Source organism: Arthrobacter sp. HY1533 (assembly GCF_027568515.1).
Lineage (GTDB): Bacteria > Actinomycetota > Actinomycetes > Actinomycetales > Micrococcaceae > Specibacter.
The window spans coordinates 1-56,729 of record NZ_JANKZF010000017.1 but is presented as its reverse complement, the minus strand read 5'-3'; the positions used below and the strand labels follow the sequence as shown (position 1 = coordinate 56,729).

The window sequence follows — 56,729 nt, the reverse complement described above, 5'->3', positions numbered from 1 at the left end:
CAAACAGCACAACGGCAGCGCCCCCACTTTTCGCTGGGGGCGCTGCCGTTGTGCGCCACGAACTTAGGAGACCCGCCATGCCCCGTAAGAAGGCAGAAGAAGAAACCCCCGAAACCACCCCTGTCGCGGCTGTTGAACCGGCCCCGGTACCCGAGGCCGTCGCCGATCCAGCAGCCGCGACAGGGGCCGACAGCGCCCCGGACACGGCACCCCCGGAACCGTGGGAGGAGTCCGGTGACGGTGAACCCGCGCCGGCCGAACCTGTCCCGGAAGAACTGCCCGAGCCCGAGCCCGAGCGTGTGGGATTCACCAGCGTCAACGATCCATATTCGCCCGCGCAGGACGTGGTTGTCCGATACAAGCTGCCCGAGGTCGTCACCGTCACCGCGTCCTGGCTTTCCGAGGCCGAGGCGAAAGTGCTTCGCGCCCAGCACCAACCCGCCGTTGATGCGGCCAACACCGTTCCTGAAATCAAGGCAGCCGATCCGAAGGAGTAGGGACCATGAGCAACCTTGCCACCGTGGCCCAGGTAAGCACCGCCCTCGGGCTAGGTGAGGACGGGTTGGATCCAGCGGATCCGACTGCGCTGCTGTGGCTAGGTGTGGTTTCCGAGGCCGTCCGAAGCTACACCGGGCAGGACTTCACGCTGGGGTCAACGACGGAATATTTGACGATGAAAGGCGGGGTGATTGTCCCCCGCCAGTTCCCCGTCGTGTCCGTGTCACTGGTTGAGACCATGGCTAACGACAGTACTTGGACACAGCTGCAGTTCAGTGCGTGGCGGCTGCTGCCGTCCACCGGCGAGATTGCTCCCGCCCCGCGGGGGGCTGGTTCTTGCACATGGCCGCGTGGCCAGGACGAAATCCGGATCACCTACACGCATGGATTCCCTGAAATCCCCGAGGGACTGGCTGGTGTTGTAGCCGCTGGCGCAGCGTCCATGTACAACACCCCGGCCGGCATTGTGTCGGACCGGGTCGGGCAGCGCTCCGCAACGTACAAGGCGAGCGACATTTTTTCCCCGATGCAGCTGCTGGTCTTGGGCTCGTACCGGGAAGCGAGGACGTCGTGAGCCGCCCCCCGGGCCGGGCCACGGTCACCCTGCTCACGGCCCCACTAGCCGACGACGGGCACGGCAACGACGAAAGGGACTGGACTAGCCCTTCGGTCACGCGGCGCGACGTCCGGGGCTGTGACGTGCAGCCAGGGGCATCCATGGAATTCCTCCTCGGCCGCGATTCCGTACTGGTCGCCTGGACGGTGTTCGCCCCGGCCGGGACCGTCGTGAACACGTACCAGCACGTCGAATGGAAAGGCGTCGAGTACACCATCTACGGCACGCCCGAAGATTGGCAGACCGGCCAGCCGTCCGACTATGTCGGGATCCTTTTGCAGAAATGGGCGGGCTGATCATGAGCGGAAAAATTGACCGCATCGAATACAACAGCCCCGCATTCGAAGCCATTCTGAAATCGCCGGAAGTTCAGGCTGAAATCAAGCGCCGGCTAAACGCCATCGCGGCGGCTGCCGGCCCCGGCCAGTGGGACGTCGAAGTGACGGTCGGCCCGAACCGAGCGCACGGGCGCGTCAGCACCGGCGACAATGTTGCCCGGAAATCCGAGGCGCGAGACCGGTCCCTGACCCGGGCCCTGGACGCCGGGGGTGGCTGATGGAAGCCGTCCAGTTCCGGGACGCCGAGGCCGTCGTGCGAACGTACCTGCTCAACTACATGGGCGCCGTGGCGATGGGGACCAAGCTGCCGGAAACATTGCCCGCCCAGTTTTTGAAGGTGGTCCGCACCGGTGGCACCAACGAAACCCTGATCAGTGACCGCGCCCAAATCACGCTCGAAGCCTACGCGACCAAAGAGGTTGACGCCGTCGCCCTGCTGTCCACAGCCCGGGCATGGCTGAACGCGGCGGACGGAATGATTTTCGGCGTCACCGAGCTGTCCGGGCCTGTGAACCTGCCAGACCCGATCACCTCGAACATCCGGTACACCATGACGCTTTGGGTCCGTATCCGCGGCGTCGTCATCACCGGCTAAAAACCTGAAACCCGCAAAATTTCATAAAGGAGCCGATTGTGGCTAATTCAAAAAACAACGTCATTGTCGGCAAGCCGCTCGTGACCGGCGGCGTGCTGGTCGCCACGGTCGGGGCCACGGCACCCACCGACGCCACCACCGCACTCGACGCCGCATTCAATGCCCTCGGGTATTTGACGGATTCCGGTGTGGTCAAGTCCGAGAAGCGCAACACCGGCGTCGTGTACGCCTGGGGCGGCGATTCCATCGCACTGACCAAGAAGGGCTACGACGTCACCGTCAAGCTGGGCCTGGCCGAATTCCTCAACAGCAAAGCCCAGACCACCGTGTACGGTGCCTCGCACGTCACCGCCACGGCCGCCACCTCCACCAAGGGCAACCTGCTGGCTGTGGAAGGCACCTCGGACCTGTCCCCGCACAGCGCCATGATCGTCGAAATCTTCAACGACGGCGGCAAGAAGCTGCGCCTGTACTTCCCCGACATCGTTGTCATGGACATCGGTGACACCTCCTACACCGACGACAAGGTTGCCAGTCTCGAACTGACCCTGCAGGCGTTCCCGGACGCCAACGGCAACTACTTCGTCCAGTTCAGCGACGACGGGCAGATCACGCCCTAACCGCCGCCCCAAACCGGGTGGTCGGCGTTTACATTGCGGGTTTCCGCCGACCACCCCCACCACAGAACAATCAACCCGCACCCCACTTAGGAGAGACCCGCAATGGTTTACCAAGTACCCGCATCCAAAGCATCCATCAAGCAGAACCGTTTCGAATTCACCCTGCACGGGTCGAAGAAGATCTACTCGATTCCGCTGATGAAGTTCATCAAGCCGTCCCTGGTGATCGACCTCGACGGGAACACCGACAAGGAAGCCATGGGTATCCGCCTTTTCCGGGAATACCTGCCCGATGTTTTCCCGCTGCTTGAGGACAGTGAACAGCTCGAGGCGTTGATGGCGGCATGGCAGGACGCGTCCGGGATCACTGTGGGGGAATCTTCGGCCTCCGCGACCTGATCCTGGCGCACGGGGAGGCCCTCGAAAACGATTTGCTGCGGGCCGGGCTGCGCCTTGACTGGCTCGGCACCGCAGCGCTCACGTGGCGGGACTTGCGAATTTTCGTGAAGTTCAGCCCGAAGGACTCGGCCCTGCACCGGATGGTGCACCCGCCCACCATGGACGAGCAATGGGAACTGATCCCCCAGCTATTGGCCGGCATGTTCGATATGCAAGCGGTCGGCAACTACCTGCTGCAGCGCCTGGGCGGAAACGACCGGGCCACCTACCCGGACCCGCTGCCACGGCCCGGCGTGAAGGCCAGCACCCCGGACAAGTTCGTAGGCAAGCCCGTCCCGATGGACGAAATGGACGCCCTGCTGGGCTGGAACCAAAACTAAACAAGGGTGGTGTGTTGTGCCGGCATCAAATGCTGAACTTGCGTCGGCGTACATTTCCCTGATCCCCAGCTTCAAAGGCGCCGAAGGCGTTATCACGCAGGGAATGTCTGGTGTTGGTGAGGCCGCCGGCGCGAAAGCGTCCGGCGGTTTCATTTCCAGCATCGGCGGTATCGCTGGCCGTGTTGTTGGCATTGCTGGGGCCGGTGTGGCCGCCATTGGTGGGCTCATCGGCTCCATGGCTGTCAAGGGCGGCATTGACCGGCAGCTGAACATCGAGGGCGCCACAACCAAGCTCGAGGGCCTGAAGCTGTCCACGGGCCAGGTGTCGGCCGTGATGGGCAACGCCTTGGACTCGGTGCGCGGGACCGCTTTCGGCCTCGGTGACGCGGCCACGGTGGCGGCCGGCGCCATTGGTGCGGCAATCCCCCCGGGCAAGGAACTGACAGCGTTCCTGTCCCTGACCGCGGACGCAGCGACCCAAGCAGGCATTGACCTGAATTCCATGGGCCAGATGATGAACAAAGTTGCCGGGCAGGGGAAGCTCACCGGCGACGTTGTGCAGCAGATGGCGCAGAACGGCCTGTACGTCATGCCGATGCTGGCGAAATCCTACGGGGTTTCACAAGAGGCCATGACAAAAATGGTCTCCAAGGGCGAAGTGGACGCCGCCACATTCCAGCGCGTGCTGCGCGAGAACATCGGCGGATCCGCACTCAAGTCCGGTGACACCACGGTCGGCGCCTACGACAACATGCGCGCAGCAATGTCCCGTGTCGGCGTGTCCATGACCTCATGGTTTTTCCCTCTGGTGAAGAACGTTTTCCAGCAGATCACCCTCATTTTTGACGGGCTGAACGCCCGTGTTGGCCCGTCCATGACCCAATTCGGGGAGTGGTTTCAGGGCAAAGCCACGCCCTACATCGCGAACTTCGCCACCACCACCCTCGCCGCACTCGACGAGGTCGTTGGCGGGATCCGCGCGTTCGGCTTCGCATTCAAGGAGGGCGGCGACGAAGTCACCTCCGCTGGTTTCGCCGGCGTGCTGGAACACCTGGGCCTGATCACGCGCAACGTGTGGGACTACGTGCAGCCCGTACTGGTCGCCATCGGCAACGGATTCAAGTCGCTTTTCAGCGGTATCCAGAACGGCAATTTCGAGGGCCTGGGCGGCAACATCGGGACCATTTTCTCGGCCCTGCAGAACCTTGCCCAGCCGCTCGGCATGGTCATGATCACCGTAGGCTCCCACATCGGGGCTGTTGGAACCCAGCTGGGCCTGCTGATAGGCAACACCCTGCCGCTGCTGGCCCCCCTGATCCAGATTGCGGCCGACGCGATGGGATTCCTGGCCGACCATACGGAACTACTAACCCCGATCGTGGTTGCCTTGGCGGCCGCTTTCCTGATCTACCGCACCGGGCAGACGGCAGCGAACTTCGCTGAAATTGGGGCGCTGCCCATTAAGGCGGCCGGTGTTGTGGCCAACATTGCCCTCGCCAACTCGAATAACGCCTTGGCGGCGGCTATGGCCGTGTCCAACGGGCAGCAGCGGGCCGGATTCCTGGCCCGGATCCCGGCCGTCGCGCAGGTTATTGCCCATACGGTCGCGAACATCGCCCACGGTGTCGCCCTCGTGGCGACGTCGGTGGCGATGGGTGTGGCCACCGCGGCCCAGTGGCTGTGGAACGCTGCAATGTCCGCGAACCCGATCGGCCTGATCATCCTTGCCATCGCGGCACTGATCGCAATCATCGTTTTCTTGGTCATGAACTGGGACTCGGTGGTCTCGTTTGTGACCACGATCTGGGGCAATTTCGTCAACTGGCTTGTCGGCATCGTCAACACGGTTGCTGCATGGTGGTCCGGTGTGTGGGCCGGGATCGTCGGATTCTTCTCTGACGCCTGGAACAATATTGTGAATTTCGTGCGAACCGCGATTCTCGTATTTGGAATTATTATCCAAGTCGGAATGAACACGGCACGCGATATTGTTTCAAATGTCCTGAATGCAATTGGAAATTTCTTCTCCACAATTTGGAACAATATTGTCACCGCTGTGCGTACCGCAATTCTCGTTTTCGGAATTATTATCCAAATCGGATTGAATACGGCACGCGATATTGTCTCAAATGTCCTGAATGCTATTGGTAGTTTCTTCTCCGGAATGTTCAATTTCTACCTTTCCATTGTGCGGAATGTAATCGGCTTTGTTGTATCCGTGATTTCGAGCGGCATGAACAATGCAAGCTCGGTCGTCTCCGGGGTGCTGGGCGCCATCGGCGGATTCTTCTCCAGCACCTGGAACAACATCGTCAACGGGGTGTCTGGTGCCATCGGCCAGGTCGTCGGATTCTTCAGCGGCCTCGGCGGGCAGGTGCTGGGCGCCATTGGTGACATCGGCGGCCGGCTTTTCGGCATCGGACAGTCCATCATCCAATCCCTCTATGACGGGCTGATGTCCGTGTGGGGGAAGGTGACCGATTTCGTGGGCGGCATCGCCGGCTGGATCGCGGACCACAAAGGCCCCGAGTCTCTGGACCGTGTCCTGCTGCGGCCCCACGGCGGCTGGATCATGGGCGGCCTGGTCGAGTCCTTGGATGACCAGATCCCGAACCTCGAGGAAAGCCTGAACCGGGTCACGGCTACCGTGACTGGGCACCATGTGGGGCAGCTGCGCGTCGGGCAAGCCGACGCCAGCAACCTCACAAGCATTGGGGCCCAGCTCGAGGCGTCTGGTGCGGGGCGCAAGGGGCCGGAAGTGAATTACCACGGCAATGTCTATGGTTTCGATCCGGAAGAGGCCCCGCGGAAATGGGAGCAGGACTTGGCTGACGCTTCGGCTGTGGCCGGGCTCCGCAACGAAGGGAAGGTCATCTAAATGGGCGTTTTCGTTCTGGTCTCCCCCTTGGCGGCACCGGTCCCGCCGGCGCCCATCGTCGACAACCCTTGGCCCGGCATGGTCCTCACTTGGACCGGGTGGGACGGCTCCGTGTGGCAGCTCAACGCTGCCACCTCCGGGGTCGCCCTGCTGCCCGGGGTGCGTGGCTTCGGCACACCACCCACCACGATCTACTCCAAATCGTCCCCGGCCGTTGCTGGATCCCAGCACCTCGGATCCAGTGTGGAAGAGCGCAAGGTTTTCTGGCCGCTGGCGGTTTGGCGGAACACCAGCAGCGCGGAATGGATCGCCCACGACCGGGCATTCTTCCGCACCATGGACACGGAACAGCCGGGCATCTGGACAGTCCGGCAACCCAACGGCGAAGCCCGGAACCTGCGGATCCGGTACGTCGACGACGGAAACAAGGATTTCGACGTCGACCCGTCCAAGTACGGCATCGAAACCTACGGGCTGAACTTCATCGCGAACCAGCCCTATTGGGAGGGCGCCCCGGTGCGGCGCCGGTTCGTGGCAGCGTCACCGGCCCCGTTCTTTTCCGGACCCATCGTCACCATCAGCTCGGGCAAGTCGCTGGCCACGGCCACAGTGTCGAATCCCGGCGAGGTGAACGCCTTCCCGGTGTGGACTATTCTGGGGCCGACCACGTCGGCCACGGTCGGCATCGGTGGAATGTCAATCGAGGTTCCTTTCACGATTGCGGATGGTGAGGCCGCGGTGATCGACACGCACCCGACCGCGCAGACCTGCCTGCTGGGTGACTGGGACGACACTACCCGGACACTGTCCGGTGTGGTGGACCGGTCCGGTGATTTGGGTGCGGCAGATTTCAACATGCCGATCCCGCCCGGCCTGAACCTGCAGCTGGCCCTTTCTATGACTGGGACCGGCGCGGTGGACATCGAAATTTCCCCATTGTTCAAGAGAGCCTGGTGACGTCGTGGCCGTGCTGCCCTTGAAAATCACGGTTTACGATGGCGCATACCATCGCAAAGGCTGGATTGGTGCACCCGTAAAACTGGACCTTCACCCCCGGGCGTTTCTGCCGGGGACCGGCACCATCACCCTGTCCCCCACCGACCCACGCCTAGGTGACGTCACCGACCTCGACAACGGGGCTCGGCTGGTCATTGAGTACAAGGGCGAGTTTCTGATGTCCGGATGGGTGGACACCGACAACGGTCTCATCCCATCCCGGACGGGATTCCCGACGATCAACTTTGTTGAGGACAAGGTGCTGCTGTGGGACACCCAAGGCTGGCCGGTCCCTGGCGCGGCCCTGTCATCCCAAAGTGGGGCGGCCTACTACACCAAGACCGGCAACGCGGAAACCATCCTCAAGGACTTGGTCACGAAGAATTGCATCACGCGCCTCGGCCTGCCGGTGACCTGCGCAACCAACCTGAACCGCGGGGCGACGATCCCCGGCGGTGTCAGTATTCGGATGCAGAAACTTGCCGATGTGCTGTACCCCGCACTGACGGACGCCGGCATTTGCGTCACGGTGCAGCAGGTCGGTTCCGGCCTCGTGGTGGACTGCTACGCGCAGACCACCTATCCGCGGACCCTGACGGAAGAATCCGGGATCCTCGAGAAGGGCAGCTTCTCCTTGTCTGGCCCATCCGCCACCCGAGTCATTGGCGGCGGCCAGGGTGAGGGGACGGCCCGGCATTTCATCGGGCAGACCGTGGCCGGGCGCGAGGCCGCCGGCCGGATCATTGAGGTTTTCCGGGATGCCCGGGACGCCAGCGACGACACCATCCTGGCCAACCGTGTGCAGAACACGGTCGATTCAACCGGCTCCACCGCATCCCTTTCACTGTCCCTATCCGAGACAGCCAACTTCCGTTTCATGGGTCCCAACGGTGTCCGCCTTGGCCAGCTGATGCCGGTCCAAGTGCGGCCCGGTGTGGTCATTACGGAGGCCGTCACCGAGGCGTCGATCAAGTGGGACAAAGCCAACGGGCTCGTCACCAACCCCATCCTCGGGGACCGCAGCAACGACCCGGCAGTGACCCTGACGAAATCCATTAGCGCAGCATTCCGCGCTGTCCGAACCCTGAAATCGAGGTAACGCCATGGCATTCACCAGCTATTTCTACGACGGCAGCGTGGCCGAAACCCCATGGTCAAAGGCTGCGCTGCGCGTGGGCCGAGCGAACTACGGTGTTTTGGGCATCAACGATCTCAAAGTCACAGTTGCCGCCGGCGACCGCACCGTGTCCATCGGGACAGGCGAATGCTGGGGCAAGGGCGTCTACGACATCAGCGACAGTGCCGTGACCAAATCCCTGGCGACCGTGGGATCCGGTGACCGCTACGACCTCATCGTGGTGCACCGGGACTGGAACACCAACACCACCACCATCGAAGTAGTCACAGGTTCGGCCACCCGCGGCATCCCCACCCGTGACACCGGATACGGCACCGAGGACGACCAGCCGATCGCGCTCGTCAAAGTGAAATCAGGATCCACCACGATCCAAGAAATCATTGACCTGCGCTGCTGGTCCGGATCCGGCGGCGGCATGGTCGCCGTCGATGAACTCGCCATGCAATACCTCGACGAGGTAGGCACGACGCTGATGATCCAGAAAGCCCTGTGGGTTTACTCGGTCACGGCCGCCAGTGCCGGCGCCTGGTTGAAGGACTGGACTACGAAGATCACGCCCCTAGGTGTTACCGGCTGGTCAATCACTGGTGACCTGACGCTGGACACAAGCAGCGGGCGAGGGCATGTGACAGGGCAGATAGTTTTGACACGAACCAGCGCCACAGCATTCGCGCTGACCAATCCGGACTACACCGTGATTGGGTCCGTCATTCCCCCAAGTATTCGCAGCGCCGCAGCGCAATTGCGTTACCTCGTGGGGCAAATTTCCGGTGGCGGAGCCCCTTACCAAGCAACCATCAATGTTGCTTTGTCGCCCGGATCTGGCGTGATTTCCGCCCGCTCACAGCCGGGAATTTCAACGAGCGTTCCTAAAAACGCAAACATTTTCGTCAATATCGACTACTACCTGTAAGCGAGAAAACGATGAGTACATTCGCAGCGGTAATTGCCATCAATGCGGACAAAACCCAGGCCGCGCCAGGCACAGTCGGTCAAGTTTTCGCACCCACCGATACAGGAGCAACCACCCCTCTGGCCATTTTTGACTTGAACGGGATTCCGATCAGCGGCAACGAGCTGGTGGTGAACGCGGAAGGCATCATCGACTGGTTCCGCTATGACGGTCTGCTAGTGGTCGACTGGGTTTCTGGTGACTTCCGGATCCCGATCCCCTGCGTTGACCAGCTGCCTGCCGGCGGCACCACCGGGCAAGTCCTCGCCAAGACCTCGGGCGCCGACTACGACGCCGAATGGGTCGACCCGCCCATCAGCAGCGGCGGCGGTGGCGGTGGCACCCCGGTCATTCCGCCGATCGTGTGGCAGCAGACGGCCCGCAGCCAAACCATCCTTTCCCTGCGGTCCCTGTTCGGTGGGCTGCCGGCAACCGGTGACGCGAACCTGATGGAAGCCCGCAACTCGGTCGCATCCGGGACACCCGATGTTGGCCAGCTGGTGTGGTACCTGAACGAAGAGGCTTTCCCCCGCATCCAAAACGCGCTCAACAGCAAAACCCTTTTCCGGATCCGGAACTGGGGTGTCGGTGTCAACGCCATCCAAGTCACCGACTCTGGTGGCGCGGCCGTCCTATTCAACGTGCGCGCCGACGACGGTTTCGTCACCGCACCCAACATCGGTGAACCCATTCGCGGGGTGCTGGCTGCTGGTGCGCAGCCGGCACCCGGCGCCGTGGAAGGCATCTACCTGCGGAGGCTCACGTGACCACTTTCCGCACGTCCGCATACGAGGGCACCAACAGTTTCGCGATCACGGCCGCCGCCCAGGGAGGCACCTCCGTTTTTACTGGCAGCGGCGGCTCGGCCGTGTACGCGGCCGGGGCGAAGGCGGATGCGGCGTGTGGAAAATTCACGGGCCAAAGCAGCCTCATCACCGCCGCCACGTACTCGGCCACCACGCTTTACTGGCGCGGATACTTCAAGGCGGGAAGCGCCCCGGACAGCAACAGGATGATCGTGGACTGGCGCAACGCCGCCGCCGTGACCCTGGTTTCCCTCGGCGTCGACACCACCTCCAAGTGGCGACTCCGGAACACGTCCGGCACCACCACGGCCACGTCCGTAACAGTGTTCACGGCGAACGTTTGGTACGGGATCCTGTACACCTACAACACAGCAACGGGTGCCCAGTCGGCCCGCTTCTATGATCCCGATGGGGAATTTCTGGAGGAGATCATTGGGACCGGCACGGCCGGGACCATCGTGGAGCAGCGCGAAGGCGTCCTGCAGGGAGCCAGTACCTGGTTCTGCTATTTCGATGACACCAGTACCGCCGACACGGTCCTCATGCTCACCGGTGTGCAAGTCGACCCGGACCAGCAAGGCCCGACCGACCCGTACCGGACCAGCCCTTACGACGGTCTGGCAGGGTCACCGCTGCAGCGCGAGGACGGCAACGGGTACTACTCCGCATTTGACGGCAGCGGCAGCTACGCGCCCAACGGTTTTGCCAGCAGCACCATTTGCGGCCGGTTCGTGGGTCAGTACGCGCTGCGCACACAGCGCGGCAGCTTCGGCGCCATCGTCTACTGGAAAGGCTGGATCCGCCCCAGCGCCTGGCCCGACACGAACCGGCTTGTCTTGGAGCTGCAGACCCCCGCCGCCGTGTCACAGGCAGCTGTCGGGCTCGACGACGCCGGGCACTGGCGGCTGCGCGCGGTCGACGGTGTGACCACGGCCGTATCCAACCGGCGCATCACCCCCGGCCAATGGTACGGGTGCCTGTGGACCGTCAACCGGACCACCGGCGTGCAGGAACTGAAAATCTATTCCTATTTCGGATCGCTGCTCGAAACCGTCACCGGCACGTGCGGGACCGCCGTGACCGGCATCCACCTCGAGGGGTGCACGCAAGGCCGCCCCACCTGGTACGTCGATTTCGACGACACCGTCCTGCACCGTGTAGCCCAAACCATCACCACCCCGCTAACAGAAGTGCCGTCCAATTTGCGATTCCGTGACGGGAAAGCCGTCTCGGCCCCGCAAGTGGAAGCCCTGTATTGGGACGGCACCACGCTGGCGCCGCTCGAAATCGTGGAAAGCCTGTAGGAGGAATCATGACCGACGCACCCATCGACCTTTTGTACGGGACCATCATCGGGTCCGTCCGTGCCCTGCTGCCGGACGGCCCCGACGCCGGCCAGCGCCCGGACATGAACCGCATGAACGGTACGGTCACGATCTACCCGTCCATTGCCTGGGTGCGTGTGAACCTGCCAGACGGCGGCCTGTCCGCCCTCGAGCCACAGACGTTCTCCATCGTGAACGGGGAAATTGTGGGGCCTGGGGAGGATGCGCGGGTCCGGATTGTGGCGTCCGAGCAGGACGCCCTGTCCGCCCCGTTCCAGTACCTCGCCAAATTCAACATCAACGAGGTATCAGTCCAGCCGGACCCGGTGCGTTTCACACTGGCCGCTGGTGCCACGGTCGACATCACCCGCATCGCATCCATCCCCGGCGGCCCGGCCATTCAAACCGTTTTCGGTGACCTGCCCCGGGCTGGTGCGACCGGCGATATGCTGGTCAAGCAGTCGGACACGGACTTTGATTTCGCATGGCAGGAACCCGCTGTTGGTGGCGGCGGTGGGGCCGTGGCCTCCGTGAACGGGAACACCGGGGCTGTGGTCCTGACCCCCAGCGACATTGGGGCGCAACCGGCCGGCAGCTACGTGTCCAGCTCGGACTCCCGCCTCACGGACGCCCGCACACCCACCGCCCATAACCAGGCCATCACCACCATCACGGGTCTGCAGTCGGCCTTGGACGCTAAGCAGGCGGCCGGTTCCTACGCCACCACATCAGCCCTCACAACCGGGCTGGGTGCGAAGGCCGACACGACAGCACTCGCGACAGGGCTGGCCGGGAAATTGTCGACCCTGACCAGTGGGATGCGGATCGGCTACGGGCCGGAACTGCCCGACACGGGCAGCCCGGGCGATTTCTGGATCGTCACCCCGGACCCGATCACACCGCCCGTTGACCCGACACCGCCGACAGGAACCCGGCCTTTCCCGCTGGTCGCGTCCCTGGATCTGGAAGCTACCGGCGAGTCCCTGTCACAGAAGTTCACCCGCACACTGACCTACGGGTACAACGGCATGGTCTACTACAGCGGCGGGTCATTGAATTGGAATGCGCAGCTGCAGGCGATGGCGGCCGAGCATGGCACCAAGCCCATCAATTTGCAGGTGACGCCGAAGTCCTACAACGAAGCTGACCTGCGCTCGATCCTGTCGAACCTGCCGGCCGCTTGGAAGCCGGGTTTCCGGTGGAATTATTACCAAGAGCCCGAGGACAATTTGACCACGTCCGCCCAGCAATTGGCCTACCGGAACGTCTACACCGCCGCGGCGGCTGTGATGCGCGAGTACCCCGGCGTCGGCCTGCCCTGGGTGGAATGGGCCGAGTGGACGACGGAAATGAACGCGGGCGGCAACTTCTCCCGCAACCTGGCCAACTTCACACCACCGTCCGGCGACTTCGGCGGTGTCCTGTGGTCATTCTTCGAGTACGGCGAAAACATCAGCTTGTCTCGCATCGACACGAAGGTCGCCCGCGTCGTGAGCGCAATGTCGACCTACGCGCCCGGCAAGCCGTGGGAAATCATGGCGTCCTGCTACACGCTTGAGGGCGCACCGTACTCGGCCACACAGCTCGCCAACCAGGCGCTCTGGCTGGACCAGTCGTTCCACAAGCTGCGCGCCGCAGGGTGCGTCGGCTGGGCCTGGTACAACGTCCTTTTCGGTGGCACTGGTGGGGCCGCTGGCGAAGGCCGTGTCGAGAAGAACCCGGCCGCACTGGCAAACCTTCGAACAATCGCCGGTGCCGGCTACACCGTCCCGAACCTCCCCTAGGAGCGCGTCATGGCAAGCACCATCAGCGAGCTTTTCGAAGGCGCAGACGGCGTCAACATCACCTCGGCCAACACCGTTTTCGATCTGGTCGAGGGCACTTTCGGGGCGAAATTCTCCACAGCAGTATCCAAGGCCGGCACGTCGTCAGCAAAGATTGTGACGACGGCCGGCAACTGCCAAATGGAACTCACCCGGACCAGTGTGACCACGCGGTACTGGTCTTTCTACATCCGCCCCACCGCCGCACCATCCACCAACACGGTCGTCTTTTTCGTCGGGTCCAGCCTGGCCACAGCCAACCGAACCTTTCAGGTGACGTTCAATGCTGACCTGACAATGAAGGTGCAGCAGGGATCCACAGCAACGATCGTGGGCGCGGCCACCACATCCACCCTGCCCCTGAACCAGTGGTCGCGCGTGGATGTGTCCCTCGTGTCCGGGGCGCTGTCGTTCGCCCTGTTCCCTGGGGATTTGAATTGTGATGCGGCGGTTGGTACCGCCGCCACAGGCAACAAAGTGTCGGCGACCATCACCCCCACCGCGATCACTTCCCTGTACTTGGGTGCAGGAAATTCCAGCACCAACAACTTCTACCTGGACGCGTTCCGTGAGGACGACGCCGCGATCCCGGCACCCGTGGCCGTGGCCGACCCCGACCCGGAACCCGGCCCGGACCCGGCACCGAAACGGCTCTATGCCTGGGTTGATCCTGACGGCTGGGTTGGGTTGGTGTAGCCATGGACTGGCAGACAATTACCGACATTGTGGACTGGGGATCATTGGCGGCAATGTTCGCCATTTTGGCCGCACTGGGGGCGGGACTCATGTGGATTTTCAAAGTTTTCCTGCCGCTGGTTCGGAAATGGTCGAGGCGGTGGGACGTCCTTTTCGGCATCCCCGCCGACCCGGCCACCGGGCAGGAACACGTGCCCGGCATTTCGGAACGCCTCGACTCACAAGACGCGGTCCTGACGGCCCAGAACGTGACGCTGGCCCGGATGGAGTTGGCTGTGAATGCGGCCGTCCAGCAGGTCCAGAACTCGCACGTGACCAACATGCGCGACGACCTCGACAACGTCACGAAATCCGTTGAAGGGCTGCACACCAAGCTCGACGACCAGCTGAAAGCCGCGGCCGCCCAGCCGCAAACACAAATCAACATCAACCCGACCGAAACCACCACCTGACCCCAAGTAGGAAAACCCGCACAGGACGCCAATGGCGTCCTTTTTTGTGCCCAAAAAATAGGAGACCCGCAATGGCCTACACCATGGACGAAACCCACAACTCACCCAACTTCACCCCCGGCGCGGACTGCCCCGCCGCGTTCGGCTACCCGCGCAACATCATCGGTTCCACGATCCACCACTGGGACGAGAAGAATTCCGGCGCCACCTGGGCGGGCACCCTCGGCACCCTGATGAACGACTACCGGAACCCCGGCAGCCGCGGCGTGTCCGCGCACTACATGATCGAAACCGGGCGGGCCGCCTGCCTCGTGTCCGTGGCCGACGCCGCATGGCATTCCGGCAACCCCCGGGGCAACGCCCAAACGGTCGGCTTCGAGCTGAATCCGGATGAGTCGGACGGCACATACCAGACGGCTGCCGAGGTGCTGGCGCAGGTCTGGCGCGACTGGGGCATCCCCCACGACCTGTTCCCGCACCGGGACTGGACGCAGACGGACTGCCCCGGCGGCTACGATCTGGTCCGGCTGCGCCGCATGGCCGAGGTCGAGTTCGCCAAGCTCACGGGCGTCACGCCGCCGGCACCCCCGGTCAAGCCCCCGACCAAGCCGGGGCCGGCGAAGCGCAAGACCTACCCTGTCACGGACATCAACTGGCTGGTGGAGAAGGGTGACACCCTTTCCAAGATCAGCACGTTCTACCTCGGGGATGCCAGCGCCGCGAACATCAAGCGCATCACCGACTACAACGGCATCACCGCGAAAACGGTCCTGAAGGTCGGGGATCGTATCTGGATCCCCGGCCCCCTGTACTGGATCATCGAGGCGCCGGACAGCATCACGTCCATCGCCGCCCGGTACGGGCTCGACCCGCTGTACCTGGCCCGACTCAACAATCTGCCGAACCAGTGGGCGACCATATACATCGGCAACAGCCTCACCATCAAGGAGTAGAGAACCGCAATGAATCCGAAAGCAATCTCCCAGAAAGTCTGGGTCCAAGTCGTTGTGACGCTGGTCCTTGGCTCGCTGATCGCCGCCCTGGGCGCCGTCACCCCGGGCATGTTGGCAGCGCTCGGCCCGTGGGCGCCGGTGGTGTTCGCCGCCCTGACCGCGCTCGGTGCCGGCCTGTCCGGCTACATGGTCACCGACCCTGTCCGTGACCTCGGCGCCGCCGCCCTGCGCAAATCTGTTGACACCGCCGCAACCCCGGCACCCCCCATTGTGATCGGCCAACCTGTCACCGGCGCCGCGGAGCCGGAACCGGCACCCGACCCGGTTGCCGAGGCACCCGCCGCCATCCCTTACAACCCCTAGGCAGTTGGCCCGGAATGACGGGCGCCAACGGGTGATCGGGACGGCGTGAAAACCAACAAAAATGCTAGGTTGCATTATAGGTCTTGACACGGATGCTAGACCTAGCAATATGAAACAACAATTTGGTAACAAATATTTTTCACGCTGCAGCCCACGCACAGCAAAAAGGCCCCCAACCGCCAAACGGCGGTTGGGGGCCTTTCGTGCTTGTTCAGGCGGCGGGTAGGCGCACCAGTGCGAGCCCGGCCCGCATCTGGTCCTCGTCGACCTCCGTGTAAATCTGGGTCGTCGCCAACGACTGGTGCCGCATCAGCTCCTGCACTACCCGCAACGACACCCCGGCCCTGACCAGGGACGTGCCGTAGAAGTGCCGCATTTGGTGAGGTGTCGCCACCACTCCGACCCGCTGGTAGGCGTCGTGGATTGCCTTCGACACCGCCTGCGGCACGACCGGCTGCCCCGGCTTCACATACGACTCGAACCAGTACCCCAGCAAGGGCGCGAACCCGGCCGCTATGGCGTAGGCGGCGACGTCCTCATGGATCGGCAGCAGCGCCGTGGTCCCGCCCTTGCCGGTGACGTAGAGGACGCCGGCGGCGAAGTCGAAGTCCTGGCCCCGTATCTTGGCAATCTCATGCACCCGCAGCCCCTGCAGGGAAGCGAGCATGATCATCATCCGGGTCCGGCGCCGTTTCACGGCCAGCAGCACGGCGCCGAGCTGGGCCAGTGTGATCGGGCGGGGCACTCCCTTGTGCCGGCGCGGGGTTGGGGTTTGCAGGACCGGGTTGGTGCTGATTTGGCCGGTGCGGACCAGCCAGTCGAAGTAGGCGCGAAAATGGCCGTGGTAGGTCGACTTGGTGCCGGGTCTTAGCTCGGGCCGGTCGAGGTAGGCGAGTATGTGGTCGGCTGTGGCGTCGAGCGGTCCTATCTGGGCGGAGGCAAAGAATTTGCGCATGAATGCTGCTCGTTCATCAATGGTGCGCTGCGATAGATTCGCTCCACGCTGCCATCGCCCCCACGAGTCGAGGACCGTCCCGACAATGTCGGTTGGGTGCATGGATCCGATTATGACCTCATTGGATACTAAATGCAGCCTTCCCGCTTTTTTGGTTGCCATCAGGCCGCGGCGATCTGGTCGCCCTCGGGGTCTTGGCTGGCGGGGCGCAGGTCAACGACCGTTCCAGATGCGTTTGACTTGTAATGAAAAGGTCAACAGTTCGATTCTGTTTGGAGGCTCCACTAAAACCCCGCCACGGCGGGGTTTTTTGGTTTAACCCTTAAGCCCCGCAGCGGCAACGCCGGGTCTACCATTGGCCCATGGAGGGCAGAATGCAGCCGGACTCCCCCGAGGCCCGGCCCCCGGGCACGCCGCAGCAACCAAGGCTGCCTGCCGCGATGGCAGCGCCGCGTCCGGCAAGCCATGCCGCAAGTCGCCCCGCGGGCCGCCCCAAGCCGCCTCCGGCCCGTGAACCCGGGCGCGTGCACTGGATGGAGCTGTTCTTCGACCTGGTGTTCGTGGCCTTTGTGGGGCAGCTGGCGCACGGCATCCACGGCGACCCCGGCTGGGCTGAATACGCCACCTTTGTGCTGCTCTTCTTCCCGGCCTGGTGGGCATGGGCCAACATTGTCTCGGTGGTCAACCTCCTGCCCGGCCTGTCCGCCCGGCAGCTGGGCCTGGCCATGCTCGCGGCCATGGCGGCCTCCGCTCTCATGGCCGCATCCGCGCCCCACGCACTGGATGAGCGGGCGTGGGCGTTCTCCCTGGCCAACGCGGCCCTGCGTGGCGTACTGCTGGCCCTGTGGCTGCGCCACCACCGCCAGCACCCGGCCGAGCCCCGGTGGCGGATCTGGCTCTACAACGGGGGCACCGCGGCGGCCTGGCTCGTGGCGGCGTTCCTGCCCATGCCCGGCGCGGCAATCCTGTGGGCGCTGGCCATCCTCGTGGAAGTTGGCATGATTGCGGTCAGCCGCCGGACCGGGGCCCAGGCCAGCATGACAGGCGTCAACGTGGAGCATGCGGCGGAACGGCTGGGCCTGTTCGTCATCATTGTGTTGGGCGAATCCGTGTTCTCCATCATCACCGAAGCCTCCGCCGACTGGGGTCCCGGCCCGGGCCTGGCCGCAGCCCTGGGCTTCGTGCTCGTGGCGCTGCTGGGCTGGGCGTTCTTCCAGTACGGCATGGGCACCCTGACCGCCGGTCTGGAACACCTCCGGGAGCGCGGCGACTTCGGCGGGATCCTGCAGACAACGCTGTTCATGCCCTTCGCGCTGGTGGTGGGCGTGACCTCGATTGCCGCGGCCATAGCCACCGCCATCCCGGAGCCCTTCGAGCCCCTGCCCACCGGCGCGGCCATTGCCCTCGGGGGCGGAGTCGCCCTGTTCTACGCCACCAATGCGGCAGTCTCACTGCGCTATGGCCAGTCCCCCGGCACCGTCCTGCCCTGGGCCCTGCCCGCCGTGGTGATTGCGCTGGGACTGGTGCCAGCAGGCGCCAACGTGCCGGCCGCCGTCGTGCTGGGAATGGCGGTGGCCCTGCTGGTGCTGGTCACGGCCTATGTGGAGCTCAAGGCACGACGCCGGCGCCTGTCACCTTAGTCCCAGGGGAAGACGACGCCTTCGCCGACCACCTTCAGGGACAGCTCCGTGCCGGGGCGGGCCAGCATGGCATTCCAGTGCCGGATGCTGATGATTTCCCCACCCACGGGCTGGTGGGGGTCGAGTGTGCGGCCGGCACTGGCCTTCACGGGTTCAAGCTGGATGCGGACAGTGGTTTCGGGGCCGAAGTAGTCGGTGTCCACCACGCGGCCGCGGATGGGCCCGCCGTCGGCAATGCGGATCTGCTCCGGGCGCAGCATGAGGTGCACCTTGCCCTGCACGGGTGGGCGGCGCACCGGGATGCCGCCCAGGGAACACAGCGCCAGGGAGCCCTCGAGCCAGGCCTCGATGATGACGGCGTCGCCCAGGAACTCGGCCGTGGCCCTGTCCGAGGGGCGGGTGTAAACCACAAAGGGGCTGCCGATCTGGGCCAGTTCGCCGTCGCGCATGACGGCCACCTGGTCGGCGAAGCTGAGGGCCTCGGCCTGGTCGTGGGTCACCAGGATAGTGGTGACCCCGGCGCGCTCCAGGGTTTCCGAGACGGCGCGGCGGGTGGCCACGCGCAGGCCAGCGTCGAGGGCGCTGAATGGTTCATCCAGCAGCATCAGCTGGGGCTGCCGTGCCAGGGCGCGGGCCAGGGCCACGCGCTGCTGCTGCCCGCCGGAGAGTTCATGGGGGCGGCGCTTGGCGTAGGCGGCGTCCAGGGAGACCATCTCGAGCAGCTCCGCCACGCGTGCTGCGGCAGCCCGGCCGCGCTGTTGCAAGCCGAAGGCAATGTTGGCGCCAACACTCAGGTGAGGGAAAAGCGCCCCGTCCTGGGCCACGTAGCCCACGCTACGCCTGTGCGCGGGGACCCACTTGGACTCCCCGGCAATTTCGGCCCCGCCCAGGGCGATCCGGCCGGAATCGGGCGCCGAAAACCCAGCGATGAGGCGCAGCAGCGTGGTCTTGCCGGATCCCGAGGGGCCAACAATGGCAGTGGTGCGGCCCTGCGCTACGGCCAGGTTGACGCCCTTGAGCACGTCCGCGCCGCCGAAGCCCTTGCGGACGTTCTCAATCACCAGGTGGTCCGTGGGCACACCGGATGCGGCGAAAGTGCGGCCGGGCGTGGCCGCCGTGACGTCTGTGGCCGGGGATCCGGCGGTGTCCTGTGGGTGGGAGGTCATTGGCCAGCGGCTTTCTTGGATTGCACAAACAAAAGGTAGGTCATGGGCGCCGAGAGGACAATCATGAGCAGGGCGTAGGGTGCCGCACCCATGTAGTCTATTTCGCTGCTCAGTGCCCAAAACTGGGTGGCGAGGGTGCGGGTGCCGTTGGGTGCCAACAGCAGCGTGGCCGTGAGTTCATTGACGATGCCCAGGAAAACCAGTGCGGCACCGCCGGCGGCGGCAGGTGCCGAGAGGCGCAGGGTGACGCGTAGGAATGCAATGAACGGCGGCTTGCCGAGGGCCTGGGCGGCCTCGTCGAGCTCGCGCGGCGCCTGGGCCAGGCCGGCCCGCAGGTTGACCAGCGCCCGGGGCATGAACAGCAGCGCGTAGGCCGCCACCAGCACCACAGAGGTCTGGTAGATGGCCGGGACGTTGTGCACAGTGATGGTGACCAGCGCCAGCGCCACCACGATGCCGGGCATGGAGCTGGAAATGTAGTTCACGGCCTCGAGGACCTTCGCGGCGGGGCCCGGGTGGCGGACGGCCAGGTAGGCCAGCGGGAAGGCCAGCACAGTGGTGGCTGCCGCACCGGCCAGGCCGTAGCCCAGCGTTTGAAGCAGCGCGTCCAGCAGGTCCTGGCGCTCCCAGATCGCGGCGCCACCGGCAATGATCCAGCGCCCCACATGCCACAGCGGCACGCCCAGCGCCAGGGCTGAGAGGGCAATCAGGCCCAGCTGGGCCGGCAGCTGGAAGGCACCCAGCGCCAGCCGCTGCGGGTTTGACTGCACGCCGCCGCCCACGCGGGCGTAGCGGGCCCGCCCGCGCGTCTTGGACTCGGCCAAGAGCAGCAGCAGGCAGAACAACACCAGGACGCCGGCCAGCATGTTCGCGGCGGACCCGTTGAAGGTGGAGCGGAACTGGTCGTAAATGGCCGTGGTGAACGTGTCGAAGGCAATCATGGCGAAGGCACCGTACTCGGCCAGCAGGTGCAGGGCCACCAGCAGGGCGCCGCCCGCCGCCGCGAGCCGCAGCTGCGGGAGCACCACGCGGAAGAACACCTTCCACGGCCCCAGCCCCAGGGACGCCGCGGACTGCTCCAGTGCGGGGTCCAGGCGGCTCAGCACGGCAGCGACGGGAATGTACACGAGCGGGAAGTACGACAACACCGAGATCAGCACGCCGCCGAGAATGCCGCCCAGGGACGGGATGGCGCTGACCCAGGCGTAGCTGTTCACGAAAGCCGGGATGGCCAGTGGCGCGGCTAGCAACACGGACCACGCCTTGTGCCCCGCCAGCGAGGTGCGCTCGGCCAGCCACGCACCGCCAATGCCCAGCACCAGGCACAGCGGGACAGTGATCAGCACCAGGGCCAGGGTGTTAAACAGCAATTCGCCAACACGGGGGCGGAACACCAGCGCAATGATGGTGTCCCACCCCGTGTTGGCGGTGGCTGCCACAACGTATCCCAGCGGAAGCAGGGAAAACGCCGCGATGAGGGTGCAGAGTGCAACGACGGGCCAGGGGCCGAGGCGTGTGCCCCGGCCCCCAGCGGCGCTTCGCCGCACCTTGGCACCCGGCGGCTGGGCCGCCGCAGTGCTAGTGGAAAAATCCATGGACCTAGAGCAGGCCCGCCTGCGTCATGAGTTCGGTGACCTTGGCCGAGTTCAGCTTGGCCGAGTCAACCGTGGGGGCCTGCAGTTCTGCCAGCGGAACGAGCTTGTCGTTTGCCGCAACGTCCGAACCGACCGGGTATTCGAAGCTGGTGCCGGTCTGCAGGATGGTCTGGCCGGCCTTGCCGGTGACAAACTCGAGGAACTTCGCGGCACTGTCCTGGTGCTTGCTGGAAGCCAGCACGCCACCGCCGGAGACCGAGACGAAGGCACCCGGGTCCTGGTTCTTGAAGTAGTGCATGCCAATGTTCTTGGAGTTCTCGCCGGTCTTGGCCTGGTCGCCGAAGTAGTAGTAGTGGTAAATCACTGCGCCCTCAACCTCGCCGGCGTTGACGGCCTTCATGGCGGTGGAGTTGCCCTTGTAGGCCTTGAAGTTTTCCTTCATGCCCTTGAGCCAGTCAGCCGTGGCTGCCTCGCCCTTGAGCTCGAGCATGGCCGAGACGATTGCCTGGAAGTCGGCGCCGGACGGCGATGCAGCCCAGCGGCCCTTCCACTCGGGGGAAGCCAGGTCCATGATCGACTTGGGCAGCTTGTCCTCGGTCAGCTTGGTCTTGTCGTAGGCGAAGACGGTGCTGCGGGCGGCGATGCCGGTCCACTTGTCGGTGGAGGGACGGTACTGTGCCGGAACCTGGTCCTTGACAGTTGCGCTGATGTCGGCGAACAGGTTGGCGTTTTCAACCTGGGTCATGGCCGGTGAGTTCTCGGTCAGGAAAACGTCCGCGGGGGACTTGTCACCTTCGGCAATGATCTGGTTGCTCAGTTCCAGGTCGTCACCCTGGCGGACGGTGACCTTGATGCCGGTCTCCTTGGTGAAGGCGTCAACCCAGGCCTGGGTCAGGGTGTCGTGCTGGGCGTTGTAGACAGTGATGGCGTCCCCGGCTCCGCCGGCGGCAGCGCTGCTCGCGGCGGGGGTCGTGGAGCCGCCACAGGCAGCAAGGGCCAGGACGGATGCGCCGGCGAGTGCGGCCAGCGCGGTCCGGCCAAACTTGTTCTTCATCGACAGGGTCTTCATGGGTGCCTTCCAGCGTGGAAACAATTAGCGAACGTGGATTGATCGTAATCCAATTGAGGGAAGGCTTGCCTCAGAAATGGCGCAATTGTGACGGGGATCACGACACTTTATGCATTTTTGTCGCCAAAATCCTGCTACCCGTGGGTAGATGTCCCTGTATTGAGCAGCCCGGCGGCCCGGTTGACGTGCTGGTGCACCAACTGCGCCTTGAGTTCGACGCCGGACGCCTCCCCCGCGCCGAGCCTCACCAGGGCGAGTGCCTCCGAGGCGGCGGCAAGCGCGTTGCCGGCCCGGGACAGTTCACGGTGCACGTCGTTGAACAGCCCGCCCTTGCCCGCGGGAATCTCCATTCCTTCGCTGGGCGCCGCCAGCTGGGCTTCGGCGGCTATGCGGCGCACTTCCGGAAGCAGCTCGGCGAGGCCGTCGGCCACGGCCACCATGGGGCCCCAGCTTTCGGCGGCGCGGGCGCCGGCAGGCGTTTGCTCGGCCCCGGCCGCCTCGAGGCCCTCGAGCATTTGGTGGAAGCGGTCCAGGCCGCGGCGGAACCGGTCGTGGGCGCGTCGCCAAACGCCCTTGCCGAGCTCGGCGTCGTCGTGCTTGGCCTGGCGGGCGGCGCCAAAAAGTCCCTTGAACATGGGCACTACAGGTACTGGCCGGGGCCGGCCGGATCAGTGTTCCCCAGGTCTGACTGGCCGGGCGCGGGCGTGGCGCCGGAGGTCCCTGCCGAGGCTCTTTGCGGCTCGCCGTTCTCGCCCACCACCACTCCGGGGGCAATCATGGTGCCGGGCGGCAGCTGGTGCATGGCAAGGCGTGCAGCCGTCTGCTGGTTGGCCATGGCCTGGGCCGCGATGGCGGTCTGGATTCCGTGGAAAAGCCCTTCCAGCCAGCCCACCAGCTGTGCCTGGGCAATGCGAAGTTCCGCGTCAGAGGGGGCACCCTTGTCGGTGAACGGCAGGCTCAGCCGGTGCAGTTCCTCCACGAGTTCGGGGGCCAGGCCGTCTTCAAGCTCCACGATGGAGGCGTGGTGAATTTCGGCCAGCCGGGCACGGGCGGCATCGTCCAGCGGGGCGCTCTTGACCTCGTCCAGCAGCTGCTTGACCATGGTGCCGATGCGCATGACCTTGGCGGGCTGGTCCACCATTTCCGCCACATTTACGGTTTTGCGCGGGCTGCGCCCCTGCGTTTCGCCGCCGCTGGCCTCCGGCGCGGAGGGACCGGTGGTGGCCTGCCCATCCAGCGGTGAACTGTCCATGACCTTGCCCACGGCGGCCTCGTCAGGGCCCGGGGTCTGCGCCTTTTCACTCATAACGCCAGTCTCTCACGGCCCGCAAGCCCCCGGCCTTGTCCCCCGGGAAGCCCCGGGATACTCCCGGGAATCTCCCGGGAGTATCCCGGGAAGCTCCCGGGAATCTAGCAGCAGCGGCCCTCCGGGTTGGCGTCCTGGCGGTCGGTCTTGTCTCGCCAGAATTCCTTGAGCGTCATGGGCGCCGTGGCGCAGCCGGTGGCCCGGTGGTGGTCGAGGTACTTCTCATAGGAGTCCTCGCCCAGGACGCCCTTGAGGTACTTGTTCACCGCCCCGAGCCCCCGGCCGGCGCGCCGCAGCACGTCCATGGCTAGTGCCCGGACCGTACGGCCTGCTTGCCCGAGTCGGCCCACTCCTTCAGGAGCACCTTCTCGGCGGGAGTGGCCACCACGGATGCCGGTGCGAAGATCCGTGAGGGCACCGCCGGGTCTTCCTTGCTGGGTCCCCCGCCGGCCTTGATGGCGCGGATGGTGACCATGACCGCCGTCGCAATGACGATCAGTGACAGGACAACGAAGATGATGGACAGTGTGCCCTGGACGAAGGTGTTCCGGACAACCGCTTCCATGGCCTCGACGTTCTTGGCGCTGCCGAAGCTGGTCTTGCCGTCGGCCAGCGCCTGCTTGAACGCGTTGTGCTGGGCCCAGTAGCCCACGGCCGGGACGGTGGAGAAGATCTTCTGGGAGGACGCCACAACGGTGACCACGGTGACGAACACCAGGGGCAGCGCCACCATCCACAGGTGCTTCACGTGCGTGTTCTTCGAGACGATGACCAGGCAGACGGCCAGGGCAATGGCGGCCAGGAGCTGGTTGGCGATGCCGAAGAGCGGGAACAGGGTGTTGATGCCGCCCAGCGGGTCGGTGACGCCCATGATGAGGATTGCACCCCAGCCGGCCACCATGATGCCCGTGGTGATCCACGAGCCCAGGCGCCAGGAGTTGTCCTTGAACTTCGGGGCAAAGTTGCCCAGTGAGTCCTGCAGCATGAAGCGGGCCACGCGGGTGCCGGCGTCGACGGCGGTCAGGATGAAGAGGGCCTCAAACATGATGGCGAAGTGGTACCAGAAGCTCATCATGGCCTGGCCGCCTGCGACCTGCTGCATGATGTGGGCCAGGCCCACGGCCAGGGTGGGTGCGCCGCCGGTGCGGGAGACGATTGACTCTTCGCCGACGTCCTTGGCCGTTTGGGCCAGCAGCGACGGGTCAAGGTGCACGCCTGTCAGGCCCAGGGAGTTCACAAACGCCGCCGCACCCTCGATGGTGCCGCCCGTTGCCGCCGGGGATGAGTTCATGGCGAAGTAAATGCCGCGGTCGATGGAGAGCGCTGCGACGAGTGCCATGATGGCCACGAAGGACTCCATGAGCATGCCGCCGTAGCCGATGTAGCGGGCCTGGCGTTCCTTCTCGATCAGCTTGGGCGTGGTGCCCGAGGCGATCAGGGCGTGGAAGCCGGACAGGGCGCCACAGGCGATGGTCACGAACAGGAACGGGAACAGGGCGCCGGAGAACACGGGGCCGTCGGAGCGGCCGGCGAATTCGCTGAAGGCCGGGACGGTGATTTCGGGGCGGACCAGCACAATGGAGCCGGCCAGCATCACGATGGTGCCGATCTTCATGAACGTGGAGAGGTAGTCGCGAGGGGCCAGCAGCAGCCAGACCGGCAGGATGGCGGCGATGAAGCCGTAGACGATGACGGCCCAGGCCAGCGTGGTGCGGTCCAGGTGGAAGGTTGCCGCGCCCCATTCGGTGGCTGCAACCATGCCGCCGCCAACAATGGCCGCGAGCAGCAGCACGACGCCGATCAGGGAGACTTCCATGACCTTGCCCGGGCGGATGTAGCGCAGGTAGATGCCCATGAACAGGGCGATCGGGATGGTCATGGACACCGAGAACACGCCCCACGGGGATTCGCCCAGGGCGTTGACAACCACGAGCGCCAGGATGGCAACAATGATGACCATGATCAGCAAGGTGGCGATCAGCGCGGCCGTGCCACCGATCAGGCCAAGCTCTTCGCGGGCCATCTGGCCCAGTGAGCGCCCGCCGCGGCGCATGGAGAAGAAGAGGACCAGGTAGTCCTGCACCGCACCGGCGAGCACGACGCCGACAATGATCCAGATGGTGCCGGGCAGGTAACCCATCTGGGCTGCCAGGATGGGGCCCACCAGGGGGCCGGCGCCGGCGATTGCGGCGAAGTGGTGGCCGAACAGGACGTTGCGGTCCGTGGGGACGTAGTCCTTGCCGTCTGCCTTGTACTCGGCCGGGGTTGCGCGCTTGTCGTTGGGGCGCAGCAGGTACTTTTCAATGACCTTGGAGTAGAAGCGGTAGCCGATCAGGTAGGTGCACACCGCGGCGAACACAAACCAGATGGCGTTGACGGATTCGCCGCGGACCACAGCGAGCATGACCCACGCGACGCCGCCCAGCAGCGCGATGGCCGCCCAAATGGCAATCTTCAGGGGCGTCCACTTGTGCGTTTCGGCTTCAACCTCGAGATCCACGGCCACTGGCGGCAGATTCGGGTCCTGAACAAGGAGATCGCCCTGGTCGGCGCTCCTGCTGGACGTCGTTGTCATTAAATTTCCCTACTTCAAAACGTGAATGCGGCCACACAAGGTTACCGAAAAGCCAGGCCCCGCCTTGTCAATGTGGTCCGGATCATGGTCACGCATCGGCGAACGGTGGCGAGTCAGCGACGAACGGCGGCCAGCCCGATCCGAGGTAGTGAGGGAGGGTTGGGAGTTAATGCCACGAAAGTGAGGGAGGGTTGGCGGAAAAGCAACGTTGTGTGATGCGGCGTTGCCGGAAAAGCGACGTTAGGTGATGCCGCGTCGGGGGGGTGCTCAGAGGGTCAGCAGGACCTTGCCCACGTGGGCGCCGGAGTCAAAGTATTCGTGCGCGGCGGCTACCTGTGCCAGCGGGAATGTCCTGTCCACCATGGGCTTGACGGCGCCGCTGGCGATGAGGGGCCAGACGTGGTCGCGCACACCCTCCATGATGGCCGTCTTTTCCTCCACCGACCGTGCCCGCAGGGTGGTGCCAATGATGGCGGCGCGCTTGGTGAGCAGGGCGCCCAGGTTCAGCTCCGCCGTCGCGCCTCCCTGGAGGCCAATGACCACGAGCCGGCCGTAGGTGGCCAGGGCCTCGACGTTGCGGGCCAGGTACTTGGCCCCGACCACGTCGAGGATGACGTTTGCGCCCTCGCCGTCGGTGAAGTCACGCACACGCTCCACGAAGTCCTCGCTGCGGTAGTTGACCGCCAGATCGGCACCCAGGTAGCTGGTGAGCATGGCAACCTTTTCGTCGCTGCCTGCCGTGGCAACAACTCGGGCACCCGCCGCCTTGGCCAGCTGGATGGCCATGGCGCCGATGCCGCCGGCCCCGCCGTGGACCAGGAGCGTTTCGCCGGCCTGCAGCTGTGCGGTCATGAAAAGGTTTGAGTGCACCGTGGCGGCCACCTCGGGCAGCCCGGCGGCGGAGATCACATCAATCCCCTCCGGCAGCGGCAGGACCTGGCCTGCGGGGACGGCAACCTGGGCTGCGTAGCCGCCGCCGGTGAGCAGTGCCACGACCTTGTCGCCAATGCTGAAGGGCTTTGTCACGTTGGGGCCAAAGCCGGCAATGCGGCCGGAGACTTCCAGCCCGAGAATGGGGGACGCGCCGGGCGGGGGCGGGTAGAAGCCGCGGCGCTGCTGGACGTCGGCACGGTTCATGCCGGCCGCAACCACGTCAATGAGCACCTCGCCCGGACCGGGAACGGGTGCGTACACATCGGCCATGGCGAGCACCTCGGGGCCGCCTGCGCCCGTTGCATAAATTGCCTTCATGACCTTCTCCATTGCCGTATTCACCCTGCGAATCATAGTGGTTGGGGCGCACATTTTGGTGGCACGGCCCTGCCTATGAAACACTACTAGGGTAAGGAAGGTTGTCCGAGCGGCCGATGGAGCTGGTCTTGAAAACCAGTGTGCGGTAACCCCGTACCGCGAGTTCGAATCTCGCACCTTCCGCGCTGAAAAAGGGAAGCAGCCCCGCCAAGGGGCTGCTTCCCTTTTGCGTTGCCAAAACATGACACCCAGGCGGGCACGTCAAGCGTAAAACGCAACTTGTTCGCACAAATTCCCCTCTCTGGGCGCGCAGATTCACGGCCATTGACACATTTTCAACCGACAACGCACAAAATCCCCGTGTTTGCTTGACCGAGGCCAGCGGTTCATGAATGATTCACGTCTATGCGCTTGGCTCAGTAAAGTTCCTGCACTTCGCCGGGGTCCCCGTTTGCCGTTTCCCCTCGAAGCTGCGGTTCATCATCACTCACGGCACGACGGTGTGCCACCCTTTCGAGAGTTGGAGACATGACAAGCAACAACTTCATCAAGGCAGGGCTGGGGGCCGCCCTGGCCCTCGGACTCGCTGCGGCCCCCATGGCGATTTCGCCGGCGATGGCCACCGGCGAACCGGATTCACCCGAAACCACGGCCATGGACCTCCCGCTGGCCGCCGCCGCCGCGGGGCACGTCGTCATCAACGAGGCCTACCTCAACGGCGGCAGCGCCGGGGCAGCCTACAAGAACAAGTTTGTGGAGCTCTACAACCCCACGGCTGCTGACATCAGCCTGAACGGCTGGTCGGTCCAGTACCGATCTCCGGGCGGCACCAGCGCCCCCGGCAACGTGGCAGCCCTCACGGGCACCATCAAGGCCGGCGGCTACTTCCTGGTCAACGGCGGCAGCAACGGGGCAAACGGCCTGGACCTGCCCACACCGGACTTCACCGGGGCCACCATCAACCCCGGCGCTGCCGGCGGCACCATCATTCTCTCCAGCCAGGCAACGGCACTGCCGGCATTGCCCGTTGGCTCCCAGATCGGCGCTGCCGGTGTGGTGGACTTGCTGGGCTACGGAACGTCCAACACCTTTGAGGGCGCTGCCGCGACCACCGCCTCCACCACCTTGTCCCTGAACCGCACGGCCTTCGCCGACACGGACAGCAACACGGCAGACTTCAGCAAGCTGGCCCCGTCTCCCACCGGCACCGGTGGCGGCGGCACCACCCCCGAGCCCCCGGCGGACGCCGGGTCCAAGACCATTGCCGAGATCCAGGGTGAAGGCGCCAAGAGCCCCATTGAGGGATCCACGGTCACCACCAAGGGCAAGGTCACAGCGGCCTACCCCACAGGCGGCTTCAACGGCTACTTCATCCAGACCCCCGGCACTGGCGGCGACGTCGACATGGCAACGCACAAGGCCTCCGACGGCGTGTTTGTCTACTCCCCGGGCACCGTGGCCAGCGTCAAGATTGGCGACTACGTTCAGGTGAGCGGCCTCGTCAAGGAATTTGGCGGCGCCACGGACACCACCACCATCACCGAGATTGACGTTGCGGCAGGCGGCATGACCCAGCTGGCCGAGGCAGCACCGGAGGTCAAGGCCGCCGTCGTCGGTGTCCCGGCCACCACAGCAGGGCGCGAAAGCCTTGAAGGCATGCTCGTGGCCCCGCAGGGCGAATTCACCATCACCGACAACTTCACGCTGAACAACTTCGGCGAGCTTGGCCTGGCCGCCGGCAAGAAGATGCTGGTCCAGCCCACCGCCGTGGGCCAGATTGGCTCCGCCGCGTACACGGCCCAGATTGCCGAGAATGCCGCCAACGGCATCCGGCTCGACGACGGCGCCAGCACCAACTTCCTCAACGCCGCAGGACAGTCGACCCCGCTGCCGTGGCTCAGTGCCACGACGCCGATGCGCCTGGGTTCCACCTCGGAATTCATGGCCCCTGTCATCTTCGACAACCGCAACAACGCCTACAAGTTCCAGCCGCTGCAGGCACTCACCCCCGACAATGCCGCCACCGTGCAGCCGATCGCGTTTGGCAACAACCGCGTGGCCGCCCCGGCAGCCGTGGGAGGGGACCTCAAAGTTGCCTCGTTCAACGTGCAGAACTACTTCACGCAGACCGGCGACATGAACGCCTCCTGCCAGTTCTACAACGACCGTGCGGGGAACCCCATCGCCGTGCGCACAGGCTGCGAGCAGCGCGGTGCAGCCAACGCCGAGAACCTCAAGCGCCAGCAGGACAAGATCGTGGCTGGGATCAACACCTCCGGGGCCGATGTCCTCTCGCTGGAGGAAATTGAGAACTCCGCCAAGTTCAACAAGGACCGCGACGCAGCCCTTGCCACCCTGGTTGCAGCCCTCAACGTTGGCGCGCCGGGAACGTGGGACTACGTCCGCTCCCCCGCCGTGCGTCCAGCCGTTGCCATTGAAGACGTGATCCGAACGGCCTTCATCTACAAAAAAGCAGTGGCCAAGCCCGTGGGCGACTCCGTGATCCTGGATGACCCCGCCTTCACCGGCATTGCCCGCCAGCCGCTGGCCCAGGCCTTCACCCTGGCAGGGGACGCGGGGGCCGCCAAGGTGCTCCTGATTGCCAACCACTTCAAGTCCAAGGGCTCGGCGGCAACGCCGGGGGACACCGACCAGGGCCAGGGCAACTCCAACCTGGCCCGCACGGCACAGGCCAAGGCACTGCTCAAGTTCTCCACCGAGCAGCAGGCCGCCCAGGGCACCGACAAGGTGATGCTGATGGGCGACTTCAATGCCTACACCTTTGAAGACCCCATGATCGCCATTGCCGACGCCGGCTACGTGGACCAGGGCGCCAAGACCGGCAAGCACTCCTACGCCTTTGGCGGCATGGTGGGCGCTCTGGACCATGTTGTTGCCACCCCCGCCCTTGACGCACTGGTCACCGGCGCGGACGTCTGGAACATCAACTCGGCCGAATCCATTGCCATGGGCTACAGCCGCTACAACTACAACGTCACGAACTTCTATGACGCCTCACCGTTCTCGGCCTCCGACCACGACCCCGTTGTGGTGGGCCTGAACATCGGCAGCCCCGCGGCAACCAGCAAGAACATCAACCTGCTGAACATCAACGATTTCCACGGCCGCATCGACGCCAACACGGTGAAGTTTGCCGGCACGGTGGAGAAGCTGCGTGCAGCGGCCGGGGATGCCAACACCGCGTTCCTGTCTGCCGGCGACAACATTGGCGCAAGCCTGTTCGCCTCCGCATCCCAGAACGACCAGCCCACCATTGATGTGCTGAACGCCCTGGGCCTGACCGCCTCCGCCGTGGGAAACCACGAGTTCGACAAGGGCTACGCGGACCTGGACGGGCGCGTCACCGACGCGGCCCACTGGGACTACCTCGGCGCCAACGTGTACGCCAAGGGCACCACAACCCCGGTGCTTGACGAGTACAAGATCATCACTGTCAACGGCGTGAAGGTGGCCGTCATTGGCGCCATCACGCAGGAAACCCCCACGCTGGTCACCCCGTCAGGCATCTCCATGCTGGACTTCGGCGATCCCGTTGATGCCGTGAACCGCGTGGCCAAGAAGATCACCGACGGCAAGCTGGCCGACGTCATTGTGGCCGAATACCACGAGGGCGCGGGCGCAGGAACGCCCGACGGCGCCACCTTCGAGCAGGAGCTTGCCGCAGGCGGCGCCTTCGCGGAGATCGTGACGAAGACCAGTGCATCGGTCAACGCCATCTTCACCGGCCACACGCACAAGCAGTACGCCTGGGATGCACCCATCCCCGGAGTTGCCGCCGACGCCGTGCTGAAGACCCGTCCCGTGCTCCAGACAGGAAGCTACGGCGAGTTCATCGGCCAGATCGTCCTGACGGTCGACACCAACAACAAGGTTGTCTCCTACACCCAGGGCAACGTGGCACGCACCAAGGATGCCGACGCCGCACTCGCGGCAGCGTTCCCGCGCGTCGCCGCCGTCAAGGTCATCACCGACAAGGCATTGGCCGACGCAAAGGTGGCCGGCAGCGTGCCGGTGGGCAAGATCTCCGCCGACATCACGACGGCGCAGACCTTCGACCCGGCAACTGGAAAGTACTCCCGTGACGACCGCTCCAGCGAATCCACGCTGGGCAACCTGGTGGGCAACGCCCTCCTGGACGCCCTCAAGGGTGAGCAGACCGGCGGGGCCGAGATCGCCGTCGTCAATCCCGGCGGACTCCGAGCCGACCTGCTGTACAAGAACGACGGCTTCGCCGACGGCGTGGTCAGCTACGCCAATGCCAACGCGGTCCTGCCGTTCGTGAACAACCTGTGGACCACCACGCTCACGGGCGCCCAGGTCAAGACCATGCTGGAGCAGCAGTGGCAGACCAACGCGGACGGCAGCATCCCCAGCCGGCCGTTCCTGAACCTGGGGCTGTCCTCCAACATGTCCTACACCTACGACGCCACGCGGCCGCTGGGCGACCACATCACCTCGGTCACCATCAACGGCGCCCCGCTGGATGCCAACCGCGGCTACCGGGTGGGCACGTTCAGCTTCCTGGCAACGGGCGGCGACAATTTCCGCGTCTTCACCCAGGGCAGCAACACCAAGGATTCGGGCCTCATTGACCGCGATGCCTGGATTGCCTACCTGGGCAAGGAGTCGGCCAAGGCGCCGATTGCACCGAGCTTCGCACGCCGCGGCGTGGAAGTGGAAGGCAAGCCGGCAACGGTCAACGCCAAGGGCGCCGTCAACTTCCAGCTCAACAAGCTGGACCTGACGTCCCTGGGCAGCCCGGCGAACACCACCGTCAAGGTGGTCTTCACCGACAGCAAGGGCAGGAGCAGCGTGGTTGACACGGCCGGAGTCACCAACGGTTCGGCGAAGGTTTCCTTCACGCTCCCGGCCAACGCGCGCGACGGCGGCACCATCACCGTCACTGCGGCCCCGAGCGGCACCACTGTGGAAATGCCCATCACCATCATCAACCCCAACCAGCAGTGCAAGCCCAACCCGGGCAGCAAGGCCTGCGTCTAGGGTCAAAGCAAGAAGGGTCCCGTCAGGCTCGACCACAGGTGGTCGGGCATGGCGGGACCCTTTCTGTTTTTGCCGCAGATTTGCCGCTGGGTTGCTGGGCGGTTCAGCCCAGGCGTGCGGCTCAGCCCAGGATGTCTGCCGCGATGGCGTCCGAGTCCACCACTGTGCGGTAGCCGCTGCGGTACTTGGCCGAGGCCTCGGCGGCGATGGCCGTCCCCCACTGCACCGAGGACAGCTGCAGGCCCAGGACGTACAGGCCCTCCACCGGGGCGCCCGTTCCATCGAGCGGCCGGTAGGGCGGGGCGGTGACGTCCAGCCCGCTGGTCACGACGGGTTCGCCGTCGGAGGCCAGCATGGTGCGCGGTCGCACCAGCCCGTCCTGGAGGAGCTTGCGCAGCAGCGGCGAGGCGCTGATCTGCACATTGTTGGCGGGGGCCAGCGCCTCCACGAGGTGGCGGGCCTCCCACGGGGCGTCTGCCACCCAGGGCGAGCTGGCGGTGAAGACGCCGTGCTGGATGCGGAACACGGGGTCGGGCCCGGCAAAGTGGACCACCCCCGCACGCACGAGCGCCGCGAGTTGTTCGACCCTCACGGCGGGCGGCCCGCTGGCCAGCCCCTCGACAAATCCCTCGAACCAGCCGCGCAGTTCCCCCAGCCACGAGCCCTGGGTGATGCCGCGGTCGGCCACGAGCGACTTCACAATGGCCCGCCCCGCGTTGAGTGCGCCGATGGCCATCTTGACGGGGTCGTCCTCGCCGCGGGCCGAGCCGGCGGCGTCGGCCGCCAGGTAGTCCAGCACGGCCGCGTCCATGGCGGCGTGCGAAGGGAAACGTTGCCCGGCGCCCTGGCGCAGCGGGTGCCGGGACAGCGGCCGGGCCAGCCCCTGCAAATCCAGGACATGTCCGTCCTGCACGAGGCTCCCCAGCAGCTCCTTCAGGCGTGCCGCCCAGCCCGGGTCGCCGCCGTCGAGCCCTTCATGCAGCAACGCATCCAGCTCCGGCAGGAGACTGGGCGAGACGGCCTCGGGGCGCGTGCGGGCCAGCGTTGTGTAGTAGGCCCACAGGGTGTCGCGGTGCAGCAGCGGCCAGATGTCGTGGTCAAAACCGGCGGTGGCGCCCATGGCCCGGATCGCCGCGACGGCATCTTCGCCCAGGAAGCGCAGGGCCACGCTGGCCGGGTAGTAGCTCTCCAGCTCCGCCTTGGCCCGGTACGGCGTCCCCCGGCGCGAGGCCCCGACAATTACAGGTTCGCGGCCCGAGGCCACATAGCGCAGAGCCTCCCCGGCAGGGAGGCCCGTGTCCTCGAAGCGGCCGCCACGCCCCTCGGTCAGCTGTCCCAGGACGTCGAAAAAGTTCAGCCCCATGCCGCGCACCAGCACGGTTTCGCCGGCGGGCAGCCTGTCCCAGTCCACGTCGTTGGGGACGGCCGGGGGCAGGTAGCTGAGGCCGTGCGTGCCGGCGTCTTCGCGCAGTTCGCGCTGTGCCGGGCTGAGCCGGGACTCCACATGCCCCAGGGCCAGGACCACCCGGTCCGCGTGCAGCCTGCCACCGTCCAGCAGCACCACGTCGAAGCCGCCTTCGGTGTGGTTGCGGGCCACCCGCGTTGCCTCGGTGGTGTGGACTGTGAGGCTCACGCCGTCGGGCAGGTTTTCGCCCAGTTGTTGGAAGCACCAGCTGAGGTAGCGGCCGTAAAGCGCGCGGCTGGGAAAGTTTGTGGCTTCCAAGCCGGCCAGCTCCGCGCGGTCTCCCTCGCTGAGCTCTTGCCATGGTGTTTCGCGCTGAAGTGCACGCCATTCGTTGAAGGTGCGGCCCGCCACTGGGGCTGCGTCGACGCCCTGGTCAGGGATCAGCGTGGGGAAAAAGCTCTGGGTGTTCATCAGGTACAGGCGCGACTGCTCCGTGCGCCACACGTGCCCGGCCCCCGGCGGAAAGGGGTCGATCAGGTGGATGTGCAGGTCACCGGCGGCTCCGTTGCCTGCCGCGCGGCGGGCCAGCAGGCGTTCCATGACGGAGGTCCCGCGGGGCCCCGCCCCAACAATTGCCACCGTCTGCACACCCAAGGATTCCACCCCTTGAGCTTAACCGATGGGGAGCGCCCTGCCCCTTGTCCTGTGCCTGCACTGTTCTGCGGGCAACTCACGGCGGCATTGGCGCATAACAGTGTCATGCGCCGATCCCGGCCGGAGTTCAGCGCAGAACGGAACAGGGCCGCGCATGGGCTTGCGGTGCCTAGGATGGTGCCATGACTGACACCATTGCGCCCCCGGCCATTGCCCCGCAGCCGGCCGACGAATTCCTGTGGCTCGAGGACATCCACGGCGACGACGCCATGGACTGGGTCCGCGAGCGCAATGCCCGCACCGACGCCGCGCTGGTGAACCCGGCATACACCGCGCTGGAGTCCCGGGTCCTTCAGGTGCTGGATTCCAGCGACAGGATCGCCATGGTGGCCAAACGCGGCAGCTGGTACTACAACTTTTGGCGCGACGGGGCGAATCCCCGCGGGCTGTGGCGCCGGACCACGTGGGAAAGTTACCTGGGCGACGCCCCCGAGTGGGAGGTGCTGCTGGATGTGGACGCGCTGTGCGCCGAGGAGGGCGCCACATGGCTCTGGGCCGGTGCCCAGTTCCTGCGCCCGGCCCCCGGGGAGGAGTACCGCCTGGCCATGGTGGCCCTCTCCCCCGACGGCGGCGACGCCGTGGCCTACCGCGAGTTCGACGTCGACGCCCGCACCTTTGTGCCCGGCGGCTTTGCCCTGCCCGCGGCCAAGACACGGCTGAGCTGGCGCGATGCCGACACCCTGTACGTGGGAACGGACACCGGCGCCGGCTCCATGACGGCGTCCTCCTACCCGGCGGCTTCCCGTGCGCTGCACCGCGGCGAAACGCTGGAACAGCTGGCCGCCACGGAACCACTCTTCTCGGTTCCGTTGGACCACCTCAGCGCCGGCGTGGTCCACAGCAGCACCCCCGGCTTTGAGCGAGATGTGGCCCACGACGTGCTGGACTTCTTCAAAAGCCGCAGCTACCTGCGCGTGGGTGATGACTGGGTGCACATCGACGTCCCCGACGACATGGCCGTCTCGCTCCACCATGAATGGCTGCTGCTGCGCCCGCGCACCGAGTGGGCGGTGGGCGGGACCGTCCATGCCGCCGGCACCCTGCTGTCCATCGGCCTGGACGCCTTCCTGGCCGGCAGCCGGGACCTCCACACCATTTTTGCCCCGACCCCGGCAGAGTCGCTGCAGTCCTGGAGCTGGACCAGGGACTTCCTGTTGCTGAACCTGCTTTCCGATGTCTCCTCCAAAATCCTGGTGGTGGACCCTGCCGCCAACTGGGCCGCATCCGAGCTGGATGCGTGCCCGCCCCTGCACTCCGTGGATGCCTATGCCGTGGACAGCGAGGACACCGACCCGGCCAACCCCGGCGCCGGCAACGAGTACTGGCTCATCGCCACGGGCTTCCTCACCCCCGCCACGGTTTACCGCGGCACGCTGGGCCCCCGCGGCACCGCTGGCGAGCCGGCGGCGCTGGTCAGGGAGTCGCCGCAGTTCTTCAACGCGGGGAACTACAGCGTGGAGCAGCACTTTGCCACCTCAGCAGACGGCACCCGCGTGCCCTACTTCCAGGTTGGCCCCAAGGACCTGGTGCTCGACGGCGGGAACCCCACGCTGCTGGGCGGCTACGGCGGCTTCGAGGTCTCGCGGACGCCGTCGTACAGCGGCGCGGTGGGGCGCACCTGGCTGGAGCGCGGCGGCGTGTACGTGGTGGCGAACATCCGCGGCGGCGGCGAATACGGGCCCAGCTGGCACACGGCCGCGCTGCAGGAGAAGCGGCACCGTGCGTATGAGGACTTTGCCGCCGTGGCGCGAGACCTGTCGGCGCGCGGGGTGGCGCAGCCCGCGCGGCTGGGTTGTGCTGGCGGCAGCAACGGCGGGCTGCTGGTGGGCAACATGCTCACGCAGTACCCGGAGCTGTTTGGGGCGGTGTCGTGCGGGGTGCCCCTGCTGGACATGCGCCGCTACACAAAGCTGTCGGCCGGGGCGTCGTGGATAGCCGAGTACGGCGACCCGGATGTGCCGGAGCAGTGGGAATTCATCAGCACATTCTCGCCGTACCACCTGCTGCGCCCCGGGGTGAAGTATCCGGCCACGTTTATCTGGACTGCGACATCCGATGACAGGGTGGGGCCTGTCCAAGCCCGGAAGATGGCGGCCCGGATGGAAGCCATGGGCGCTCCCGTGTGGTTCCACGAGGCTCTGGAGGGCGGGCATGCCGGTGCCGGCAACAATGAACAGGCGGCCCGGCTGCACACGGCATCCCATGAATTCCTGTGGCGGGCGCTGACCGGCGGGCTGTGATTCGGCCATCGACGGTGACTCACTCGGGTCCACCCCGGCCGTCGTTTTGCTTTGAGGGCCCTCTACTGGGTAAAGTTTGGGATGCTGGTTGGGGGCTTCTACCTTGACCAGCGCTGGAGACGTGCCAGAGCGGCCGAATGGGCTTCACTGCTAATGAAGTGTGGGGCACAACTCCACCGGGGGTTCAAATCCCCCCGTCTCCGCCAAATGATGCGCCTCTCGATTCGTCGAGGGGCGCATTTTTGTCTGCCCGGCCGGACGAGCAATCCGTCACAGTGGCAAAAATTCAGCCGGAAACAAACATCAGACCATTAGACTTGCTTCATGGCCGTAACAGACGAAGCAATCACCAAGATCAAGGACATGATCCTCTCAGGGGAACTTTCGGCTGGCGAACGCCTGCCACCGGAGAAGGAACTCAGCGAGAAGCTGGGACTGTCCCGCAGCTCCCTGCGCGAGGCCGTCAAGGCGCTGGAAATCATCCGTGTCCTGGATGTGCGCCGCGGCGACGGAACCTACGTGACAAGCCTGGAGCCGAAGCTGCTCACCGAGGCCATGACGTTCATCGTGGACCTACACAAGGACGAGACCATCCTGGACATCTTCGAGGTCCGGCGGATCCTGGAGCCCGCCGCAGCAGCCATAGCCGCCGGCCGCATCACCCCCGAACAGCTCACCGCCCTGCGCGCCACCTTGGACAGTGTTGACGTGGACACCAGCGTCGAGGACCTGGTGGAGCACGACCTCATCTTCCACAGCCTCATCACGGCCGCAGCGGACAACGCCTACCTGGCCAGCGTCCTGGACGCGCTCTCCAGCAGCACCGTCCGGGCCCGCATCTGGCGCGGACTCACACAGGAGAAGGCCGTGGACCGCACGCTGTCCGAACACACGGCCATCATCGAGGCCCTGGAACGCGGCGATGCCGACCTGGCCAAGGCTCTTCTGACCGTCCACATCAGCGGCGTGGAGCACTGGCTGCGCCAGGCCCTGTAGATTTTCCGCCCGGCCCGGGTCCCGGCGGGCTCGACCAGCAATGGTTGAGCTCGCCGGGACCCGGGCCTTTTGCATTTGGAGCTTGTCACGCTATCTAGTTAGACATACTATCTAGCTATGAGTTCCCCAACAGACGAACCATGGCCCGGAGACTGGAACCGCGCCTCCCTGGGCCTGTGCACGCTGGCGGCCCTGCAGGACGGCCCCACGTACGGCTATGCCATCATCACGGCGCTTGAAATGGCCGGGCTGGGGACATTCAAGGGCGGCACGCTCTACCCGCTGCTGGCCCGCTTCGAAGCCGCGGGCTGGGTGGAGGTGGAATGGCGTCCGGGAGAAGGAGGGCCCGGCCGCAAGTACTTTTCGTTGACCCCGGCCGGCCACGCGGAGCTGGACCGCCAGCGCCGCCAGTGGGCGGCCTTTACATCCCGCACCTCAGCATTCCTTGGTGGCCCGGCATTTGCGCCCCGCCAAGTGTCAATACCCTGAACTGGAGCAAGCGATGAAGACCGCAAATCACAAGAAATGGCTCGACGCCCTCACCATGGAGCTCCGCCTGAACAATGTTTCCGGCAAATCCATCGGAGACACTTTGGCCGCGGTCCAGGAATTCCTGGCCGACTCCGGGCAGGCCCCGGAAGATGCTTTTGGCACGCCGCGGGAGTATGCGGCAGCGCTGGCCGCCGAGGGCATGGCTGCCCCGCCGGAGAAGCTTCAAGGGAGCCTGGCCCTGAGCACCACGTCACTGGTGGTGTTTCTCATCTTCACCTCGGCACTGACCCCCTGGATCAACGGCGAGCCCCTCCTGCTGGGCGGGGCCCAAGTGGCTTGCATGCTGGTCCTGGCCGCGATGGCACTGACCTTGCCCCTCTACCTGGCGCACCTGCTCCGGAACACGTGGGCGCTCGTGGCCGTTCCCGTGGTTGGCGGCGCCGCCGGCGTGCTGTCGGCGGTCCTGGCACCCCGGGACGCCGGTGAAGCACTGCTGGCACTGGCCCCCGGCGAACTGTTGCTGGCCAGTGCCGCCCTGCTTGTCGCCTTGTCGGTGATCGGAACCCTGTTCGCCCTCCGCACCCCGGCCGACGCCATCGCCGGCCCCTTGGATGCGGCGCCGCGGCCGCGGTTCCGTTGGTTCGAGCTGCTGACCCAGTGGCTGTTCCCGATCCTCGCCGTCGTCATGCTGGGGCTGACGGCGCTGATCGGCGCCATCGCCTAGCGGCGGCGGGGCAAGCAACGAACATACAGATTCTTGGACAGGCGGTTGACCCTCACACGGTGTGAGGGGGAATGCTCGGAGGCATCATGTTCAGCATCGGAGAATTCGCGTCAATTGGCAGGGTGTCCATTCGGATGCTCAGGCACTACGACGAGATTGGCCTGCTCACACCGGCCCATGTGGATCCCTTCACGGGATACCGCTGGTACCAGGGTGCGCAGTTCGCCGTCCTTGGTGAGATCCTCACGTACAAGGACCTCGGGTTCAGGCTCGATGAGGTGGCCCAGATTGTGCAGGGCAATTGCCGCGGCAGCGCCCTGCTGGCAATGCTCGCCGCCCGGCGCCTGGAGCTCAGCCAGCAGCTCGACCTCGACGCAGCCCGCCTGCGCCGGCTCGACGCGCGCCTCCGTCTTCTAGAAGGGGAACCAGCAATGTCAACGTTCACACCCACACTGAAACCGCTGCCCAAACTCCACCTCGCCCAGGCCAGCGCGGTGGCACCCGGGTTTGGGCCCGAGAACATCGGACCGGTCATCGGGCCGCTGTTCGAGCAGCTCCGCCGCGACCTGTCTGCTGCGGGCATCGCCCTGGGACCCAACCCCGTTGCCACGTACGAGGCACTCGAGCAAGGGGATCTGGAGGGCGCCCGGGCGAACGCGGCGTATCCCATCAATTCCGGCACAGCCTTGCCCGCCGGATCCCAAGCCGGCTTCAGCATCGTTGACCTGCCCGCCGTCGAGCTCGCCGCCACGGCAGTCCACCACGGTTCGCCGTCCGCCATTGGGGAAACGTGGGCGGCCCTCCACGCCTGGATCGACAGCAACGGCTACCAGCTCGCGGGCATCTGCCGTGAGGTGTACATGGTCTCCGTCCCGGAAGCGGAGGAGAATTGGGTCACCGAGCTGCAACAGCCTGTGGTGCCTGGGTAGGGCAGGCGAAGCAACGCGAAGGCAGCGCCGGTCTCGACGGGCTCGACCACCGGCCCGGGCTTAAAACAAAACTGACCCGGTTCTCGAGGGGCTCGACCACCGCTGGTCGAGCCCGTCGAGAACCGGGTCAGTTGCGAAATTCTACTCGTAGAGGTTCGCGGCGATCTTGGGATCGGCAATGTTGGTCTTGTCGTACCAGTAGAAGCCGGTGTCGATGACCTTCTCCACCTTCTCGCCCTTGATGGCGGCAACGGCGGCCTTGACGGTCTCGTAGCCAATGCCCACAGGGTTCTGCGTCACGGCGCCTGCCATGAGGCCGTCCTTGATGGCGTCCATCTGTGCCTTGCCGGAGTCGAAGCCAACGATAGTCAGCTTGCCGGTCTTGCCGGCTTCCTTCACGGCGTTGACGACGCCGATTGCGGCGCCTTCGTTGGTGCCGTACATGCCGGCCAGGTTCGGGTAGGCGGTCATGATGGCCTTGGCGGCGTCGGTGGACTTGGCCTGGTCGCCGTCCGCGTACTGGATGTCAACGATCTTGATGTCCGGTGCGTTGGTCTTCAGGTAGTCAACGAAGCCGTCGCGGCGGTCGGTGCCGGAGGTGGCTGTCTGGGAGTGGCCGATGATGGCAATCTCGCCCTTCTTGCCCAGCAGCTCGGCCATGTGCTTGGCTGCCTCGGCAGCGGCGGCCTTGTTGTCGGTCGAGGCGGTGGCCACGGGGATGTCGCTGTCAACGCCGGAGTCGAAGGCGATGACGGGGATGTTCTTGCTCTTGGCATCTTCCAGCACGCCCTCGGCGGCCTTGGAGTCCAGTGCGGCCAGTGCCAGCGCCTGCGGGTTCTTCGCCATGGCGTTGTTCAGCTGGTCCATCTGCTGCTGGACGTTGGTTTCCTTGTCGGGGCCCTCGAAGGAGATCTCGACGTTGAATTCCTTGGCTGCGTTCTCCGCGCCCTGCTTCACCGACTGCCAGAACTGGTGCTGGAAGCCCTTGGAAACAATGGCGATGTACGGCTTCTTGCCGTCGGCCGCGCCGCCGCCGTTTGCCGGGGCCTCGGCCGCCGTGTCACAGGCTGCAACGCTCAGGGACAGTGCTGCGACTGCGGCCAGGGAGAGAAATTTTCTTCTTTGCATGGGTCTAACTCCTTTGTATAAACGCGGTGAAAATCGGGGCACTGCTGGAAAAGCTGGTGGGGAAATTTAGTTGGCGGCCTTCTTGCGGCGCATCATGTCCAGGTACACGGCCAGCAGGATCACGATGCCCACGGCCACCTGCTGCCATTCCTGCGGGATGGAGAGGATCGAGAGGCCGTTGGTCAGCACGGACATGATCAGCGCGCCGATCACGGTGCCGATGATGGAGCCCTTGCCGCCGGCCAGGGAGGTTCCGCCGATGACGACGGCGGCAATCGCCTGGAGTTCCAGGCCTGCGCCGCCTGCGGGCTGTGCCGAGTTCAGGCGGGCGGTGGCGATGACGCCGGCCAGGCCTGTGAACGTGCCTGCAACCGTGTAGATCAGCACTGTCCACTTGGTCACGTTCACTCCTGAGAGGGCGGTGGCCTGTTCGTTGCTGCCGATCGAGTACGTGTAGCGGCCCAGGATGGTCTTGGAGAGGAGCAGGCCGGCAATGATGGCCGCGGCAAAGAGGATGAACACGGCGTTGGGGATGACCAGGCCGGGGATTGACTTGCCCAGGGCGAAGATCTTCTGGAAGCCCTCAACCTCGTTGGTGTAGATGGGCTTGGTGCCGGAGATGACCAGGGCCAGGCCGGCGGCAACCATCATCATGGCCAGCGTTGCAATGAACGGGGGTATCTTCATGACGGCCACCAGGAAGCCGTTGATGCCGCCCATGAGCGCACCAAACAGTACGCCGCACAGCACGCCCACGATCATCGGCATGCCCAGCTGTGTCATGAACACTGCCGTCATGACCGAGCACAACGTCATGCCCGTGCCGATGGACAGGTCAATGCCGCCGGTGATGATGACAAACGTTGTGCCCAGCGCCAGCAGGCCCGTCACCACTGTGGAGAGCAGGATGTTGGAGAGGTTGGCGGACTGGTAGAAGTTTGAGTTGGCCACGGAGAAGAACAGCACGAGCGCCAGGAGGCTGGCGAAGGCCAGCAGCTGCTGGAAGCTGGCACGGAGCCGGGTGCTGAGTTCCGATTTCTTGTTGCTGGCAACCTGGGCAGCCTGCGCTGCGTCCTTTGTCAGGGTCATCGTCTTTGCCGTTTCTTTCTTACTTTGTGGAGAGCGAAGCGCTCGGGAGCGGTGTCAGGACGGCACCTTCAATGTTTTGTGTGGCCAGTTCCATGATGTTTTCCTGGTTGGCCTCGGCGTTGGAGAGGAAACCGGTGAGCCGGCCTTCGCTCATCACGGCAATGCGGTGGGACAGGCGCAGCACCTCGGGCAGTTCCGAGGAGATCATGATGATGGACTTGCCCTGGGCCACGAGGTCGTTCAGGAGGGTGTAAATCTCCTCCTTGGCGCCGACGTCGATGCCGCGGGTGGGCTCGTCGAAAATCAGGATGTCGCAGTCCTTGACCAGCCACTTGGCAATGACAATCTTTTGCTGGTTGCCGCCGGAGAGGTTCTTGGCGATCTGGGCGCTGGAAGGCGTTTTGATGCGCAGCTTGTCAATGTAGGTGGAGGCCATGGACTTCATGGCCTTGTCGTTGAGCACGCCCATCCGGCTGAACATTTTCAGCGAGCTCAGGGCAATGTTGTCCTTGACGTCGCGCTCCAGCAGCAGGCCAAGGTGCTTGCGGTCCTCGGAGAGGTACCCCACGCCCATGCTGGCGGCCACGGCCGGGTTGCCGATCTCCACCTGCTTGCCGTTGAGCTCAATGGTTCCGGCAGAGATGCGGTCCGCACCCACAATGGCCCGGGCAATTTCGGTGCGTCCGGCGCCCATGAGGCCGGCGAAGCCGAGGATTTCACCCTTGCGCAGCTCGAAGTTGATGTCGCGCAGGAAATCCTTGGTTTCCAGCCCCTGGACCTTCAGCACCACCTCGTCCGACGGCGCATGCGCCTCCGGACGCTGGTTCCCCGAGATTTCGCGGCCCACCATGAGGTTGATGACCTCACGCATGGTGGTCTCGGCCGTGTCCACAGTGTCGATGTATTCGCCGTCGCGAATTACCGTGATGCGGTTGGAGATGGCCTTGAGCTCGTCCATGCGGTGCGAGATGTAGATGACGCCGGTGTCTTTGTTGGTGAAGTTGCGGATCAAATCGTGCAGGGTGGCCACTTCGGCGTCGTTCAGCGCGGCGGTGGGCTCGTCCATGATCAGGATCCGGGACTTGTAGGAAAGAGCCTTGGCGATTTCCACCATCTGCTGCTTGGCCACCGTGAGGTCGCCAACGCGGGCCTTGGGGTCCAGATCGATGTTGATTTTGTCGAACAGCAGGCGCGCCCGGCGGTTCAGTGCCCGTTCGCTCAGGAAGATCCCGGCCGTGCGTGGTTCGCGGCCGATGTAGATGTTCTGGGCCACGGTGAGGTCCTGCATCAGGTTGAATTCCTGGTGGATGATGCTGATGCCGAGTTCCTGTGCGTGCTTGGTTCCCGTGATGGCCACTTCCGTGCCGTCAATTTCAAAGGTGCCCGAGTCCGGCACGTAGATGCCCGAGAGCAGCTTCATGAGCGTTGACTTGCCGGCGCCGTTTTCCCCCACGAGCGCCAGCACTTCGTTGTGGCCCAGGTCCAGCTGCATGTCCGAGAGTGCCTTGACACCAGGGAAGCTCTTGTTCACCCCGGAAATCCGGAGAAGTTTCTTGCTCATTACTGCCTCTCAAAGCCTCACTGATTCAGATCCGACATCAGACCTCTTTGCAGTCTTACACCGACTGTTTTTGGCCAGACCCCTGACTCTGAATCAGCGGCTTTGGCACCATTCCGCGACCCTCTGGGGTGTCGCAGAAACTCAACTTCCAACATGCTATGTTATGCACGCCACATCAAGGCACTTTTCAAGCAAATACATCCGATGTTTACGAAAATGTTACCGACGATAGCTGCGGCTTGCCGTTCCGGACCAGATTTCCTGGGCCTCTGCGGGGGCCAGCTGGTCGAAAAGGCTGGCCGAAACAGCCACTGTCTCGCTGTAGCTCCCGCCCAGCAGGCTCACCGGCCAGTCGCCGCCAAACATGAGCCGCTGCGGGCCGAAGGCCGACAGCGCCACGTCCCACACGCGGGCCAGGGCCGCGGCCGAGAACTCGGCACCGCCGGTGTGCAATCCGGAAACCTTGGCCACGGTATTGGGCTGGGCAGCGACGGCGCGCAGCTGCCGCTCCCATTCGTCCATGTCCTCGGCGCTGCCATCCCGCGGCGGCTTGCCCAGGTGGTCAATGACGATGGGCATTTCCGGGAAGGCCTGGGCCAGGCCCTTCGCCTGGCCCAGGTGCCGGGGGAAGGCGTTGGGGATGTCCAGGGCCAGGCCCGCGGTTTCCAGCAGGGCCAGGGTTTGCCGGACTGCGGGCAAATCCAGCACATCGGCACGGGGGTCGTCGTGGATCAGGGTGCGCACACCGCAGAATGCCGGGTTGGCACCCCACCGATCCAGCAGTTGCGCCGCCCGGGCTGGCTCCTCGAGCGGAAGCCAGCCCACCACACCGGTGATCCATGGGTTCGCGGCCGCGGCGGCCAGCATGGCCTCGGTGTCCGCGGCGGTGTCATCCGCCTGCACCAGGATGGCCTGGTCCACGCCGGCGGCAAACAGTTCCTCCTGTGCCTGCGCCGCCGTGAAGGTGGCATGCAGCATGCCCAGCGACGGGTTGAGCCACGAGTAGCGGCCCTCCCCCAGTTCCCACAAGTGGAGATGGGAGTCAATGCGTCCTTGCGCGGGCCGCTCAGTCACGGGCAACTCAGGCATGGACCAGCCCGGCATCGAGAAGCCCGCGGGAAACGAGTGCGCTCCACAGCTCGGCAGGAATGGTGGCAGCCATGCGCGTAGCGGTCTGGGTGATCTGCTCGGCGTTGGACGCGCCCACCACCACGTTGACCACGGCGGGGTGCGCCTCGGCAAACTGCAGGGCAGCCGCGGGAAGTTCCACGCCAAATTCATCGCAGCAGGCCGCGAGCGCCTTGGCCTTGGCCAGGATGTCCGCGGGCGCCGGCGCATAGTTGTAGTTCGCGTCGTCGGGCACCACGGGCCGGGCCAGCAGGCCGGAGTTGTAGACACCAACGTTCACCACGCCGACGCCCCGGTCCAGGCACAGCGGCAGCAGGTCTGCTGCGGCCGGCTGCTCCAGCAGGGAGTAGCGGCCGGCCAGCATGATCACGTCCAGGTCAGCGGCCAGCACACAATCGCGCAGCGCCGCCGAGGAGTTGGACCCAACACCAATGGCCGCAACCAGGCCCTCGGAGCGCAGCTTTTCCAGGGCAGGCAGGGCCTGGCTGATGCCGGCCTCGAGGTCGTAGACGTCTGGGTCGTGCAGGTAGGCGATGTCGATCCGGTCCAGGCCGGTTCGCTCCAGCGAATCCTCAATGCTGCGGCGGATGCCGGCCTCGGAGGGGTCCCAGCGCCGCACCACGTCGGCGGGCACATCGAAGCCCTGGGTGTCCTTGGCCCCGGAGGGGTTCTCCGCGGGATCCAGGATCCGCCCCACCTTGGTGGAAATGACAAATTCATCCCGCGGCTTGGTGGCCAGGAACGCGCCCAGTCGGCGTTCGGACAGGCCCAGGCCGTAGTGCGGGGCCGTGTCGAAGTACCTGATGCCGGCGTCCCAGCCGGCCGCCATGGCGGCGGCAGCAACGCCGTCGTCCATGGCGCGGTAGAGGTTTCCAATGCCGGCGGCACCAAAGCCCAGCCGGCCGAGTTCGGGCACGCTCATGGCAGTTCCCACACCTTCGACAGGCCCGAGTCGGAGCCGGAGTAGTCGTCTTCGACTTCCAGCAGCCCGGACATGACTTCCTGCCATGCAATGTTGACCGGGTCCGCGGCCATCTTCAGGCGCATGGCCTGGTAGTCGTCAACCTCCACGACGTGGAAGAGCTCGCGGCCGCTGCGCCAGATGTTCCAGCCGGTGACGCCGGCGGCGCGCAGGGCGGCATCGAGCTCGTCGCTGATGCGCGCGTGCACGGCCTCGTACTCTGCCTCCTTGCCCGGCTTGAGCCGGGTATGAAGGGCGATCTTCTGGGTCACGGGAGCTCACTTTCGTCGTTCAGGAACAGTTCAATGACAGGCACAGCAACGCCGGGGCGCTGCACGGGCAGCTTCAGGGTCAGGGTGCCGGGTGCCTGGCCTGCCGGCGTCATGTGCCCGGCTTCCTGCCCCGGGTCCAGCACCATCATGGCAACTTCGGATGCGTCGTTCAGCAGCTGAGCGTAGCGGACTTTTCCGGCCAGGCCGGGCAGGTGCACAAACTGGAACGGCCAAACGAACAGGTGCGCGTAGAGGCGGTTGCCGCGGCGCGTGTAGCGCACGTCCGACGGCGGCGCCAGGGATGTGGCAACGGCTCCGTAGATGGACCTGCCGTGGACGCGCATCCACTGGCCCATGCCGGACAGGGCCTCGTGGGCTCTGGCATCGATCTCGCCGCGGGCCGTGGGGCCAACGTTGAGCAGCAGGTTCCCGCCCTTGGAGACGCCGTCAATGAGCATGCGCACCAAGAGGTCGGCGGACTTGTAGTCCAGGTTGTCCCGGTCGTAGCCCCAGCTTCCGTTGAGGGTCTGGCAGGCTTCCCACGGGACAAGCTTGTCCCCGCTCACCATGGCCCCGGCGGGCTGGTACTGCTCCGGGGTGACAAAGTCACCGGGGATGTCCAGCCGGTCGTTGACAACAATGCCGGGCTGGAGCTCGCGGATCATGCCCATGAGCTCCTCGGAACCCCAGTCCGCCCGGCCCTTGCCGGGGAACTTGGTCCCGGCCGAGGCCGTGCCGCCCACTTCCGGATAGGAGAAGTCAAAGAACAGGTAGTCGATCTGCCCGTAGTTGCTCAGCAGTTCCCGCACCTGGCCGTGGAGGTATTCCCGGTACTTGGCGCCGTCGCGGGTCTTGTTGATCTCAAAGGCATCAGGGTTGTCCCGGTCGGCGTGGTTGCCGTCGATGGCAAAGTCGGGATGGTGCCAGTCAATGAAGGAGTGGTAGAAGCCAACCTTGAGCCCGGCCTCGCGCAGCGCGGCAACGTACGGGGTGAGCAGGTCCTTGCCGTAGGGCGTGTTGGTGGCCTTGTAGTCGGTCAGCGCCGAGTCCCACAGGCAGAAACCGTCGTGGTGCTTGGTTGTCAGCACCACGTACTTCATGCCGGCGTTCTTGGCTGCCGCCGCCCATTCGCGGGGGTCGTAGAGGTCCGGGTCAAAGTGCTCAAAGTACTTGCGGTACTCGCCCACGCTGATGCTTTCGCGGTACATGACCCATTCGTGCCGGGCGGCCAGGGAGTACAGGCCCCAGTGCACAAACATGCCGAAGCGGTCCTGGGTGAACCACGGGGCGTGGGGGATGACAACCTGGCCGGCCGCGCTCTGCTGTGTCATGGCTAGACCAGTTCCTTGTGCCCGGCCCCTGCAACGGCGTCGGCGTCTGCGTTGGCTGCGGCGTCGGCCAGCCAGAAACCGCCGTCCGGGAAGGTGTATTCAGCCACGGAGGCTGCGTGCATTTCGCTTCCGCCGCCGGGGGCCAGGGGCGGCCAGTAGCAGCCGTCATGGACGTCGATGGGGGTGACAAAGTGCTCGTGGAGGTGGTCCACGAACTCGATCATGCGGTCTTCCTTCTGGCCGGAGACGGCAACGAAGTCAAACATGGACAGGTGCTGGACCGCCTCGCACAGGCCAACGCCGCCGGCATGCGGGCAGACGCGGACACCGAACTTGGCGGCCAGCAGCAAGATGGCGATGTTTTCGTTCACGCCGGCCACGCGTGCGGCGTCGATCTGCAGGACCTGCAGGGAGTTGGCCTGCAGCATCTGCTTGAAGACAACACGGTTCTGCACGTGCTCGCCGGTTGCCACCGGGATGGGTGCAACGCCGCGGGCAATGGCTGCGTGGCCCAGGATGTCATCCGGGCTGGTGGGCTCTTCAATCCAGGCGATGTCGAACGGAGCCAGGTGTTTCATCCACTCGATGGCCTGCTCCACGTCCCAGCGCTGGTTGGCGTCCACGGCAATCTTGATATCAGGCCCGACTGCGGCACGTGCGGCACGCAGGCGGCGCACGTCGTCGTCCAGGTCGGCTCCGACCTTCAGCTTGATCTGCTTGAAGCCATCGGCGATCGCCTCGTGGGCCAGGCGGGTCAGCTTCTCATCGGAGTAGCCCAACCAGCCGGGGGTGGTGGTGTATCCCGGGTAGCCCTCGGCCAGCAGGGTGGCCATGCGACCTTCACGGCCTGACTCGGCCTTGCGCAGGATTTCCAGGGCCTCTTCGGGGGTGAGTGCATCGCTGAGGTAGCGGAAGTCCACCAGGTTGACGAGTTCTTCGGGGGTCATGCTTGCCAGCAGTTTCCACAGCGGCAGGCCGGCACGCTTGGCTTTGAGGTCCCACAGGGCGTTGGTCACGGCCCCGATGGCCATGTGCATGACGCCCTTCTCCGGACCAAGCCAGCGCAGCTGGGAGTCGTTGATGAACTCCTTGTAGGTGGTGCCCATGTCCGCGAGCAGCTCTTCGACGTTGCGGCCCATCAAGTACGGAGTCAGCGCCTTGATGGCGGCCGTCTCCACGTCGTTGCCGCGGCCAATGGTGAACACAAAGCCGTGGCCCTCGTGCCCGTCGCCACTGTCGGTGACCACCCGCAGGTAGGCCGCCGAGTAGTCCGGGTCCGGGTTCATGGCGTCGGAGCCGTCCAGGTCCCGGGACGTTGGAAAACGTACGTCGCTGGTTTCAACGGCGATGATGGTGCTCACAGGCGCTCCCTTGGGAAGAGGTTGAATCACTGAAAAGTTGACTCAAGCTAAACATCCGATGTTTTTCGTGTCAATATTGGCCGTAATGAAGCAATGGCGGCCCCTTGTGGGTAAAGTTTCCATAAAGCTCAGATGTTAAGGCCCGTCTGGGGTCACCAAACTATCGATGGTCGCGCACCTTGCGGCCGCAGAGGAATACGAATTTCATGAAGATTGCACGCCTTGGCGGGCAGGGACGGGAAATTCCCGTCGTCATTGCCGCCGACTCCAACGGAACCGAGCAAAGCTACGACGCACGTCCCGTCACAGCAGAGATTGACGGCGCATTCCTGGCCAATGACGGCCTGGCCGCGCTGCGCACCGCACTGGAAAACGGCACCCTCCCCGTGCTGGAAAACGCGGCCGAGCTGCGCATCGGCTCCCCCATTGCACGCCCCAACAACGTCATCTGCATCGGCATGAACTACGCCGCGCACGCGGCCGAGTCCGGCGCCCTGCCGCCGACGATTCCCGTGGTTTTCCTGAAGCCGAACAACACCGTTGCCGGGCCTTTCGACGCATCCCCGATCCCTCCCCTGTCGGCAAAGTACGACTGGGAAGTTGAGCTGGGCATCGTTGTGGGCCGCGAGGTCTCCTACCTTTCCGATGTCGCCGAGGCAGCCGACGCCGTCGCCGGTTACGTCATCGCCAACGACCTCTCCGAGCGCGAATACCAGATCCCGGGTGCCGCAGGCCAGTGGACCAAGGGCAAGTCCCTGCCCAAGTCCACCCCCCTGGGTCCCTGGCTGGTCCCCGCCGACGAGGTTGACGCAAACAAGCTGCAGCTCAAGAGCTGGGTCAATGGCGAGATTCGCCAGGACTCCAACACCTCGGACCTGATCTTCGATGTGCCCACGATCATCCACCACCTCTCCCAGTACATGGTGCTGGAAGCCGGCGATGTCATCCTGACCGGCACGCCGGAAGGAGTGGCCCTCTCCGGCCGCTTCCCCTACATCCAGGACGGCGACGTCGTCGAAGTTGAAATTGAAGGACTTGGCCGCCAGCGCCAGGAATTCTTCCGCGCAGGCACCGCCGCCAAGGAGGCACAATGAGCCAGGAACTAGCCAACCTCACAGCAGTCGTCACCGGTGGCGCATCCGGAATCGGCGCCGCCATTGCCGCGAAGCTGCAGTCCATGGGTGCACAGGTTTCCGTCCTTGACCTGAACCCCCAGGACCTCCCGGAGGGCCAGATCGGCTTTGCCTGCGACGTCTCCGACGACGCCAGCGTCAAGGCCGCCATCGCCGGCACCGTCGAGGCCTTCGGCGGCGTGGACATTGTTGTCAACAATGCAGGCATCGGCGCCATCGGCACCGTGGAAACCAACGACGACGCCGAATGGGCGCGCGTCTGGAACATCAACGTGGTGGGCATGGTACGGGTTTCCCGCGCCGCACTGCCGCACCTGCGCAAGTCCTCCGGTGCCGCGATTGTGAACATCTGCTCCATCGCAGCAACCGCCGGCCTGCCGGCGCGTGCGTTGTACTCGGCAACCAAGGGTGCTGTGCTGTCGCTGACCCAGGCCATGGCGGCCGACCACCTCCGCGAAGGCGTCCGCGTCAACTGCGTCAACCCGGGCACGGCAGACACCCCCTGGGTGGGCCGCCTCCTGGACCAGGCCGACGATCCCGCCGCAGAGCGCGCAGCCCTGAACGCCCGCCAGCCGCATGGCCGCCTCGTGGCAGCCGATGAAGTAGCCGGCGCCGTGGCCTACCTGGCCAGCCCGTTGTCCGGTTCCACCACGGGCACCTCGATTGCGGTCGACGGCGGCATGCAGGCCCTGCGCCTGCGCCCGGTCGAGGCGTAGCAACGCCGCATCACCTGATGCACGTTTTCAGGCAACGCCGCACCACCCTTGGTGGTGCGGCGTTGCTGTTTTTTCGACGTTAAGTGATGCGGCGTTGGGATTTTTCGTGCGTTGTGTGATGCGGCGTTGGCCGTTGGGGCTAGCCGGCCTGGGCGAGCACCAGCGGCAGGACCTGCTCGGCGCCGGCCAGTCGCAGAGCGCGGCCGGCCACGGTGATGGACCAGCGGCTGTCCACGAGGTCATCGAGCAGCAGCACCGGCCCGGGCGGGCAGGCGGCGAGCGCGGCGGCCAGCTCCGGCCCCACGGCGAACCTGTCCCAGACCCCGGCCAGGCGGTAGGCACTGTTGCCGCCGCGCTGGCCCGTGGGCCCGCCAAACTCCAGTGACAGCTCGCCCAGGAGCGGCAACCGCCCGATCTCACTGATGGCCTGGGCAAAGGACTGCAGGAGCACGGGCTTGTTCCGCGAGGGCATGGCAACCACGGCGACGGGCCGTCCCGCCCCTTCCCAGCCGGCTGCACCCCATTCGCGCAGCACATCAACAACCGCGCGGGCCATGGCCGGATCGATGGGCGCATCCGGGGCGCCGGCGGCGAACATGGCCCGCAGCGAGTTGCCCCAGCCCAGGTCCGTGAGCCTGGCCAGGATGCGGCCGCCGGCCACGAGTTCCCCTGCCTTCAGCTTTCCCTTGACCGGCACGCCGAGGCGGTCCATGCCGGTGGGCCACATGGCCCGTGGTTCCAGGGGCAGGCCCGCATGCTTGAGCGACTCACCGGCAGCCTCGGCGGCGCTGGAGCGGACGTCGCTGGCAAACCAGCGCCCCGCGCAGTTGTCGCAACGCCCGCACGGGGACGCCGTTTCGTCGTCGAGCGCCGCTGCGAGGTACTCCATGCGGCATCCGGACATGCGCTCGTACTCCACCATGGACTGCTGCTCATCGATGCGGGCCTGCGCGATGCGGCGGTACCTTTCCTCGTCGTAGCTCCACGGCTGGCCCGTGGACTCCCAGCCGCCGGAGACGCGGCGTACGGCGCCATCCACGGCCAGGACCTTGAGCAGGAGCTCCAGCGGGGTGCGGCGCAGGTCCACCCGGGCCTCGAGGGCGGGCGTGGACATGGGCCGGGGCGACTCCCCCAACGCGGTCAGCACGGCCATGGCCTTCTCCTGGTCGGGCATGGACGCCGTGGCAAAGTACCGCCAGATTTCCGCGTCCTCCGTGCCGGGCAGCAGCAGGACGTCGGCGTTGGCGCTGCCACGGCCGGCACGGCCCACCTGCTGGTAGTAGGCAACGGGCGACGACGGGGCGCCGAGGTGGACCACGAAACCCAGGTCCGGCTTGTCGAAACCCATGCCGAGGGCACTGGTGGCCACGAGCGCCTTGACCTGGTTGTTTTTCAGGGCCTCTTCAAGGGCCTCCCGGTCCATGGTGTCGGTGCGCCCCGTGTAGGCCTTGACCACGTGGCCGGCCTCAGCCAGCAGCCGGGCGGTGTCTTCCGCGGCAGAGACCGTCAGCGTGTAGATGATGCCGCTGCCGGGCAGCTCGGCCAGGTGGGTCAGCAGCCACCCCAGCCTGTCCCGTGAATCGGCAAGGCGCAGCACGCCCAGGCGCAGCGACTCGCGGGCCAGGGGCCCGCGGATGGTAAACACGCCGGTGCCCAGCTGTTCCTCAATGTCCGCCACCACGCGGGAGTTGGCCGTGGCGGTCGTGGCCAGGACGGGCACGGAGGCTGGCAGCCGGGCGATCAAGTCCGCGATGCGGCGGTAGTCAGGCCGGAAGTCGTGGCCCCAGTCGGAGATGCAGTGAGCCTCATCGACCACCAGCAGCCCAGTGCGCTGGACCAGCGCCGGCAATTGGTTTTCCCTGAAGGACGGGTTGGTCAGCCGCTCGGGCGACACCAGGAGCACATCCACCTCGTCGGCAGCCAGGGCCTCCGAGACGAGCCCCCAATCGGTGGCGTTGGCCGAGTTGATGGCCATGGCACGCACGCCGGCGCGTTCGGCGGCCGCCACTTGGTCGCGCATGAGCGCCAGCAGGGGCGAGACGATCAGGGTGGGGCCGGCGCCGCGGGCGCGCAGCAACAGCGACGCCACAAAGTACACGGCCGACTTGCCCCAGCCGGTGCGCTGGACCACCAGGGCGCGGCGGCCGCCGTCGACCAATGCCTCGATGGCCTCGTACTGCCCGTCGTGGAAGTCGGCATCCGGCCTGCCCACCAGCGCCCGAAGCACTTCCAGGGCCTGGGCCCGGGTTTCGGTGTGGTCTGCGGCCAGGTGTGCTGCTTGGGTTGTCATGCCCTCCAGTATTCCAGCGGGCGCCGACAACTGGACGCCCCGCTCGGAGATGTGTGGATAACCGGCGCCGCAGGGGCCCGACGGTAGGATAGTTAGGTGACTACTGAAGATACTTCGCCGGTTGACCTGTCCACTTCGTTCAAGGCATACGACGTCCGCGGAATCGTGGGCGAGAGCATCACCACCGAATCCGTGCGGGCCGTCGGCGCCGCGTTCGCGCAGGTGCTGGAGCTGGCCGGCCAGCAGGTCCTGGTGGGCGGCGACATGCGCCCCTCCTCCCCCGAATTCGCGCAGGCGTTCGCCGAGGGTGCCGCCGACCGCGGCGCCAACATCCAGCTGCTGGGCCTGATCTCCACCGACGAACTGTACTTTGCCTCCGGCGCGCTCAAGGCCGCAGGCGTGATGTTCACGGCCAGCCACAACCCGGCCGAGTACAACGGCATGAAGATGACCCGCGCCGGCGCCGTGCCGCTGTCCTCCGAGACCGGCCTGGCCGAAATCCGCGACCTCGCCCAGTCCTATCTCAACGACGGCCTTCCCACCCCGGTTGCCACACCCGGAACCGTGGGCTCCGCCGATGTCCTCAAGGACTACTCTGAGTACCTGCGCAAGCTCGTTGACCTCTCCGGCTCGCGGCCCCTGAAGATTGTGGTTGACGCCGGCAACGGCATGGCCGGCCTGACCACCCCGGCCGTGCTGGGCGGCGAACTGCTCGAAGGGCTGCCTTTTGAGATTGTGCCGCTCTACTTCGAGCTGGACGGCACCTTCCCCAACCACCCGGCCAACCCGCTGGAGCCGGCCAACCTGGTGGACCTGCAGGCCGCCGTGGTGGCCCACGGCGCCGACATCGGCCTGGCCTTCGACGGCGACGCCGACCGCTGCTTTGTCATTGACGAACTCGGCGCACCCGTCTCCCCCTCCGCCGTCACGGCCCTCGTGGCCCGGCGCGAGATCGCCCGCGTCAAGGCCCTGGGCGAGGAACACCCCACCGTGATCCACAACCTGATCACCTCCCGCGCCGTGCCCGAACTGATCGAGCACGACGGCGGCCGGGCCGTGCGCACGCGCGTGGGCCACTCCTTCATCAAGGCCACCATGGCCGAAGAGGGCGCCGTCTTCGGCGGGGAGCACTCCGCGCACTACTACTTCCGCGACTTCTTCAACGCAGACACCGGCATGCTCGCCGCCATGCACGTCCTGGCCGCCCTGGGCGAGCAGGACGGGCCGCTGTCCGAGCTGGGCCGCGAATACGAGCCCTACTCCTCCAGCGGCGAGATCAACTCGCAGCTGGCCGACGTCCCGGCAGCCGTGGCCCGCGTCCGCGCAGCCTACACGCGCGAGGACGTGGAGGTCGACGAGCTTGACGGAGTGACGTTCACGGCCAAGGACGGCAAGTGGTGGTTCAACCTCCGCGCCTCCAACACGGAGCCGTTCCTGCGCCTGAACGCCGAGGCCGTGGACGCCGCCACCATGACTGAGCTGCGCGACGCCGTCCTGGCCCTGGTGCGCCAGTAGGCAGCCCGCCGCCACGGCAACTGCGTGCCACAGGGCCACCGGCCCATCCCCCACACATCACCAGCAGGAGCATCATGGATACGAACACACCGGCCCAGGCCGAAGCTGAGACGCAGGTCCAGGACGACCTCAACAAGGTCATCGGCACCGCCCTGGGCGTGGCTGGCGAGCAGATCGAGGAGCACGGCGCCTTCCTGCCGGTGGGCCTGGTCCTCACACTGGACGGCGAGCTGAACCTTGTTGCAGTGGCCCCCAACAGCGTGGACGGGGACGAAGAGGTGGAGCTGGACGCCGATGCCATGGTCGCTGACCTGTTCGATGCCCTGGCCAGCCAGCGCGGGCAAAACCGGGCGGCGGCCGTGGTCTGTGACATCCACCTGCCCGAGGACGGGACCGATGCCATCCACGTCATGGCCGAGCACAGCACGGGCATGAGCGTCTCCGTGGTGCGCCCGTACCACCAGTCCGCGGCGGGCTGGGAGTTCGGCGAGCCTTTCCTGGAAGCCGGCGAGACGGCCATCTGGGCCTAGCCCATGCGCATCAACAGCTTTTCCGATGTGAGCCTGCGCCTGCTGATGGTGCTGTCCGCAACCCCGGAAGATGAGCTGCCCACCACGCGTGAACTGGCCGAACAGGTGGGAACGCCCTACAACCATGTCAGCAAGGCCGTGCTCAAACTGGGCCAGATGGGGCTCGTGGAGGCCATCCGCGGCCGCAGCGGGGGTGTGCGCATATCCCCGGACGGCAGGCGCGCCACTGTGGGCCAGGTGCTGCGCGTGCTCGATGACCACAGCGATGTCGCCGGCTGCCAGACCGAGATGGGCCAATGCCCCCTGGTGCACGCGTGCGGGCTGCGCGGTGCACTGAACCACGCAAAGGAGGCGTTCTACGTTTCCCTGGACAACGTCACCATCCACAGCCTGGCCGGCAAGGGCCCCCAGGGGCCAACCGCCGTGACCTTGAGCACATCGCGCCCGGACTGAACCGCGCCAATTCACGCTTGTTCTACGTAACGTAGAAATTGTGGATTAAAAGTAGCATTTCAAATGCTACTTTGGGGTTGTCGCCATGACTTTCACCCAAGGAGTACAAGATGCTTTCGGAAAAATCGCGCCCCGTCATTGTCGCCACGCTGCCCCTCGTGGGATCCAGGCTGGGCGCCATCACCCCGAACTTCTATGGGCGAATGTTCGCCGCGCACCCCGAACTCCTTGACGGCCTGTTCAGCCGCGCCAACCAGAACAACGGCGAGCAGCAGAAGGCCCTGGCCGGCTCCATTGCGGGCTTCGCCTCGGCGCTCGTGGCCAACCCCGACATGGTTCCCGAGACCATGCTCAGCCGCATCGCCCACAAGCACACGGCACTTGGCATCACCGAGGACCAGTACGGCATCGTCTACAAGCACCTCTTCGAGGCCATTGCCGAGGAGCTCTCCGACGTCATCACCGCCGAAATTGCCGAGGCCTGGACCGAGGTCTACTGGCTCATGGCCAACGCGCTCATCAAGATTGAGAAGGGCCTTTACGCCCAGCAAGCCAACGACAAGATGTGGATGCCCTGGACCGTCATTGGGAAGACCCCGGCCGGCACCGACGCCATGACCTTCGTCCTCGCTCCCGCCGACGACACCCCTGTCACGGCCGCCCGCCCCGGCCAGTTCGTCTCCGTCAAGGTTGCCCTGCCCGACGGCCTGCTCCAGTGCCGCCAGTACTCGCTCTCGGCCGATGTGGAATCCACCACCCGACGGGTCTTCACCACCAAGAGGGACGACGGCGGCGAGGTCTCACCTGTGCTGCACAACAACGTGAAGGTCGGGGACGTCGTCGAACTTTCCAACCCCTACGGGGATGTGACGCTCGACGGCGAGGGCCCGGTTGTGTTTGCGACCGCCGGAATTGGCTGCACCCCGTCCGCGTCGGCCCTGCGCTCCCTGGCCAGCACCGGCGGGGACCGTGAGGTCCTTGTGCTGCACGCCGAGAAGAACCTGGCCGCGTGGGCCCTGCGCGAGCAGATGACAGCCGATGTGGACGCGATCGACGGCGCCCGGCTGCAGCTGTGGCTTGAGGAGCCCACCGCCGGTTTCCACAGGGGCTTCATGTCCCTCGAGGGCCTGGACCTGCCGGAGAATGCGTCCATGTATGTGTGCGGCCCGCTGCCGTTCATGAAGGCAATCCGCAACCAGGCGATTGATGCCGGGATCCCCTCCACGAAGATCCACTACGAGGTGTTCGGCCCGGACGTGTGGCTGGCCGGAACCGCCGCTTAGGCGCCACTCCGGCACCTCCTGCGCCAACAAAAGAGGGTCTCGACAGGCTCGACCACCGATGGTCGAGCCTG

General features: G+C 65.5%; 51 protein-coding genes and 2 tRNA genes. 34 read left to right on the top strand and 19 right to left on the bottom strand.

Annotated elements, in window-relative coordinates:
* The first annotated feature begins 77 nt into the window (after positions 1-77).
* The 19 genes from PCK14_RS13455 to PCK14_RS13365 all read left to right on the top strand — a co-directional run bounded on the left by PCK14_RS13455 (position 78) and on the right by PCK14_RS13365 (position 15,828).
* Positions 78-497, top strand: a complete 420-nt coding sequence (locus tag PCK14_RS13455) for a hypothetical protein (RefSeq protein ID WP_269939016.1) — start codon at positions 78-80, stop codon at positions 495-497.
* Positions 498-502: 5 nt separating this feature from the next.
* Entirely contained in the window at positions 503-1,072 is a 570-nt protein-coding gene (locus PCK14_RS13450) for a hypothetical protein (RefSeq protein ID WP_269939015.1), read from the top strand.
* Positions 1,073-1,215: 143 nt separating this feature from the next.
* Positions 1,216-1,410: a hypothetical protein gene (locus PCK14_RS13445; RefSeq protein WP_269939014.1), complete on the top strand. Its 195-nt coding sequence runs from the start codon at positions 1,216-1,218 to the stop codon at positions 1,408-1,410.
* Positions 1,398-1,670, top strand: a complete 273-nt coding sequence (locus PCK14_RS13440; protein ID WP_269939013.1) for a hypothetical protein — start codon at positions 1,398-1,400, stop codon at positions 1,668-1,670. The genes PCK14_RS13445 and PCK14_RS13440 overlap by 13 nt, the downstream gene beginning before the upstream one ends.
* Complete coding sequence (locus PCK14_RS13435; RefSeq protein ID WP_269939012.1) at positions 1,670-2,047, top strand: hypothetical protein; 378 nt, start codon at positions 1,670-1,672, stop codon at positions 2,045-2,047. Before PCK14_RS13440 ends, PCK14_RS13435 begins: the two co-directional genes overlap by 1 nt.
* Positions 2,048-2,085: 38 nt before the next feature.
* Positions 2,086-2,667: a phage tail tube protein gene (locus tag PCK14_RS13430; RefSeq protein WP_269939011.1), complete on the top strand. Its 582-nt coding sequence runs from the start codon at positions 2,086-2,088 to the stop codon at positions 2,665-2,667.
* 102 nt (positions 2,668-2,769) lie between these two features.
* The gene (locus PCK14_RS13425; RefSeq protein WP_269939010.1) at positions 2,770-3,066 is read left to right on the top strand and encodes a hypothetical protein; all 297 of its coding nucleotides are present in this window, start codon (positions 2,770-2,772) and stop codon (positions 3,064-3,066) included.
* Positions 3,012-3,446, top strand: coding sequence for a hypothetical protein (locus PCK14_RS13420; RefSeq protein ID WP_269939009.1), 435 nt, complete (start codon positions 3,012-3,014; stop codon positions 3,444-3,446). The genes PCK14_RS13425 and PCK14_RS13420 overlap by 55 nt, the downstream gene beginning before the upstream one ends.
* Positions 3,447-3,549: 103 nt before the next feature.
* A complete protein-coding gene (locus PCK14_RS13415; protein WP_442864720.1) occupies positions 3,550-6,324 on the top strand; it encodes a tape measure protein in 2,775 nt (924 codons plus the stop codon).
* Positions 6,325-7,281: a hypothetical protein gene (locus PCK14_RS13410; RefSeq protein WP_269939008.1), complete on the top strand. Its 957-nt coding sequence runs from the start codon at positions 6,325-6,327 to the stop codon at positions 7,279-7,281. It begins immediately after the preceding gene.
* A 4-nt stretch (positions 7,282-7,285) separates the two neighbouring features.
* Positions 7,286-8,419, top strand: coding sequence for a Gp37-like protein (locus PCK14_RS13405; RefSeq protein ID WP_269939007.1), 1,134 nt, complete (start codon positions 7,286-7,288; stop codon positions 8,417-8,419).
* A 4-nt stretch (positions 8,420-8,423) separates the two neighbouring features.
* Positions 8,424-9,371 (top strand): hypothetical protein, encoded by a 948-nt coding sequence (locus PCK14_RS13400; protein WP_269939006.1) that lies wholly within the window; start codon positions 8,424-8,426, stop codon positions 9,369-9,371.
* A gap of 11 nt (positions 9,372-9,382) precedes the next feature.
* Positions 9,383-10,177 carry a hypothetical protein gene (locus PCK14_RS13395; RefSeq protein ID WP_269939005.1) on the top strand — a complete coding sequence of 265 codons (795 nt, stop codon included), beginning with the start codon at positions 9,383-9,385 and terminating at the stop codon, positions 10,175-10,177.
* On the top strand, positions 10,174-11,520 hold the full coding sequence (locus PCK14_RS13390) for a hypothetical protein (protein WP_269939004.1): 1,347 nt from the start codon (positions 10,174-10,176) through the stop codon (positions 11,518-11,520). Before PCK14_RS13395 ends, PCK14_RS13390 begins: the two co-directional genes overlap by 4 nt.
* Positions 11,521-11,528: 8 nt before the next feature.
* Positions 11,529-13,325 (top strand): hypothetical protein, encoded by a 1,797-nt coding sequence (locus PCK14_RS13385; protein ID WP_269939003.1) that lies wholly within the window; start codon positions 11,529-11,531, stop codon positions 13,323-13,325.
* A 9-nt stretch (positions 13,326-13,334) separates the two neighbouring features.
* The gene (locus tag PCK14_RS13380) at positions 13,335-14,060 is read left to right on the top strand and encodes a hypothetical protein (RefSeq protein WP_269939002.1); all 726 of its coding nucleotides are present in this window, start codon (positions 13,335-13,337) and stop codon (positions 14,058-14,060) included.
* Positions 14,061-14,062: 2 nt separating this feature from the next.
* Complete coding sequence (locus tag PCK14_RS13375; RefSeq protein WP_269939001.1) at positions 14,063-14,512, top strand: hypothetical protein; 450 nt, start codon at positions 14,063-14,065, stop codon at positions 14,510-14,512.
* A 71-nt stretch (positions 14,513-14,583) separates the two neighbouring features.
* A complete protein-coding gene (locus PCK14_RS13370; protein WP_269939000.1) occupies positions 14,584-15,465 on the top strand; it encodes a LysM peptidoglycan-binding domain-containing protein in 882 nt (293 codons plus the stop codon).
* Between the two features lie 9 nt (positions 15,466-15,474).
* A complete protein-coding gene (locus PCK14_RS13365; RefSeq protein WP_269938999.1) occupies positions 15,475-15,828 on the top strand; it encodes a hypothetical protein in 354 nt (117 codons plus the stop codon).
* Between the two features lie 211 nt (positions 15,829-16,039).
* Here the strand turns inward: PCK14_RS13365 and PCK14_RS13360 are convergent, their stop codons facing one another.
* Positions 16,040-16,783 (bottom strand): tyrosine-type recombinase/integrase, encoded by a 744-nt coding sequence (locus PCK14_RS13360; RefSeq protein ID WP_269938998.1) that lies wholly within the window; start codon positions 16,781-16,783, stop codon positions 16,040-16,042.
* 362 nt (positions 16,784-17,145) lie between these two features.
* Here PCK14_RS13360 and PCK14_RS13355 point away from each other — a divergent pair, with 362 nt between their 5' ends.
* Positions 17,146-18,423, top strand: coding sequence for a low temperature requirement protein A (locus PCK14_RS13355; protein ID WP_269938997.1), 1,278 nt, complete (start codon positions 17,146-17,148; stop codon positions 18,421-18,423).
* Here PCK14_RS13355 and PCK14_RS13350 read toward each other — a convergent pair.
* The 8 genes from PCK14_RS13350 to PCK14_RS13315 all read right to left on the bottom strand — a co-directional run bounded on the left by PCK14_RS13350 (position 18,420) and on the right by PCK14_RS13315 (position 27,385).
* On the bottom strand, positions 18,420-19,589 hold the full coding sequence (locus PCK14_RS13350) for an ABC transporter ATP-binding protein (protein WP_269938996.1): 1,170 nt from the start codon (positions 19,587-19,589) through the stop codon (positions 18,420-18,422). The genes PCK14_RS13355 and PCK14_RS13350 overlap by 4 nt on opposite strands.
* The gene (locus PCK14_RS13345) at positions 19,586-21,184 is read right to left on the bottom strand and encodes an ABC transporter permease (protein ID WP_269938995.1); all 1,599 of its coding nucleotides are present in this window, start codon (positions 21,182-21,184) and stop codon (positions 19,586-19,588) included. The genes PCK14_RS13350 and PCK14_RS13345 overlap by 4 nt, the downstream gene beginning before the upstream one ends.
* 4 nt (positions 21,185-21,188) lie before the next feature.
* Positions 21,189-22,253, bottom strand: coding sequence for an iron ABC transporter substrate-binding protein (locus PCK14_RS13340; protein ID WP_269938994.1), 1,065 nt, complete (start codon positions 22,251-22,253; stop codon positions 21,189-21,191).
* A gap of 134 nt (positions 22,254-22,387) precedes the next feature.
* Complete coding sequence (locus tag PCK14_RS13335) at positions 22,388-22,888, bottom strand: DUF3631 domain-containing protein (protein ID WP_269938993.1); 501 nt, start codon at positions 22,886-22,888, stop codon at positions 22,388-22,390.
* 5 nt (positions 22,889-22,893) lie between these two features.
* A complete protein-coding gene (locus PCK14_RS13330; RefSeq protein ID WP_269938992.1) occupies positions 22,894-23,559 on the bottom strand; it encodes a bacterial proteasome activator family protein in 666 nt (221 codons plus the stop codon).
* A gap of 104 nt (positions 23,560-23,663) precedes the next feature.
* Positions 23,664-23,864, bottom strand: coding sequence for a YbdD/YjiX family protein (locus PCK14_RS13325; protein ID WP_269938991.1), 201 nt, complete (start codon positions 23,862-23,864; stop codon positions 23,664-23,666).
* 2 nt (positions 23,865-23,866) lie between these two features.
* On the bottom strand, positions 23,867-26,134 hold the full coding sequence (locus PCK14_RS13320; RefSeq protein ID WP_269938990.1) for a carbon starvation CstA family protein: 2,268 nt from the start codon (positions 26,132-26,134) through the stop codon (positions 23,867-23,869).
* Between the two features lie 267 nt (positions 26,135-26,401).
* A complete protein-coding gene (locus tag PCK14_RS13315) occupies positions 26,402-27,385 on the bottom strand; it encodes an NAD(P)H-quinone oxidoreductase (RefSeq protein WP_269938989.1) in 984 nt (327 codons plus the stop codon).
* A gap of 95 nt (positions 27,386-27,480) precedes the next feature.
* Between PCK14_RS13315 and PCK14_RS13310 the strand changes: the two genes are divergently transcribed.
* Together PCK14_RS13310 and PCK14_RS13305 are read left to right on the top strand one after the other, a co-directional pair.
* Positions 27,481-27,568, top strand: a tRNA-Ser gene (locus tag PCK14_RS13310).
* Positions 27,569-27,913: 345 nt separating this feature from the next.
* The gene (locus tag PCK14_RS13305) at positions 27,914-32,407 is read left to right on the top strand and encodes an ExeM/NucH family extracellular endonuclease (RefSeq protein WP_269938988.1); all 4,494 of its coding nucleotides are present in this window, start codon (positions 27,914-27,916) and stop codon (positions 32,405-32,407) included.
* 121 nt (positions 32,408-32,528) lie between these two features.
* Here PCK14_RS13305 and PCK14_RS13300 read toward each other — a convergent pair whose 3' ends face one another.
* Positions 32,529-34,475: an FAD/NAD(P)-binding protein gene (locus PCK14_RS13300; protein WP_269938987.1), complete on the bottom strand. Its 1,947-nt coding sequence runs from the start codon at positions 34,473-34,475 to the stop codon at positions 32,529-32,531.
* 173 nt (positions 34,476-34,648) lie between these two features.
* On the opposite strand from PCK14_RS13300, the gene PCK14_RS13295 reads away from it, so the two are divergent.
* The 6 genes from PCK14_RS13295 to PCK14_RS13270 all read left to right on the top strand — a co-directional run bounded on the left by PCK14_RS13295 (position 34,649) and on the right by PCK14_RS13270 (position 39,907).
* Positions 34,649-36,766 (top strand): prolyl oligopeptidase family serine peptidase, encoded by a 2,118-nt coding sequence (locus tag PCK14_RS13295; RefSeq protein ID WP_269938986.1) that lies wholly within the window; start codon positions 34,649-34,651, stop codon positions 36,764-36,766.
* A 115-nt stretch (positions 36,767-36,881) separates the two neighbouring features.
* A tRNA-Ser gene (locus PCK14_RS13290) sits at positions 36,882-36,972 on the top strand.
* 118 nt (positions 36,973-37,090) lie between these two features.
* Complete coding sequence (locus tag PCK14_RS13285) at positions 37,091-37,762, top strand: FadR/GntR family transcriptional regulator (protein WP_269938985.1); 672 nt, start codon at positions 37,091-37,093, stop codon at positions 37,760-37,762.
* Positions 37,763-37,879: 117 nt separating this feature from the next.
* On the top strand, positions 37,880-38,251 hold the full coding sequence (locus PCK14_RS13280; protein ID WP_269938984.1) for a PadR family transcriptional regulator: 372 nt from the start codon (positions 37,880-37,882) through the stop codon (positions 38,249-38,251).
* A gap of 13 nt (positions 38,252-38,264) precedes the next feature.
* Complete coding sequence (locus PCK14_RS13275) at positions 38,265-38,978, top strand: hypothetical protein (RefSeq protein ID WP_269938983.1); 714 nt, start codon at positions 38,265-38,267, stop codon at positions 38,976-38,978.
* An 86-nt stretch (positions 38,979-39,064) separates the two neighbouring features.
* Positions 39,065-39,907: a MerR family transcriptional regulator gene (locus tag PCK14_RS13270; RefSeq protein WP_269938982.1), complete on the top strand. Its 843-nt coding sequence runs from the start codon at positions 39,065-39,067 to the stop codon at positions 39,905-39,907.
* A gap of 141 nt (positions 39,908-40,048) precedes the next feature.
* On the opposite strand, the gene PCK14_RS13265 is transcribed toward PCK14_RS13270, so the two are convergent.
* The 8 genes from PCK14_RS13265 to PCK14_RS13230 form a co-directional block, all read right to left on the bottom strand.
* On the bottom strand, positions 40,049-41,035 hold the full coding sequence (locus tag PCK14_RS13265; RefSeq protein WP_269938981.1) for an ABC transporter substrate-binding protein: 987 nt from the start codon (positions 41,033-41,035) through the stop codon (positions 40,049-40,051).
* A 66-nt stretch (positions 41,036-41,101) separates the two neighbouring features.
* Positions 41,102-42,124: an ABC transporter permease gene (locus PCK14_RS13260; protein ID WP_269938980.1), complete on the bottom strand. Its 1,023-nt coding sequence runs from the start codon at positions 42,122-42,124 to the stop codon at positions 41,102-41,104.
* A 19-nt stretch (positions 42,125-42,143) separates the two neighbouring features.
* A complete protein-coding gene (locus PCK14_RS13255; RefSeq protein WP_269938979.1) occupies positions 42,144-43,685 on the bottom strand; it encodes a sugar ABC transporter ATP-binding protein in 1,542 nt (513 codons plus the stop codon).
* A 219-nt stretch (positions 43,686-43,904) separates the two neighbouring features.
* Positions 43,905-44,774 carry an amidohydrolase family protein gene (locus PCK14_RS13250; RefSeq protein ID WP_269938978.1) on the bottom strand — a complete coding sequence of 290 codons (870 nt, stop codon included), beginning with the start codon at positions 44,772-44,774 and terminating at the stop codon, positions 43,905-43,907.
* A complete protein-coding gene (locus PCK14_RS13245) occupies positions 44,767-45,735 on the bottom strand; it encodes an aldo/keto reductase (protein ID WP_269938977.1) in 969 nt (322 codons plus the stop codon). Before PCK14_RS13245 ends, PCK14_RS13250 begins: the two co-directional genes overlap by 8 nt.
* Complete coding sequence (locus PCK14_RS13240) at positions 45,732-46,046, bottom strand: L-rhamnose mutarotase (RefSeq protein WP_269938976.1); 315 nt, start codon at positions 46,044-46,046, stop codon at positions 45,732-45,734. Before PCK14_RS13240 ends, PCK14_RS13245 begins: the two co-directional genes overlap by 4 nt.
* Positions 46,043-47,377, bottom strand: coding sequence for an alpha-L-fucosidase (locus PCK14_RS13235; RefSeq protein ID WP_269938975.1), 1,335 nt, complete (start codon positions 47,375-47,377; stop codon positions 46,043-46,045). Before PCK14_RS13235 ends, PCK14_RS13240 begins: the two co-directional genes overlap by 4 nt.
* Positions 47,378-47,379: 2 nt before the next feature.
* Positions 47,380-48,738 (bottom strand): enolase C-terminal domain-like protein, encoded by a 1,359-nt coding sequence (locus PCK14_RS13230; RefSeq protein WP_269938974.1) that lies wholly within the window; start codon positions 48,736-48,738, stop codon positions 47,380-47,382.
* A gap of 206 nt (positions 48,739-48,944) precedes the next feature.
* Between PCK14_RS13230 and PCK14_RS13225 the strand changes: the two genes are divergently transcribed.
* Both PCK14_RS13225 and PCK14_RS13220 read left to right on the top strand, forming a co-directional pair.
* Entirely contained in the window at positions 48,945-49,832 is an 888-nt protein-coding gene (locus PCK14_RS13225) for a fumarylacetoacetate hydrolase family protein (protein WP_269938973.1), read from the top strand.
* Complete coding sequence (locus tag PCK14_RS13220) at positions 49,829-50,587, top strand: SDR family NAD(P)-dependent oxidoreductase (RefSeq protein ID WP_269938972.1); 759 nt, start codon at positions 49,829-49,831, stop codon at positions 50,585-50,587. Before PCK14_RS13225 ends, PCK14_RS13220 begins: the two co-directional genes overlap by 4 nt.
* A 139-nt stretch (positions 50,588-50,726) precedes the next feature.
* Here PCK14_RS13220 and PCK14_RS13215 read toward each other — a convergent pair whose 3' ends face one another.
* Positions 50,727-52,877: a RecQ family ATP-dependent DNA helicase gene (locus PCK14_RS13215; protein WP_269938971.1), complete on the bottom strand. Its 2,151-nt coding sequence runs from the start codon at positions 52,875-52,877 to the stop codon at positions 50,727-50,729.
* Positions 52,878-52,973: 96 nt separating this feature from the next.
* Between PCK14_RS13215 and PCK14_RS13210 the strand changes: the two genes are divergently transcribed.
* The 4 genes from PCK14_RS13210 to PCK14_RS13195 all read left to right on the top strand — a co-directional run bounded on the left by PCK14_RS13210 (position 52,974) and on the right by PCK14_RS13195 (position 56,658).
* Positions 52,974-54,392 (top strand): phosphomannomutase/phosphoglucomutase, encoded by a 1,419-nt coding sequence (locus PCK14_RS13210; RefSeq protein ID WP_269938970.1) that lies wholly within the window; start codon positions 52,974-52,976, stop codon positions 54,390-54,392.
* Positions 54,393-54,466: 74 nt separating this feature from the next.
* Positions 54,467-54,922: a hypothetical protein gene (locus tag PCK14_RS13205; RefSeq protein ID WP_269938969.1), complete on the top strand. Its 456-nt coding sequence runs from the start codon at positions 54,467-54,469 to the stop codon at positions 54,920-54,922.
* A gap of 3 nt (positions 54,923-54,925) precedes the next feature.
* A complete protein-coding gene (locus PCK14_RS13200) occupies positions 54,926-55,375 on the top strand; it encodes an RrF2 family transcriptional regulator (RefSeq protein ID WP_269938968.1) in 450 nt (149 codons plus the stop codon).
* Between the two features lie 110 nt (positions 55,376-55,485).
* Positions 55,486-56,658, top strand: coding sequence for a globin domain-containing protein (locus PCK14_RS13195; protein WP_269938967.1), 1,173 nt, complete (start codon positions 55,486-55,488; stop codon positions 56,656-56,658).
* The last annotated feature ends 71 nt before the right edge of the window (positions 56,659-56,729 follow it).

What these genes read in the sequence shown, in the direction of transcription:
- PCK14_RS13455 (WP_269939016.1), top strand. Translation starts at nt 78, where the DNA reads ATGCCCCGTAAGAAGGCAGAAGAAGAAACCCCCGAAACCACCCCTGTC.
- PCK14_RS13450 (WP_269939015.1), top strand. Translation starts at nt 503, where the DNA reads ATGAGCAACCTTGCCACCGTGGCCCAGGTAAGCACCGCCCTCGGGCTA.
- PCK14_RS13445 (WP_269939014.1), top strand. Translation starts at nt 1,216, where the DNA reads ATGGAATTCCTCCTCGGCCGCGATTCCGTACTGGTCGCCTGGACGGTG.
- PCK14_RS13440 (WP_269939013.1), top strand. Translation starts at nt 1,398, where the DNA reads ATGGGCGGGCTGATCATGAGCGGAAAAATTGACCGCATCGAATACAAC.
- PCK14_RS13435 (WP_269939012.1), top strand. Translation starts at nt 1,670, where the DNA reads ATGGAAGCCGTCCAGTTCCGGGACGCCGAGGCCGTCGTGCGAACGTAC.
- PCK14_RS13425 (WP_269939010.1), top strand. Translation starts at nt 2,770, where the DNA reads ATGGTTTACCAAGTACCCGCATCCAAAGCATCCATCAAGCAGAACCGT.
- PCK14_RS13420 (WP_269939009.1), top strand. Translation starts at nt 3,012, where the DNA reads ATGGCAGGACGCGTCCGGGATCACTGTGGGGGAATCTTCGGCCTCCGC.
- PCK14_RS13415 (WP_442864720.1), top strand. Translation starts at nt 3,550, where the DNA reads ATGTCTGGTGTTGGTGAGGCCGCCGGCGCGAAAGCGTCCGGCGGTTTC.
- PCK14_RS13410 (WP_269939008.1), top strand. Translation starts at nt 6,325, where the DNA reads ATGGGCGTTTTCGTTCTGGTCTCCCCCTTGGCGGCACCGGTCCCGCCG.
- PCK14_RS13400 (WP_269939006.1), top strand. Translation starts at nt 8,424, where the DNA reads ATGGCATTCACCAGCTATTTCTACGACGGCAGCGTGGCCGAAACCCCA.
- PCK14_RS13395 (WP_269939005.1), top strand. Translation starts at nt 9,383, where the DNA reads ATGAGTACATTCGCAGCGGTAATTGCCATCAATGCGGACAAAACCCAG.
- PCK14_RS13385 (WP_269939003.1), top strand. Translation starts at nt 11,529, where the DNA reads ATGACCGACGCACCCATCGACCTTTTGTACGGGACCATCATCGGGTCC.
- PCK14_RS13380 (WP_269939002.1), top strand. Translation starts at nt 13,335, where the DNA reads ATGGCAAGCACCATCAGCGAGCTTTTCGAAGGCGCAGACGGCGTCAAC.
- PCK14_RS13375 (WP_269939001.1), top strand. Translation starts at nt 14,063, where the DNA reads ATGGACTGGCAGACAATTACCGACATTGTGGACTGGGGATCATTGGCG.
- PCK14_RS13370 (WP_269939000.1), top strand. Translation starts at nt 14,584, where the DNA reads ATGGCCTACACCATGGACGAAACCCACAACTCACCCAACTTCACCCCC.
- PCK14_RS13365 (WP_269938999.1), top strand. Translation starts at nt 15,475, where the DNA reads ATGAATCCGAAAGCAATCTCCCAGAAAGTCTGGGTCCAAGTCGTTGTG.
- PCK14_RS13360 (WP_269938998.1), bottom strand. Translation starts at nt 16,783, where the DNA reads ATGCGCAAATTCTTTGCCTCCGCCCAGATAGGACCGCTCGACGCCACA.
- PCK14_RS13355 (WP_269938997.1), top strand. Translation starts at nt 17,146, where the DNA reads ATGGAGGGCAGAATGCAGCCGGACTCCCCCGAGGCCCGGCCCCCGGGC.
- PCK14_RS13350 (WP_269938996.1), bottom strand. Translation starts at nt 19,589, where the DNA reads ATGACCTCCCACCCACAGGACACCGCCGGATCCCCGGCCACAGACGTC.
- PCK14_RS13345 (WP_269938995.1), bottom strand. Translation starts at nt 21,184, where the DNA reads ATGGATTTTTCCACTAGCACTGCGGCGGCCCAGCCGCCGGGTGCCAAG.
- PCK14_RS13340 (WP_269938994.1), bottom strand. Translation starts at nt 22,253, where the DNA reads ATGAAGACCCTGTCGATGAAGAACAAGTTTGGCCGGACCGCGCTGGCC.
- PCK14_RS13335 (WP_269938993.1), bottom strand. Translation starts at nt 22,888, where the DNA reads ATGTTCAAGGGACTTTTTGGCGCCGCCCGCCAGGCCAAGCACGACGAC.
- PCK14_RS13330 (WP_269938992.1), bottom strand. Translation starts at nt 23,559, where the DNA reads ATGAGTGAAAAGGCGCAGACCCCGGGCCCTGACGAGGCCGCCGTGGGC.
- PCK14_RS13325 (WP_269938991.1), bottom strand. Translation starts at nt 23,864, where the DNA reads ATGGACGTGCTGCGGCGCGCCGGCCGGGGGCTCGGGGCGGTGAACAAG.
- PCK14_RS13320 (WP_269938990.1), bottom strand. Translation starts at nt 26,134, where the DNA reads ATGACAACGACGTCCAGCAGGAGCGCCGACCAGGGCGATCTCCTTGTT.
- PCK14_RS13315 (WP_269938989.1), bottom strand. Translation starts at nt 27,385, where the DNA reads ATGAAGGCAATTTATGCAACGGGCGCAGGCGGCCCCGAGGTGCTCGCC.
- PCK14_RS13305 (WP_269938988.1), top strand. Translation starts at nt 27,914, where the DNA reads ATGACAAGCAACAACTTCATCAAGGCAGGGCTGGGGGCCGCCCTGGCC.
- PCK14_RS13295 (WP_269938986.1), top strand. Translation starts at nt 34,649, where the DNA reads ATGACTGACACCATTGCGCCCCCGGCCATTGCCCCGCAGCCGGCCGAC.
- PCK14_RS13285 (WP_269938985.1), top strand. Translation starts at nt 37,091, where the DNA reads ATGGCCGTAACAGACGAAGCAATCACCAAGATCAAGGACATGATCCTC.
- PCK14_RS13280 (WP_269938984.1), top strand. Translation starts at nt 37,880, where the DNA reads ATGAGTTCCCCAACAGACGAACCATGGCCCGGAGACTGGAACCGCGCC.
- PCK14_RS13275 (WP_269938983.1), top strand. Translation starts at nt 38,265, where the DNA reads ATGAAGACCGCAAATCACAAGAAATGGCTCGACGCCCTCACCATGGAG.
- PCK14_RS13270 (WP_269938982.1), top strand. Translation starts at nt 39,065, where the DNA reads ATGTTCAGCATCGGAGAATTCGCGTCAATTGGCAGGGTGTCCATTCGG.
- PCK14_RS13265 (WP_269938981.1), bottom strand. Translation starts at nt 41,035, where the DNA reads ATGCAAAGAAGAAAATTTCTCTCCCTGGCCGCAGTCGCAGCACTGTCC.
- PCK14_RS13260 (WP_269938980.1), bottom strand. Translation starts at nt 42,124, where the DNA reads ATGACCCTGACAAAGGACGCAGCGCAGGCTGCCCAGGTTGCCAGCAAC.
- PCK14_RS13255 (WP_269938979.1), bottom strand. Translation starts at nt 43,685, where the DNA reads ATGAGCAAGAAACTTCTCCGGATTTCCGGGGTGAACAAGAGCTTCCCT.
- PCK14_RS13250 (WP_269938978.1), bottom strand. Translation starts at nt 44,774, where the DNA reads ATGCCTGAGTTGCCCGTGACTGAGCGGCCCGCGCAAGGACGCATTGAC.
- PCK14_RS13245 (WP_269938977.1), bottom strand. Translation starts at nt 45,735, where the DNA reads ATGAGCGTGCCCGAACTCGGCCGGCTGGGCTTTGGTGCCGCCGGCATT.
- PCK14_RS13235 (WP_269938975.1), bottom strand. Translation starts at nt 47,377, where the DNA reads ATGACACAGCAGAGCGCGGCCGGCCAGGTTGTCATCCCCCACGCCCCG.
- PCK14_RS13225 (WP_269938973.1), top strand. Translation starts at nt 48,945, where the DNA reads ATGAAGATTGCACGCCTTGGCGGGCAGGGACGGGAAATTCCCGTCGTC.
- PCK14_RS13220 (WP_269938972.1), top strand. Translation starts at nt 49,829, where the DNA reads ATGAGCCAGGAACTAGCCAACCTCACAGCAGTCGTCACCGGTGGCGCA.
- PCK14_RS13215 (WP_269938971.1), bottom strand. Translation starts at nt 52,877, where the DNA reads ATGACAACCCAAGCAGCACACCTGGCCGCAGACCACACCGAAACCCGG.
- PCK14_RS13205 (WP_269938969.1), top strand. Translation starts at nt 54,467, where the DNA reads ATGGATACGAACACACCGGCCCAGGCCGAAGCTGAGACGCAGGTCCAG.
- PCK14_RS13200 (WP_269938968.1), top strand. Translation starts at nt 54,926, where the DNA reads ATGCGCATCAACAGCTTTTCCGATGTGAGCCTGCGCCTGCTGATGGTG.
- PCK14_RS13195 (WP_269938967.1), top strand. Translation starts at nt 55,486, where the DNA reads ATGCTTTCGGAAAAATCGCGCCCCGTCATTGTCGCCACGCTGCCCCTC.